56 protein-coding genes and 2 pseudogenes (2 of these 58 cut by a window edge) are annotated in these 57,671 nt (G+C 45.5%); 18 read left to right on the top strand and 40 right to left on the bottom strand.

The features are described 5' to 3' along the window. Nucleotides 1-586, bottom strand: the start of a protein-coding gene (gene ltaS / locus NQS30_RS18340) for a lipoteichoic acid synthase (protein ID WP_003155677.1). 1,343 nt of this gene lie to the left of the window's left edge; the window shows 586 of its 1,929 coding nt (coding positions 1-586); it begins with the start codon at nt 584-586; its stop codon lies off the left edge, out of view. A gap of 426 nt (nt 587-1,012) precedes the next feature. Beyond that, the gene (locus NQS30_RS18335; RefSeq protein WP_124693143.1) at nt 1,013-4,195 is read right to left on the bottom strand and encodes a bifunctional cytochrome P450/NADPH--P450 reductase; all 3,183 of its coding nucleotides are present in this window, start codon (nt 4,193-4,195) and stop codon (nt 1,013-1,015) included. A 164-nt stretch (nt 4,196-4,359) separates the two neighbouring features. Between NQS30_RS18335 and NQS30_RS18330 the strand changes: the two genes are divergently transcribed. After that, nucleotides 4,360-5,430, top strand: coding sequence for a DUF3900 domain-containing protein (locus NQS30_RS18330; protein ID WP_124693144.1), 1,071 nt, complete (start codon nt 4,360-4,362; stop codon nt 5,428-5,430). 36 nt (nt 5,431-5,466) lie between these two features. On the opposite strand, the gene NQS30_RS18325 is transcribed toward NQS30_RS18330, so the two are convergent. Beyond that, nucleotides 5,467-6,588 carry an FAD-dependent oxidoreductase gene (locus NQS30_RS18325; RefSeq protein WP_124693179.1) on the bottom strand — a complete coding sequence of 374 codons (1,122 nt, stop codon included), beginning with the start codon at nt 6,586-6,588 and terminating at the stop codon, nt 5,467-5,469. Nucleotides 6,589-6,737: 149 nt separating this feature from the next. On the opposite strand from NQS30_RS18325, the gene NQS30_RS18320 reads away from it, so the two are divergent. Next, entirely contained in the window at nt 6,738-7,250 is a 513-nt protein-coding gene (locus NQS30_RS18320) for a MarR family winged helix-turn-helix transcriptional regulator (RefSeq protein WP_043021005.1), read from the top strand. 38 nt (nt 7,251-7,288) lie between these two features. Here NQS30_RS18320 and NQS30_RS18315 read toward each other — a convergent pair whose 3' ends face one another. The 4 genes from NQS30_RS18315 to NQS30_RS18300 form a co-directional block, all read right to left on the bottom strand. Further along, complete coding sequence (locus NQS30_RS18315; protein ID WP_012117028.1) at nt 7,289-7,933, bottom strand: Bax inhibitor-1/YccA family protein; 645 nt, start codon at nt 7,931-7,933, stop codon at nt 7,289-7,291. A 90-nt stretch (nt 7,934-8,023) separates the two neighbouring features. Beyond that, on the bottom strand, nt 8,024-8,326 hold the full coding sequence (gene ribR, locus NQS30_RS18310) for an FMN riboswitch-binding regulator RibR (protein WP_007408940.1): 303 nt from the start codon (nt 8,324-8,326) through the stop codon (nt 8,024-8,026). Between the two features lie 29 nt (nt 8,327-8,355). Further along, nucleotides 8,356-8,529 carry a YezD family protein gene (locus NQS30_RS18305; RefSeq protein ID WP_003155693.1) on the bottom strand — a complete coding sequence of 58 codons (174 nt, stop codon included), beginning with the start codon at nt 8,527-8,529 and terminating at the stop codon, nt 8,356-8,358. 314 nt (nt 8,530-8,843) lie between these two features. Continuing rightward, entirely contained in the window at nt 8,844-9,710 is an 867-nt protein-coding gene (locus NQS30_RS18300; protein ID WP_007408939.1) for an STAS domain-containing protein, read from the bottom strand. 161 nt (nt 9,711-9,871) lie between these two features. Here NQS30_RS18300 and NQS30_RS18295 point away from each other — a divergent pair, with 161 nt between their 5' ends. Both NQS30_RS18295 and hmoA read left to right on the top strand, forming a co-directional pair. After that, nucleotides 9,872-10,234, top strand: coding sequence for a VOC family protein (locus tag NQS30_RS18295; protein ID WP_007408938.1), 363 nt, complete (start codon nt 9,872-9,874; stop codon nt 10,232-10,234). Between the two features lie 84 nt (nt 10,235-10,318). Further along, complete coding sequence (hmoA, locus tag NQS30_RS18290; RefSeq protein ID WP_003155696.1) at nt 10,319-10,645, top strand: heme-degrading oxygenase HmoA; 327 nt, start codon at nt 10,319-10,321, stop codon at nt 10,643-10,645. Nucleotides 10,646-10,677: 32 nt separating this feature from the next. Here the strand turns inward: hmoA and NQS30_RS18285 are convergent, their stop codons facing one another. The 8 genes from NQS30_RS18285 to NQS30_RS18250 all read right to left on the bottom strand — a co-directional run bounded on the left by NQS30_RS18285 (nt 10,678) and on the right by NQS30_RS18250 (nt 14,821). Beyond that, on the bottom strand, nt 10,678-11,367 hold the full coding sequence (locus NQS30_RS18285; RefSeq protein ID WP_012117024.1) for a YetF domain-containing protein: 690 nt from the start codon (nt 11,365-11,367) through the stop codon (nt 10,678-10,680). 113 nt (nt 11,368-11,480) lie between these two features. Beyond that, a complete protein-coding gene (locus NQS30_RS18280; protein WP_069007114.1) occupies nt 11,481-11,759 on the bottom strand; it encodes a YesK-like family protein in 279 nt (92 codons plus the stop codon). 30 nt (nt 11,760-11,789) lie between these two features. Beyond that, nucleotides 11,790-12,323 (bottom strand): GNAT family N-acetyltransferase, encoded by a 534-nt coding sequence (locus NQS30_RS18275; protein ID WP_218791515.1) that lies wholly within the window; start codon nt 12,321-12,323, stop codon nt 11,790-11,792. Between the two features lie 88 nt (nt 12,324-12,411). Beyond that, nucleotides 12,412-12,981: a spore coat protein CotJC gene (cotJC, locus tag NQS30_RS18270; protein WP_003155700.1), complete on the bottom strand. Its 570-nt coding sequence runs from the start codon at nt 12,979-12,981 to the stop codon at nt 12,412-12,414. A gap of 14 nt (nt 12,982-12,995) precedes the next feature. Further along, nucleotides 12,996-13,259 (bottom strand): spore coat protein CotJB, encoded by a 264-nt coding sequence (cotJB, locus tag NQS30_RS18265; protein ID WP_007408934.1) that lies wholly within the window; start codon nt 13,257-13,259, stop codon nt 12,996-12,998. Next, nucleotides 13,243-13,491 carry a spore coat-associated protein CotJA gene (gene cotJA, locus NQS30_RS18260; RefSeq protein WP_003155704.1) on the bottom strand — a complete coding sequence of 83 codons (249 nt, stop codon included), beginning with the start codon at nt 13,489-13,491 and terminating at the stop codon, nt 13,243-13,245. Before cotJA ends, cotJB begins: the two co-directional genes overlap by 17 nt. A gap of 147 nt (nt 13,492-13,638) precedes the next feature. Further along, nucleotides 13,639-13,920, bottom strand: a complete 282-nt coding sequence (locus NQS30_RS18255; protein WP_218791514.1) for a hypothetical protein — start codon at nt 13,918-13,920, stop codon at nt 13,639-13,641. A gap of 181 nt (nt 13,921-14,101) precedes the next feature. Beyond that, nucleotides 14,102-14,821: a YebC/PmpR family DNA-binding transcriptional regulator gene (locus tag NQS30_RS18250; RefSeq protein WP_218791513.1), complete on the bottom strand. Its 720-nt coding sequence runs from the start codon at nt 14,819-14,821 to the stop codon at nt 14,102-14,104. Nucleotides 14,822-15,119: 298 nt separating this feature from the next. On the opposite strand from NQS30_RS18250, the gene NQS30_RS18245 reads away from it, so the two are divergent. The 8 genes and pseudogenes from NQS30_RS18245 (at nt 15,120) to NQS30_RS18210 (ending at nt 21,383) form a co-directional block, all read left to right on the top strand. Further along, nucleotides 15,120-17,126, top strand: coding sequence for a T7SS effector LXG polymorphic toxin (locus NQS30_RS18245; protein ID WP_218791512.1), 2,007 nt, complete (start codon nt 15,120-15,122; stop codon nt 17,124-17,126). Between the two features lie 4 nt (nt 17,127-17,130). Continuing rightward, nucleotides 17,131-17,601: an antitoxin YezG family protein gene (locus NQS30_RS18240; RefSeq protein WP_015239342.1), complete on the top strand. Its 471-nt coding sequence runs from the start codon at nt 17,131-17,133 to the stop codon at nt 17,599-17,601. Nucleotides 17,602-17,677: 76 nt separating this feature from the next. Beyond that, a complete protein-coding gene (locus NQS30_RS18235) occupies nt 17,678-18,148 on the top strand; it encodes a TIGR01741 family protein (protein ID WP_041482046.1) in 471 nt (156 codons plus the stop codon). A 19-nt stretch (nt 18,149-18,167) separates the two neighbouring features. Then, nucleotides 18,168-18,647: an LXG family T7SS effector immunity protein YezG gene (gene yezG / locus NQS30_RS18230; RefSeq protein ID WP_015239340.1), complete on the top strand. Its 480-nt coding sequence runs from the start codon at nt 18,168-18,170 to the stop codon at nt 18,645-18,647. Between the two features lie 254 nt (nt 18,648-18,901). Next, nucleotides 18,902-19,606 (top strand): annotated as a pseudogene (locus NQS30_RS18225) (hypothetical protein); the annotation flags it as partial. A 12-nt stretch (nt 19,607-19,618) separates the two neighbouring features. Continuing rightward, nucleotides 19,619-20,014, top strand: a complete 396-nt coding sequence (locus NQS30_RS18220) for an immunity 22 family protein (protein WP_015239338.1) — start codon at nt 19,619-19,621, stop codon at nt 20,012-20,014. A gap of 279 nt (nt 20,015-20,293) precedes the next feature. Further along, nucleotides 20,294-20,905: pseudogene (locus tag NQS30_RS18215) on the top strand (DNA/RNA non-specific endonuclease); the annotation flags it as partial. A 4-nt stretch (nt 20,906-20,909) separates the two neighbouring features. Beyond that, nucleotides 20,910-21,383, top strand: a complete 474-nt coding sequence (locus NQS30_RS18210) for an antitoxin YezG family protein (protein ID WP_015239336.1) — start codon at nt 20,910-20,912, stop codon at nt 21,381-21,383. Nucleotides 21,384-21,467: 84 nt separating this feature from the next. Here the strand turns inward: NQS30_RS18210 and NQS30_RS18205 are convergent, their stop codons facing one another. Genes NQS30_RS18205 through NQS30_RS18170 form a run of 8 tightly spaced genes read right to left on the bottom strand, consistent with a single transcriptional unit; the run spans nt 21,468 to nt 27,514 of the window. Then, nucleotides 21,468-22,343, bottom strand: coding sequence for an ABC transporter permease (locus NQS30_RS18205; RefSeq protein ID WP_007609910.1), 876 nt, complete (start codon nt 22,341-22,343; stop codon nt 21,468-21,470). Continuing rightward, nucleotides 22,344-23,297: an ABC transporter ATP-binding protein gene (locus NQS30_RS18200; protein ID WP_003155721.1), complete on the bottom strand. Its 954-nt coding sequence runs from the start codon at nt 23,295-23,297 to the stop codon at nt 22,344-22,346. A gap of 36 nt (nt 23,298-23,333) precedes the next feature. After that, on the bottom strand, nt 23,334-24,047 hold the full coding sequence (locus NQS30_RS18195; protein WP_015239335.1) for an SDR family oxidoreductase: 714 nt from the start codon (nt 24,045-24,047) through the stop codon (nt 23,334-23,336). Between the two features lie 10 nt (nt 24,048-24,057). After that, on the bottom strand, nt 24,058-25,008 hold the full coding sequence (locus NQS30_RS18190; RefSeq protein ID WP_015239334.1) for a beta-ketoacyl synthase N-terminal-like domain-containing protein: 951 nt from the start codon (nt 25,006-25,008) through the stop codon (nt 24,058-24,060). A 17-nt stretch (nt 25,009-25,025) separates the two neighbouring features. Then, a complete protein-coding gene (locus NQS30_RS18185) occupies nt 25,026-26,225 on the bottom strand; it encodes a beta-ketoacyl-[acyl-carrier-protein] synthase family protein (protein WP_015239333.1) in 1,200 nt (399 codons plus the stop codon). 1 nt (nt 26,226) lies between these two features. After that, on the bottom strand, nt 26,227-26,667 hold the full coding sequence (gene fabZ / locus NQS30_RS18180; protein WP_015239332.1) for a 3-hydroxyacyl-ACP dehydratase FabZ: 441 nt from the start codon (nt 26,665-26,667) through the stop codon (nt 26,227-26,229). A 1-nt stretch (nt 26,668) separates the two neighbouring features. Beyond that, the gene (locus tag NQS30_RS18175; RefSeq protein WP_015239331.1) at nt 26,669-26,932 is read right to left on the bottom strand and encodes an acyl carrier protein; all 264 of its coding nucleotides are present in this window, start codon (nt 26,930-26,932) and stop codon (nt 26,669-26,671) included. 18 nt (nt 26,933-26,950) lie between these two features. Then, on the bottom strand, nt 26,951-27,514 hold the full coding sequence (locus NQS30_RS18170) for an N-acyl amino acid synthase FeeM domain-containing protein (protein WP_015239330.1): 564 nt from the start codon (nt 27,512-27,514) through the stop codon (nt 26,951-26,953). A gap of 600 nt (nt 27,515-28,114) precedes the next feature. Here NQS30_RS18170 and NQS30_RS18165 point away from each other — a divergent pair. Beyond that, a complete protein-coding gene (locus tag NQS30_RS18165) occupies nt 28,115-28,717 on the top strand; it encodes a response regulator transcription factor (RefSeq protein ID WP_015239329.1) in 603 nt (200 codons plus the stop codon). Nucleotides 28,718-28,791: 74 nt separating this feature from the next. On the opposite strand, the gene rlmD is transcribed toward NQS30_RS18165, so the two are convergent. From rlmD to NQS30_RS18150, 3 genes are all read right to left on the bottom strand, one after another. Further along, entirely contained in the window at nt 28,792-30,186 is a 1,395-nt protein-coding gene (gene rlmD / locus NQS30_RS18160) for a 23S rRNA (uracil(1939)-C(5))-methyltransferase RlmD (RefSeq protein WP_085341798.1), read from the bottom strand. A 147-nt stretch (nt 30,187-30,333) separates the two neighbouring features. Beyond that, complete coding sequence (locus tag NQS30_RS18155) at nt 30,334-31,245, bottom strand: diacylglycerol kinase (RefSeq protein ID WP_015239327.1); 912 nt, start codon at nt 31,243-31,245, stop codon at nt 30,334-30,336. 152 nt (nt 31,246-31,397) lie between these two features. Next, a complete protein-coding gene (locus NQS30_RS18150; protein WP_015239326.1) occupies nt 31,398-34,541 on the bottom strand; it encodes an efflux RND transporter permease subunit in 3,144 nt (1,047 codons plus the stop codon). Nucleotides 34,542-34,669: 128 nt separating this feature from the next. Between NQS30_RS18150 and NQS30_RS18145 the strand changes: the two genes are divergently transcribed. Next, a complete protein-coding gene (locus tag NQS30_RS18145; protein WP_052827151.1) occupies nt 34,670-35,518 on the top strand; it encodes a TetR/AcrR family transcriptional regulator in 849 nt (282 codons plus the stop codon). Nucleotides 35,519-35,582: 64 nt separating this feature from the next. Here NQS30_RS18145 and gatB read toward each other — a convergent pair whose 3' ends face one another. The 3 genes from gatB to gatC are packed head-to-tail and all read right to left on the bottom strand — an operon-like array spanning nt 35,583 to nt 38,789. Continuing rightward, nucleotides 35,583-37,013, bottom strand: a complete 1,431-nt coding sequence (gatB, locus tag NQS30_RS18140) for an Asp-tRNA(Asn)/Glu-tRNA(Gln) amidotransferase subunit GatB (RefSeq protein ID WP_003155730.1) — start codon at nt 37,011-37,013, stop codon at nt 35,583-35,585. Nucleotides 37,014-37,026: 13 nt separating this feature from the next. Continuing rightward, nucleotides 37,027-38,484, bottom strand: coding sequence for an Asp-tRNA(Asn)/Glu-tRNA(Gln) amidotransferase subunit GatA (gatA, locus tag NQS30_RS18135; RefSeq protein ID WP_007609878.1), 1,458 nt, complete (start codon nt 38,482-38,484; stop codon nt 37,027-37,029). 14 nt (nt 38,485-38,498) lie between these two features. Beyond that, nucleotides 38,499-38,789 carry an Asp-tRNA(Asn)/Glu-tRNA(Gln) amidotransferase subunit GatC gene (gene gatC / locus NQS30_RS18130; RefSeq protein WP_003155732.1) on the bottom strand — a complete coding sequence of 97 codons (291 nt, stop codon included), beginning with the start codon at nt 38,787-38,789 and terminating at the stop codon, nt 38,499-38,501. A 421-nt stretch (nt 38,790-39,210) separates the two neighbouring features. Here gatC and putP point away from each other — a divergent pair, with 421 nt between their 5' ends. Continuing rightward, a complete protein-coding gene (gene putP / locus NQS30_RS18125; protein ID WP_015239324.1) occupies nt 39,211-40,689 on the top strand; it encodes a sodium/proline symporter PutP in 1,479 nt (492 codons plus the stop codon). Between the two features lie 120 nt (nt 40,690-40,809). After that, nucleotides 40,810-41,502: an MgtC/SapB family protein gene (locus tag NQS30_RS18120; protein WP_003155735.1), complete on the top strand. Its 693-nt coding sequence runs from the start codon at nt 40,810-40,812 to the stop codon at nt 41,500-41,502. A gap of 36 nt (nt 41,503-41,538) precedes the next feature. Here NQS30_RS18120 and NQS30_RS18115 read toward each other — a convergent pair whose 3' ends face one another. The 5 genes from NQS30_RS18115 to pcrB form a co-directional block, all read right to left on the bottom strand. After that, nucleotides 41,539-42,534: a phosphotransferase enzyme family protein gene (locus tag NQS30_RS18115; protein ID WP_082999067.1), complete on the bottom strand. Its 996-nt coding sequence runs from the start codon at nt 42,532-42,534 to the stop codon at nt 41,539-41,541. 237 nt (nt 42,535-42,771) lie between these two features. Further along, entirely contained in the window at nt 42,772-43,968 is a 1,197-nt protein-coding gene (locus NQS30_RS18110) for a CamS family sex pheromone protein (protein WP_007408912.1), read from the bottom strand. 15 nt (nt 43,969-43,983) lie between these two features. Next, entirely contained in the window at nt 43,984-45,990 is a 2,007-nt protein-coding gene (gene ligA, locus NQS30_RS18105) for an NAD-dependent DNA ligase LigA (RefSeq protein ID WP_025284377.1), read from the bottom strand. A gap of 24 nt (nt 45,991-46,014) precedes the next feature. After that, on the bottom strand, nt 46,015-48,234 hold the full coding sequence (pcrA, locus tag NQS30_RS18100) for a DNA helicase PcrA (protein ID WP_032872525.1): 2,220 nt from the start codon (nt 48,232-48,234) through the stop codon (nt 46,015-46,017). A 57-nt stretch (nt 48,235-48,291) separates the two neighbouring features. Further along, nucleotides 48,292-48,981 carry a heptaprenylglyceryl phosphate synthase gene (gene pcrB / locus NQS30_RS18095; RefSeq protein WP_003155740.1) on the bottom strand — a complete coding sequence of 230 codons (690 nt, stop codon included), beginning with the start codon at nt 48,979-48,981 and terminating at the stop codon, nt 48,292-48,294. A gap of 195 nt (nt 48,982-49,176) precedes the next feature. Between pcrB and NQS30_RS18090 the strand changes: the two genes are divergently transcribed. Next, nucleotides 49,177-50,751 (top strand): FMN-binding glutamate synthase family protein, encoded by a 1,575-nt coding sequence (locus tag NQS30_RS18090; RefSeq protein WP_061046490.1) that lies wholly within the window; start codon nt 49,177-49,179, stop codon nt 50,749-50,751. 35 nt (nt 50,752-50,786) lie between these two features. On the opposite strand, the gene NQS30_RS18085 is transcribed toward NQS30_RS18090, so the two are convergent. Genes NQS30_RS18085 through NQS30_RS18075 form a run of 3 tightly spaced genes read right to left on the bottom strand, consistent with a single transcriptional unit; the run spans nt 50,787 to nt 53,863 of the window. Next, complete coding sequence (locus NQS30_RS18085) at nt 50,787-51,098, bottom strand: YerC/YecD family TrpR-related protein (RefSeq protein ID WP_003155745.1); 312 nt, start codon at nt 51,096-51,098, stop codon at nt 50,787-50,789. A gap of 2 nt (nt 51,099-51,100) precedes the next feature. Continuing rightward, nucleotides 51,101-52,096, bottom strand: coding sequence for a DUF3048 domain-containing protein (locus NQS30_RS18080; RefSeq protein ID WP_025284375.1), 996 nt, complete (start codon nt 52,094-52,096; stop codon nt 51,101-51,103). Nucleotides 52,097-52,120: 24 nt separating this feature from the next. Beyond that, the gene (locus NQS30_RS18075; RefSeq protein ID WP_025284374.1) at nt 52,121-53,863 is read right to left on the bottom strand and encodes an adenine deaminase; all 1,743 of its coding nucleotides are present in this window, start codon (nt 53,861-53,863) and stop codon (nt 52,121-52,123) included. A 121-nt stretch (nt 53,864-53,984) separates the two neighbouring features. On the opposite strand from NQS30_RS18075, the gene NQS30_RS18070 reads away from it, so the two are divergent. Then, nucleotides 53,985-54,215 (top strand): YgaP family membrane protein, encoded by a 231-nt coding sequence (locus tag NQS30_RS18070; protein WP_017419030.1) that lies wholly within the window; start codon nt 53,985-53,987, stop codon nt 54,213-54,215. A 169-nt stretch (nt 54,216-54,384) separates the two neighbouring features. On the opposite strand, the gene purD is transcribed toward NQS30_RS18070, so the two are convergent. The 3 genes in view from purD to purN are tightly spaced (at most 15 nt apart) and all read right to left on the bottom strand, a layout consistent with a single transcriptional unit that may run on beyond the window. Continuing rightward, complete coding sequence (purD, locus tag NQS30_RS18060) at nt 54,385-55,653, bottom strand: phosphoribosylamine--glycine ligase (protein ID WP_025284373.1); 1,269 nt, start codon at nt 55,651-55,653, stop codon at nt 54,385-54,387. Between the two features lie 15 nt (nt 55,654-55,668). Beyond that, nucleotides 55,669-57,207, bottom strand: a complete 1,539-nt coding sequence (purH, locus tag NQS30_RS18055) for a bifunctional phosphoribosylaminoimidazolecarboxamide formyltransferase/IMP cyclohydrolase (protein WP_025284372.1) — start codon at nt 57,205-57,207, stop codon at nt 55,669-55,671. Beyond that, on the bottom strand, nt 57,204-57,671 hold the 3' portion of the coding sequence (purN, locus tag NQS30_RS18050) for a phosphoribosylglycinamide formyltransferase (RefSeq protein ID WP_007408902.1). Its footprint extends 120 nt past the window's final position; only the last 468 of its 588 coding nucleotides appear in the window; its start codon lies off the right edge, out of view; its stop codon occupies nt 57,204-57,206. The genes purH and purN overlap by 4 nt, the downstream gene beginning before the upstream one ends.

Here is a 57,671-nt window from a genome sequence, read left to right as displayed (position 1 = left end):
AATTATAAAGGCCTAAGTATTTTACAATGTAATTGCGGTCAAACGTTCTTGTCAGCAGCTCCGGGCGGTCCTCTTCGGCAATCGCCAGGTTCACGAAGAACAAAACAATACCCGTCACGATAATTAATGACGTATACCGTTTTTTCAGCTTGAATTCCTTCAGCTCACGTCTCCACACCAGAAGCGCGATTAAAATAATAATATCAACAAAGTATAAAATATCATGGCCGGACATAATGCTGAAGATGCCGTCTCCCATATTTCCCACATTACCGGATTGCTTTAAGTTCGGGAATGTCAAGAAATCATCGAAGAATCGATAGAATAGGATATTTGCATACAAAATAAACGTCATGATGAAATCAATAATCACCATGATAATCGCTGATTTGCGGCCTTTCGCAAACAATGCCAGTCCTAAAAAGAAAATGGCGCTTGAGAACGGATTGATCACAAGCAGAAACTGCTGCGTCGGACCCTTCACCCCAAGGTTGAATTCAGCATGATAGGCTAAATACGTTTTGGCCCAAAACAAAATAATAGCCAGTACAAAAAAACTAAGTCTGTAAGAAAATAATTTCTTCATGGCAACCTCTACTTTCCTAAACACTTTAAATCTGTATTCTTACTTTTTGCTTCAATTCCTGCTTTCCGAGCAAAACGAAAGCATCACACAGCCCCATAAACACACCATTTAAAAAAACGATATATTTATCATTCGTGTCATGCCCATTGAACATCTTATCCCGCCAGCCATTAGACGCAGGATATCCGTTCTTCGTTTCACATTTTTTTCTGGCATTAAAAGGTACCGTATCAGACCCGGTCTGAAAATAGGAGATACCAAATATAAGAATAACACAAACTTCTAAAAACGAAAAATGAATATCAAAGACAGCCGCCCAACAGGCGGGCTGAAGTTATTGTATGCAAAGGGGTTGAAAAACTTGAAGGTTTTTTTGGCTGATGTAAAAAAAGGACTGGAGTCATCCAGTCCTTTTCATCAAATCGGTCAAATCCCCGCCCAAACATCTTTTGCGTAAATGCCTTTTGTCTGGAGGTCCAAAAGCCATTCTTGCGCTTGCCGTTCGTCTGTTTCGCGGACCGACTGATACGCTTTTTGCAGCGTTGCCTCTACATCGGGCGCCATTTTGCTGCCGTCGCCGCATACGTAGAGGTGCCCTCCCCGGCCGAGGATGGAAATTAAAGCGCCGGCGTCTTTCGCCATTAAGTGCTGCACATACGTTTTCGGTACGCCTTCTTTGCGGGAGAAAGCCGTATGAAGCGTCACGATTCCGTCTTTTTCATAAGCTTCAAGCTCGTCACGGTAAATAAAATCATGATCGTTTCTGCATCCGAAATACAGATGAGCCTCCCCCAGCTCTTTTCCTTCTTTTTTTAACGCCGCCCGGGCCTGCAGAAATCCGCGGAACGGGGCGACTCCTGTGCCGGGACCGACCATAATAATCGGTTTTTCCGGATCTTCCGGCAGCCGGAATCGTGTTTCCGGAGTGCGGACAAACATCACGATACCATCCTCAGGGCCGCGGTCCGCTAAATAATTCGAAGCGACTCCGCGATACTCACCCAAACCGCTCCGGGCGGGGCCGCGAACGACGCCGACGGTAATTGAAGCCTGCCCGGGATGTTTCCGGGGCGAACTTGAAATCGAATAATACCGCGGCTTCAACGGGCGCAAAAGCTCCAGAAATCGCTCAAACGGAAGTTCACACGCTTCATATTTTTCAAGGAGATCGAGCATCGAGACGCGCGATGTTAAGATTTGCTCCTGATAGACGCCCTCCTCAAGAAAATCTTCCAATTCCCGTTTGTGCGGCGGGCAGACCGTATAAGCGGCCATTTCCCGGATTTGAGCCCTTGATGCCGCTTCCTGCAATTCGACACAGCTGCTCAGAAGATCATGCAGCCTGACCGGCCGATCGAGCGGGAGATGAGCCGCGCTCTGTCCGCTGGCCGTCAGCAGCACTTGATCATTCCCGTTCAGATTGAACCGGCGGAGAACACGGCTGACCTGCTCTTTGCTGTTTACCGGCAGCACGCCGAGATGATCCCCTTCATGATAGGCAGCCTCTTTCGGCAGAGTGATTTCGATATGCCTTGTGCTCCGGCCGCTTTCCGGCGCCTGAAGTTCCCTGTTTTCCGCAACGGATGCGTAAACCGCTTCATACGTCTGTGCCAAAGGAGACCCGCCAAGCCCGCTGACAAATTGAAGGCCCAGCGCACTTCGCTCTTTTTCGGCATTTTCATTCAGCTTGAGACCGAATGCCTTCATGGCGTCCGTCCACATGCTTTTTTTCCATTCATCAAGCTTTCCTTCAAAATCGCCGCTGACGTCCCCCTCGCCTCGGGAGGAAAAGCGTTCCGCCCCTTTTTCGGCAAGCTTCTCATCAATAAGCCTCGGTACAGCCTGATATGTCGCCGCCCAGTTATGATCACCGCAGCCGAAGACGGCATATCGGACGCCTTCCAGTTCCCCGGGTTTGACTTCTTCAAGCCATTGAACGAATTGTCCCGCGTTGCTCGGAGGCTTTCCGTTATAAGAGGACGTAATGATCAAGAGAGCTCCTTCTTTCGGCAGTTGTCCGATCCGGTCATTTAAAGGCGCCGTTTCAGTCCGGACGCCGTGCATCCCGGCAGTATCGGCAAGCTCCCGCGCCACGCCTTCTGCGGTTCCCGTATCTGAGCCGTACAGAATCAGAAGCGGTCGGTTATCAAGCCCGATAATGGATGCGCCTTTTGTTTCCCGTTTTTCTTTTTCGACGTCTTCCGCCGCTTTTTCAGCCGCCGGGAGAGCAGCCGCCACGGCTTCTTTGTTTCTCGGCCGCACCCGGATATGAAAATCGTTGGGCTTGAGCGTTAGTGTCTGTTTAATATCGAGCTCATAATCGGTGTGATCGATAAAGGTAAAATGCTGCAGAATCATCCCCAGAACAAGAGTTGCTTCATGCAGGGCGAACTGCATACCGATACACGCCCTCTGACCGTTTCCGAACGGCTTATACGCATGGTGAGGCACTTGATCAGGATGTTCAAACCGCTCCGGATAAAATTCCTCCGCATTGTCTCCCCACGCGTCTTTATCACGGTGAAGCTGGGGAATTAAGACGGAAATTCTGTCTTTCGGCGTAATCGGATATTTCCCGCCGATCACCGTATCCTCTTTCGCATAAAGGCTGAACGCAGGCGCGGTCGGCCATAAGCGCAATGACTCCTGCAAAATCATTCGGATATAGGTAAGCTCCAGTACTTGTTTATAAGAAGGAACGGGATCGGTCAAAACCCGATCGGCTTCTTCATAGGCTTTTTCCAAAACACGGGGATGTTTCAGCAGAAAATAGATGGCAAAGGAAAGCAGGCCGCTGGTCGTTTCGTGGCCGGCAATTAAAAACGTGATGATTTGAAACCGGATATTTTCATCATCAAGTTTTTCGCCCGTTTCCGGGTCTTCCGCATTCAGCATTCTGGCCAGCAGATCCTTTTCATCCCGGCCGCCTGACCGGCGCTCTGCGATAATACTGTCTACTAACGAAAACATCGCCTGAATGTCATGATGAAATTGGCGCTTCGTCCTGATCATAAGCTTATCCTGAACATCAAGGCGCTGCATTTGGTGCATCGCTTCATCAAGGGCGCGCACCATACTGTTGATAAACGGATGAGGCGTTTCCCTGTAATAGCTGTTAAACCGATAGTTAAAGCCGCAAAGCCCGATCGTATCAAGCGTCAGCCGGGTCATATCAGCAGGCACATCAACGGCCTCATCCGGGTTCAGCCTAGCCCATTTTTGAATCAGCTGCACCGCGATATCAGTCATCATCGAATGATAATCTTTCATCGCGCGCTGGCTGAAGGTCGGCATCAGAATATTATGCGCCTTTCGCCAGTTAGGCTCATGCGTCCAGCTTGTAAACAGCCCGTCACCGGAAAACGCCCGGACTTTCTCTAAAGCCCCTTCAATGCTTTTATCGAACCGCTCTTCATCACAAACCTCTTTCACCAGTTCATGGCCGGACACGACGATAATGGCGCCCGCCGGCGTATGCAGCTGAAAAATAGGCCCTTGCTCGTTTGCCAGTTTGATCAGCGACATTGTAGGCTTGTCTTTATCAAGCAAAGGAAGATTGCCGAGCGGGCCGAATGTCTTCGGCTGCGGAATCGGACCTGTTTCCTTCATAAATAACACCCTTTCTTACACGTTGATGCGTTCCTTCCAACTACGGTGCCCTTTTCACCGGCCGATTATCCGCCGTCACGGATCAATCATCGGATTGACGATCGATAACGGTTTTTTCTATACTGGAGAGGCTTGTTAAATACAGAAATAAGGTGAGTTCACATATGGATTTTGAAATCAAGTTTTTATCGTTTTATGTCATTCAAGTGGAAGGAAAAGACGAACAGGCAAACAAACAGTTCAAACATTTCCAGACCCTTGACACGGAAGAATTTGAAGAAAGCGAGCTGAAGGATTTTCTTGACGGGGAATTGAAGAAAATCGTCAAACGGAAAGCCGAACGGCATCCGCAATCCGAGCAAGTCCCAACAAAAATCGGCCATTTTATCACGGAGCCGGGCCATGAGCTTGATTCAAATCCGAATTACAACTTTTTCAACCGCGCCAGACTTGCGGATACGAAGGAAGCATTTATCGAAGCAAGCGAGCAGTTCGTCCGCACTTACCTTGACACGAGTGCCGTGCGCGGCGGTGTTTTTATCGTGGCATCTGCCGTTCCGCGCAAGTATTTTGAAGACAAATTCGTCTTTATGATGAAATGCGATTTCGAGCCGAAGGTCGCCCGCATCTCAGACGCCTCGTCTCTCATTAAAAAGGTCGAAATGGCCATCACGACAAAAAACATGAAAAGCATTCAATATCCGTATATGCCGGAAGAAGGCATGACGGAAGAGCATGAGCTGAAAATCCACCAGGCCTCGCACGCCCGTTATTTCGAAGATTTTCTCAAATTTGTCGAATACGGCGAATCGATGCCGGAAATCATGAAAAGCCAAGTCATGAACATGGTGCAGGAACACGTGTATGAAACGTTTGAAGAAAACAGCGAAGAGCTTCAGCAGTTTGAGCACGACATTGAAATTTGGGAAGCAAGTGAAAAGCGGGAAATTCAGGAGCGCCTCGACACCCATCAAGTCATCGAGGCATCCGCGCAGATCATTGAACACACGCCGGAAGCCGAGCTGAAAATGAAAGTCGGAGAAACAGAGATTAAAGGATTACTGGCTGATTTCGGCGAATCCATCCATCTCGCAAAAGTGAACGGGCGCTATGTCGCGCTCATTGAGGCGGAGACGATCTCGTTTGAAAAAGGCAGTTCGCCGGTGGAGTTTCACAAGCCTGAGGGGCTGCATGAGGTAATTGAACGGATACGGAATAAATCTGAACAAGACTGACAAAAGTCCAGACGCCATGTTCTGGACTTTCTTTATTTAATAAGGCTCTTTGAGCAATCGATAGCATTCACTGATGATGTCTTGGACGCCGGGCGTTCCCTTTATCTCGCGGCGGACGATTTCAGATGAGAGATTCTGCACCTGTAATGCCCGCTCCGCCCGTCTTTCGAAGTATGCTTGACATGCAGTTTCATGGTTTTCGTGTTTTTGCAGTTCTTCACTAAGCACAATCGCGTCTTCAATCGCCATCGCCGCTCCCTGGGCCAATGTCGGCGCTCCTGCATGGACGGCATCCCCGCCCAGAACGACGCGGCCTCTGTGCCACGGTTCTTTGACCGCCATCTGCTCAATCTTATGAAACAAAACGGGATATTCCTTTGACATATTCTCTGTCACAAACTTTACTCCCGGAATTCCGCGCAGCAAGTCTTTCACCCGTTCAAAACGCGTGTCCTCGTCATCCCTGAAGTCAGCGTCATACGGCCGGATGATAAATACGTATCCTGTTTTTTCAGAGAGCGGCACGACTCCGACCTGCGTCTGCCCTTTTTTATACATCAGTGTCGAATCATGAAATATCGGCTCGGGAAAAGAAATGTAAAATCTGTGCGCTCCCATGCCGAGATACTCTGTTTTCACTTCTCTTTGCAGCATTTGATCGCGGACAGCGGAGCGGATGCCGTCAAAGCCGGCGAGGATGTCAGCCGTCATCGCGGTTCCGTCTGCACAATGCACCGTTATGTCATCTGCCGTTTCTTCGTAAGACACGACTTTTTTACCGGGCAGAATCGTGACCCCCGCCGCTTCAGCATGCTTTTTGAGGATATCGTTTAACATTTGCCGCAATATATTATTCCGCCCCGGCAATGAATCATCTAAAAACGCCTCACTCACTTTAAACTGCAGCGTTCCGTTTTCATCATGCTGCTTCAGCCATTCCGTTTGAAAGCCGTGTTGACAGCATTCATCATACACACCGATTTCCCGCAGCACCCGCAGCGCATTTTGGGGCTGGAGAATGCCCGCTCCGCTTTTTCGCATGTCGGACGCCGCCTCGCAAAGGGTCACTTCAAAACCCGCTCTGCCGAGAGAAATCGCTGCGGACAGGCCGCCGATCCCTCCGCCCGCTATGATGATCTTTTTCACTTCATGGTTCATCACGATACCGCCTTCTCTATTTATTTATCATTCATTAACTATTAGCCACCTTACTATATAAGCTGAAAAACTGTCAATCTTTATAGGTTGCCTTTTGAATCCGGCAAGCTTATACTTTGAATCACTAAAATGGTACGGAGGCTTACAAAATGGAGTTGAGACATTTGCCGGATTACTCGCAGATTGCCGGACACGCTGAGATTTACGCCGATATGGATGCTGAATCATTGAAAACATTTTTGACGTTATTTGATATGTCTAAAAAAATGAATCAGGTCATGGAGCATTATTTCTCAAGTCACGGATTGTCCGAAGGGAAATTCAAAATTTTGATGTTTCTGTTTGACGCACCCGGACACAGCCTGAGTCCGACGGAGCTGGCGAAAAAATCCAATGTCACCAAAGCGACCATCACCGGATTGATCGACGGACTCGCACGGGACGGCTTTGTAAACCGCAGCCGGCATACCGGCGACAGACGAAAAATCAGCATCGAACTCACAAAAGAAGGAAAAGAAAAGCTGATGCTGTTTCTTCCCGGCCACTTCTCCAACATTTCAGGAGTCATGGAAAGCTTCACCGCTGAACAAAAAGCGGAATTGACAAAAATGCTTGAAGTATTATTTGATAAGCTTCTGCTGTTTTCCGGCGGCAGAACATAAAAAGGCGCCCCTCTCAGCAGGGCGCCTTTTTCGCGCGGTTAATCATCACTGTTTAAAATTCCGAAAAACCGTAGCAGGTTGATAAACAGGTTAATAAAGTCGATATAAAGCGTCAATGCCATCAAAGGAATCAGGTCAGCCGTGATGTCCCGGTGCTTGATCTGGTTCAGATCGTATAAGATGTACATTGAAAACACAATCGTCCCGATGACGGAATACGCCATCATGGCGGCGGAATTCAGCGGGCTGAAAATATTAAAGATCCCCACTGCGAGAAGCGCGATGACAGCGACAAGCAAGAAGGACCATAAAAACGACAAGTCCTTTTTCGTCTTAGCGCCGATCGTGCCGAGCACCGCAAAAATCACAAACGATGAACCGAATGCCTCCAATACGACATAGGCCCCCGCTGCGGACGCATAATGGCTGATAATCGGAAACAGCGTCATTCCGGAAATGAAAGCGAATGAAAAGACAAACACATATCCGACGGCTTTTTTTCGGCGCAGCCAAAATGCGGCGATGATCATGACGACCTCTAAGATCGACAGCGGCAGCATCAATGCCGGCGGAATGAACTGACCCGTATACAGGCCGATTGTCGCAACTAACAGTGTAAACACAAATACCGTTATAATGCGCTGCATAATAGATTGTTTGCTCTCATAAGCAGCAGTTTGCATGTCAAAAGTCCTCCCAAAAAATGATCGTGATAGGTCTATTATAAATAAAATGGGAGAAATTTGCATGATTTTAAGAAGATTTTAAGGATGTCAGGCCTGACGTTTTGCTGCGCATTCCTGCATATCCATGAAATCATGCAGTTTTTTCGTCAAGCCGCCGTGCCCGAATCGGATATTCCCCTTCTGCCCCGGCGTTTTCGCGAAATCGAGAAATGCCAGCACATAAAGACGCCTGACGGGAATCGGAATGACGCCCGCATCATAAAACCAGCCGTCAATTGTATTGAGCACGCCTTTGTTAATGCCGTATTGCTTCGTGCACCAATGCAGAAAGCGCACTTCGGGCAGGTGCAGATACCGGCTCTCCCGGAAAGGAACAGTTGAATGCTTCATATGTACCGCCTCCTGTCATTGGCTGTTTTTTAAGATTGTTTTACTTCTTTGCTCTTCAGGGAAAATCGATATTTCTCCACCTTATCAATTTGTGTCACTTGGGAATTATGAACCGTAATCTGAACTGTCCCGAAATCGAGCGTTTCCAGCGCGCTGATAATCTTTTCGATCACATGCGGATCTACGTTTCCTTTGGACGTCATCATGCTCCCCCTTCATGTCTGGCCGTTCGTCTTTTGACAATGAGTGTTTTAATTCATACTATTCTGATAAGAAATATATAATTATACTATTATGTTTTCATTCAGAAATCAATAACATTTACACAATTTTTGGATATGTTTTCTTTGCGAAAACTTTCACTTCCTTCGCTTTGATATAAACCGTGTCATCCCGAAATCGACTCCCAAGGCGTCATATAGCTGTTTTTAAGAACGCAATCTTCAAGTTCCGACATATTTACATTGTTTTCCGCTGACAAAAAAAGCGCCCCGCCTCTGGCCGGAGCACCTTTTTACTATGCTTTTGCTTCCTCGATCACACATGTGACACCCATGCTGGCGAGCGCCTGCTCCAGGGAGCCGTAAGTTTGATACTCTGAAAAATCAAGGCCCAATTGGATAGAAGTCTGTGCCACATCAGGCCGAATGCCGGAAAACACGGTTCTGATGCCGAGGAGAAATAACGTTTTCGACAGCATATACAATTGCTGCGCCACCATCGTATCGACAATGGGTACACCGGACAGATCAATCACAAGATTTGTGATCCGTTTGGCGACACAGTTTTCCGGCACCGACTCCAAAATCACGCGCGCCCGTCTCGTATCAATCGATCCGATGAGCGGCAGAGTGCCGATCGTATCCGCGATCAAAATAACCGGACAGCTCAATTCGGAAATAAGCTCCTGCTGAGATGACAGCCTCGCGATCATTAATTTCTGAAACTGTTCAGTAAAATCCGTCATCAGCTGATCAAACGAGCCGTTGACAAGGTGATTCCAGCGGCGGGCATCCTCGTTTGTTACGATGTCCTGATGCTCATCCATAAAACGGGTGACCGCCTCCCAAAAGACGGTTCTTGAATTGCCGATCGCCTCAACGACCTCATGAACCTCCGCGTCTTGCTCCACTCTGCTTTTCGCTACCTGTGCGGCCCATTTTTCTTTGTTATGCTGAAAAACGGCCGGATCTTCCAAAAAAGCGCTTGCGATGACCGTGTTTGTAAAGGTATGCTGCTCGATCAGCAGCCGTTTCATTTCCTCACTTAATTGATCCGCAGAATAAAAACGCCCTCTCAGCTTCCGTCTCAGCTTGAGCCATTTTTCCGTCAGCTCTGCCGAATGTGTAATAATATAATCATGAAGTAATTGGTCTTTGTTCACTGCCGTCTCCTCTTTCAAGAATATGTACTTTTGTCTAAATTATAAATCGGAATCGCCGATCGTACTAGAGAAATAAAAAAAAGCCTGCACATTAAAGCTTTTGATTGCTTTTTTCGGCAGGAGGATACACTATAATAGAAATGAAACAGGAGGTCAGTATGATGATCAAAAAAATCGCGACAGTCGCCGTATACACTGATGATCAGCAAAAAGCAAAAACATTCTGGACGGAAAAAGCGGGGTTTGAAACCGTCGCCGAGCATCCGATGGGCCCGGGCGCCTTCTGGCTTGAGGTAGCGCCCAAAGGGGCCGCCACTCATTTGGTTATTTATCCGAAATCGATGATGAAAGGGGCCGAGCATATGAAGGCTTCTATCGTATTTGAGTGTGAAGATGTCTTTGCCGCATACGAACAGATGAAAAAGAACGGCATCACCTTTTTAGATGAACCGAAACAAATGGAATGGGGCAGCTTCGTGCAATTTAAAGATGAGGATGGTCATGTCTTTCTCCTGAAATCGTAATCCGTCATGCACCTTAATTGACTTTGAGAATCATTTTCATTTAAAATGTTGGATAAAGCGTGAAAAGGATTGGAGAGCTGCCAGATGTTTGTGCAAATCAGAAAAATGACCGTAAAAGAAGGACATGCCGACAAAGTAATCGAACGCTTCAGTTCAGAAGGCGTGATTGAAAAGCAGGAAGGTTTGATAGACGTAACGGTCCTGGAAAAAAAAGTCCGCCGCGGTGATGAAGAAGTCGTCGTGTTAATCCGCTGGGAGTCAGAAGACCATTGGAAACAATGGGAAAAAAGCGAAGACCACATCGCGGCCCACAAAGCAAACCAAGGCAAGCCGAAACCTGATTATATGCTTGGGACGGATGTCGGTATGTATCATGTCAGAGCCGTTAAAACAGGCGTACACGAAAAATAATAAAGAGCATTTGCCCCAGGGCAATGCTCTTTTTATTTTTTCTCCTCATACGGCAGGACAAACAGCGGTTTATCGGGCTTCCATTCCGCATACAACACGTCCTCCGTTTTTTTGATGTTCAGCTTTTTCAGCTCCTGATTCAGCTGCTTTTCTTCCAGCCCGGCTTCTTTCAGATTTTCATACAGCACTTCGCCGTCAATAATCAGCGTGACCGGCAAAGAGACCTGCTTCGGCTTTATTTGCATGTCGCCGTTTTTCGTCGTGTCATATTGAAATTTCGGCAGGACGCTGACCATCCCGTTTGTTTCTAAAATCGCGTACTCCGCTTCCTGTATGGAAAAGCAATTCGCCTGTCTGAGAAGGCTTTGCAATTGATTAATGTCCAGCTTATTCTTTTTCAGCACATCATATTTCAGTTTTCCTTTATGTATGATAATACTCGGCTCGCCTTCCAACAGCTTTCTGGAGCTTTTTACTTTCTGCGTAATCAGTTCGATGAGATAAATTAAAATCCCCCATAACAGAGAGGCAAAAATGATTTCAAAAATCCTGACGCCTTTATCATACACCGCATTTCCGACCAGTTCGCCGAGGATGAGCGCGGAAATAAAATCAAACGGCGTAATTTGCGAGAATTGAGTTTTTCCAAGCAATTTTAAAATCACAAATAAAATACCCAAACCGCATACTAACTCCCAAGCCACTGTAAGTAAATGTCCCATATTCGCACCTTCTTCTTAAAAGTCATTACCATTATGGACATTCGCCTGTTTTCTATACAGCGGCCGGCAACACACAAAAAAACGCAGCCGAGGCCGCGTTTTTTCACTTCTGCTTACTGTTTTCGATTCGATCTGACGACCCGTAAGCACACCTCAGCGGCATAACCGGCGGCCGCTCCGGAACCCGCAAACATCGCGGCAAGCCCCAAGCCCATTCCTTCCCAGCCGCCGACACCGAAAATGCTGTAAACAACCGTACCGAAAGCAGTCAGGCCCAGCACCGCCAAAAGGCACTCAGGCCACATCTTTTTCGGCCATTTCTTGCGGAGCACAGCCGATACGGCAAAGTTAAGACAAAATGCGGCCAGACAGATCAGAAAAAAAAACCCCATGTCTTTTGCACCTCCGTCATGAGTAGCTTTTTATTTGCTCACCTTTTTTTCAAACAAATGATAACCCGGCGCGGGTCCTTTTGATTCGTACCCCATTCCGCTGTAAAACGACTGAAGCGCCTTGTTTTCGGACACGCAATCGAGCCGGATTTTCGTTTTTCCCGGACAAGACACACCCGTCTCCGCCCAAGTCATGATTGTCCGGCCGAGCCCCGCCCCTGCAAACCGCCTGTCAATCGCCAGCCGGTGGAGATATACGGACTCCTCATGTCCTTCATCGCCCCAAAGACGTCTGTCCCACCCGCTTGCTTCGGGAAGCAGCATGACGACGCCGGCCAGCTCTTCATTCTGCCTGAATAAAAAAACATACCCTTGGGCGATCGCCTCCCGCATATTGTGGGTATCTTCCCCTTCTAGAAGGCCGCTCCACTGGTTCGATCCTTTATCGCGAAGCCATTCTGCCGCTTGCACGAGCAGATCCATGACCTCTTTTGCATCATCTTTCCGGGCGGGGGTGACCCGGAATGCCCCCGCCTTCTCCTCCGTAATCGTAAAAGGTGTCATAAAATCCTCCTGTAATCAGAATATTCGACACCTTTATTATAGACCAAACGCAGAAAGGAAAAAAACAGCCGTCGTGTTTGAGGGCCGTTTAAAAAATTTTCTTCTTATCACGTTCTTCTTTTAAAATCTCAACCGCTTCCCTGAAACGCATAGAGTGGACGATTTCACGCTCACGCAGAAAACGGAGTGAATCATTCAGGTCAGGATCATCGGAAATATCAATAATCCATTGATACGTCGCTCTCGCCTTTTCTTCAGCCGCAATATCCTCATATAAATCAGCGATCGGATCTCCCTTCGCCTGTATGTAAGACGCTGTGAACGGAACTCCGGCCGCATTGTGATAAAACAGCGCGCTGTCATGGTTGACGTAATGATCACTGAGCCCTGCATCACGCAGCTGCTCCGGGGTCGCATCTTTTGTCAGCTTATAAATCATCGTCGCAATCATTTCTAAATGCGCAAACTCCTCCGTGCCGATATCCGTCAGCAGGCCGATCACCTTGTCAGGAATCGTGTAGCGCTGGTTTAAGTACCGGAGCGCTGCGGCCAATTCGCCGTCCGCCCCGCCGTATTGTTCAATGAGAAACTTAGCCAGCATCGGGTTGCATGTACTGACTTTAACCGGATACTGCAGCTTTTTTTCATATACCCACATTTACAGATCCCTCCTTATACTTGCCATGGCCAAGGACCGCGGCCCCAGTCCCATTGAGCGCCGACCTGACTCACGCCGAATTGCAGAAGCGGTCCGTACTCAGGCTCAAACCGCTTTCTCAGCTGTCTTGAGTACCGGGAATATTCATGAAACTGCTGAAGCGCGAGACGGTCATGGGGATGCGTATCCAGATAAAGCGTCAGCTCCACCAAGACAAAGTCCGCCGCCTGAATTTGCTCCAGCAGCCGATAATATTCATCATCAATCTTTTTCGCCATATTCGATTCCCCCCCGATAAGGATTATCATAGAAATCGTAAAGATCCTTCCAAAGGGTCCCTTTTCTCAATGCCTCCATCGGAGAAAACTGCTCCAAGTGATACGGCTGAAACCGCATATAAAGATGCGGCGGCGTTCTGTAGTATTTTCTCCCGATCGGCGGGCAGGGATCAAACCGGCTGTGGAAGGGTTTATAGGATTTGACCGGTGTAAACGGCTGATTTTCTTTCATTACGATCCTCCTTTCCTAAACACATGACCTTAATAGGTATGAATCCGTATCGGCATTTATGCCCTGTAAGAAAATAAAAAAGCCAGCGCTTAGAAACGGTCACAAAAAAACACTCTTGCTGTTCCAAGAGTGCTTTTTCCCGAATGGTCAGATATATTGGCTTTCCCGATGATGATGATGGAACGGGTAGCCGCCGTAGCCTCCGCCATAGCCGCCAAAACCGTACCCCGGATATCCCCCGAAGCCGCCGAAGCCGCCGAAGCCGCCGTAGCCGCCGTAGCCGCCAAAACCGTATCCCGGGTATCCGTAGCCTCCGCCGAAACCGTATCCCGGATATCCTCCGAAGCCTCCGTAGCCGCCAAAACCGTACCCCGGGTAGCCTCCGAAGCCGCCATAGCCTCCGCCGTAAATCGGTCTTCTTTCATTCATGATTTATCGCTCCTTCACATAGGTTACAGTCCAGTTTATGACATCCGGAAGGAAACGTATGGGCATCCGCCCAGTTTTGGCGAAATAATAAATAATTGCTTACGGAGAAAAATACGATACAGGCCGACCGCTTAAGCAAAATAAAAAGGCCGGAACTTATGCCGCCCCGGCCTTTTTGTCTTTATTCGCCTAAATCTACATTGTGATAAACCTGCTGTACGTCTTCGAGGTCTTCCAGCACATCGATCAGCTTTTCAAATTGAGCTTTCGCATCTTCCGGAAGCTCGACTTCATTTTGCGCAAGCATCGTCAGCTCCGCAACCGTGAACTCTTCAACGCCGGCATTTTTGAATGCCTCCTGTACCGCACGGAATTGATCAGGCTCGGCATATACGATAACACTGTCATCCTCTTCTAAAATATCGCGCACGTCCACATCAGCTTCCATCAGCAATTCCAGCGCTTCATCCGCCGTCTTGCCTTCAACGCCGATAACGGCAGTCGCATCGAACATGTAAGCGACAGACCCGCTCACACCCATATTTCCGCCGTTTTTCCCGAATGCGGCACGCACTTCAGGCGCCGTGCGGTTTACATTATTGGTTAACGCATCAACGATGATCATTGAACCGTTCGGCCCGAAACCTTCGTAACGCAGCTCGTCAAAGTTCTCCTCCGCGCCGCCTTTCGCCTTTTCAATCGCACGCTCAATAATATTTTTCGGCACACTGTACGTCTTCGCGCGCTCAAGCACCACTTTTAACGCCTGGTTCGATTCCGGATCTGGCTCGCCTTGTTTTGCCGCCACATAAATCTCACGGCCGAACTTCGCGTAAATCCGGCTCGTATTTGCGTCCTTTGATGCTTTCTTTTCTTTAATATTGTTCCACTTACGGCCCATTTTGTTCCACTCTCTTTCACGAATTGAATCTGTATGATAAATACTCTGCTTCTATTATACCTCAGCGGTTGGGTTGTTTCGAGTGTAAGACATTAGAAAAAACAGGCACGCTTAAAATCACCGGAGCGCAGTAAGCCGAATGTGAGGGTTATTATACAAAATATAAAAAGCCTCCCTTCATACAGGAAGGAAGTCGCAAGCCAAAAGATTCATTTTATTCTCATTACCTATTTCCTACACTGTATATCCTGACTCACGTGGTAAAATTTTGATATCGAACAAATGAAAGGATATGGTCATGAAAGTTTTCGAAGCAAACAGCCTGCTGGCCGCTGCTAAACAGCGCGCGGGTGAATATAAAAAACTGCGCGGTCAGATGGTCAACCTGAAAAAAGCGTTTCAAGGCATGGCTGATCTTGGTGACAATGATTTCTCCGGCCGGGGCGCAGACAACATCAAAGCTTTTTTCAAGGACCACGCCGGCGTCACAGACAGCTGGCTTGATCTGATCGACATGAAAATCGCATTTCTCACAAGCCTTCCCGGTAAGGTCGAAGATGCCGGACTTTCCAATTCGCATGTGGAGGAATCATTTCTGGAGCATGAGCTCACCCACGCCCTCAGTAAATCAAAGGCAATTATGGAAGGGCAAAAAAAGGACATGGGGTCCATCCTCAGAGAGATCGAAGACATCATCTCGCTTGATCTGTTTTCAACCGAAAGCACAGATCAGAAGCTTTCTTCAGCTGACAAAAAAAGAAGCGAAACAATACATAAGCTCGACAAGCTTGATCACGATCTAACGAAGGAATACACAGAAACCGAAGCGAACGAACAGTTCATTCAGGCCGACTTTGAGCAGCTCCAAAACGCCACAGGCAAAGGAAAAAGCGCCACGCCGCTTCACTACAACGCCAAAGCGTACCGAGAAAGCGACATCCATAAGAAAAAAGACGAGATTGCAAGACATTCGGATGCTTATTTGACGATTAAAAAGGAAGAAGCGAAAGAGCGGGAAATTGAAAAACTGAAAGAAAGACTGAAAAACTATGATTATGCGAATGCCGATGAATTCTACTCAATGGCCAAAACAATCGGCTATAAAAACCTGACAAAAGAACAGCAGCGCTACTTCACTCAAATTGAAAACACGCGTGAACTTACAGACGGTTTCAAAGGCGTTGCCGTCGGCCTTTATGATTCCGGAAAAGACGCGGTCACAGGCCTGTGGGATATGGTCACAGATCCGGGCGGAACGGTTGAAGCCATTACAGGAGCGGTGGCTCACCCGATCAAAACGTATGAAGCCATTTCAGCGGCAATCGAAGAATCGTACCAAAAAGACATGGTGAATGGCGACACCTACTCCAGAGCAAGATGGGTGTCATATGCAGTAGGCACCGTTGTGACATCAGTTGTCGGCACAAAAGGCGTCGGCGCCGTCTCAAAAACTGGCACAGCCGCCAAAGTGACAACCAAAGTCAAAACAGCAGCAAGCAAATCCGCAACAGCACAAAAAGCGATAACGGTCTCAAAACAAACCGTTGATCACATCAAACAAAAAGTAAACACAGGCATGGAAGTATCAAAAAAACGTGCCAAAACCAAGTTAAATCAAATCGGAGATCTCACCCTGGCTGATATTCTCCCGTATCATCCGCGTCACGACTTAGTGCCGGCAGGCGTTCCTTACAACGCAGTCAACGGGGTCACACTTAAAGAAGGACTTCAGAAATTCGCCAAGGTCATCCTGCCGAAACCGTACGGAACCTCCGCAAGCGGCAGGCGGACACCGGCACCGCATGTACCGCCGGTAACGGTCAAATACGGCGAGCATTTTGCGAAATGGACCAGAAAGAAAGTATTGAAGCCGAATGTCATCTACAAAACAAAAGAAGGCTACACGTACACTACTGACAACTATGGTAGAATTACAAGTGTCAAAGCAGACTTGCAGCTGGGAGAAGCAAAACGCAACCAATATGCGCAGTCAAAAGCAGGTAAACCAGACCGTCTGACAGATGACGACGGAGGCCACCTAATCGCTACTCAATTCAAGGGCTCAGGCCAGTTCGACAACATCGTGCCGATGAATTCTCAGATTAATAGGAGCGGCGGGAAATGGTATGAGATGGAGCAGGAGTGGGCAAAAGCTCTTAAAGAAGAACCTCCTAAATTAGTAACAATTGAAATTAAGCCTATTTATAGTGGAGACTCTTTAAGACCTAATTTATTTAAGGTCAAATATAAGATCGGAAATAAAAGATTTAAAAATGTTAGAATAAAAAATCAAGCAGGAGGCTGATATTGTGGAAACTGAAAAGATGGGAATACTATATCAAAAAATCGCTGAGCAAATAAATGAAATTATCCCCTCTGAGTGGGAGAAGGTTGCTCTTTATGCCGAAATTTTAGATGATTCTTCAGAAGTTTACTTCTTCTTTACTACTCCACAAAATCAGGAATATATATATTCACACGATATTCCTGAACATTTTAATGTTGATGAAGATATATATGACGAACTTCTATATGAATTGCATGATTACTTTGAAGAGTTACGGGATGAATTTAAAACAAACAACGAGGACTTATGGACAAACCTCACTTTACATCTCGAACGAAGCGGTAAATTCTCAATTGACTACGATTACACCGATGTCATCGCCTCAGACTTAAACGGAACACAACGGCAAGTGGTATGGGAATATCAAAACTTGGGGATTTTGCCTGAAGATGAGGACGATAAAGAATTTGTAATAAGTTACTGCAGTCTATAAAACAATAATGGCTCAGCACTTCCTTGCTGGGCTATTTTTTATAACTAGGATTTCTCGACGATTGAAGGTGAAAAGGTTGGAAAATAAGAAAATGCAAGATCTGTACCAGATTATTGGTGAGAAATTAAATGACATCATACCTTGTGAATGGACAAAAATATATCTTTATGCAGAAGTATTAGATGACTCTACCATGGTTCTCTTTCACTTCAAGACACCAGAAAAACGTCAACTGATTTATTCGCAAGATATACCTGTCCGATACAGTGTAAGTAAAGATATCTTCAAAACTTTATTAAGAGAAATCCGTGAACTTTTTGACGAATTACGAGCTGAGCACAAAAACAATAATGATCAGGTTTGGACGAACCTAACATTGACATTGGAGAGCAACGGTCAATTCCAACTTGATTATAATGATGACGATATTTTGGCATCTGAGCTTGATGGGTATCAAAGAATTGCATTATGGGAGTACAAAACTCTTGGAATTTTGCCCGAAGACGAGGAAGATCAAGAATTTTTAATTAGCTACCTAAATCTATAAATTTGAACTGGAGGTTAGCATGGAAACAGAAAAAATGGGTGAATTATATCAACAGATAGCAGAAGGCATTAACGAAATAATTCCTTCTGAATGGGAAAAGGTCATTCTTTATGCAGAAATACTCGACGATTCTTCTGAAGTTTTCTTTTATTTCAATCCTCCGCAAAGTGAGGATTATATCTATTCTCATAATATTCCTGAACATTTTCAAGTAAGCGAAGATCTTTATGACAATCTATTAATCAAACTTCAAGAAGCCTTCGAAGAACTGCGCAAAGAATATAAAGAAAATAATCTGCATATTTGGACGAACTTGACTTTAAAACTAGATAGGACAGGCCAGTTTTCTATAGATTATAACTATGAAGATGTAATCGGTTCAGAGCTAAATGGAGCTCAAAGAAAAGCTGTTTGGGTGTATAAAAACCTAGGCTTGATGCCAAAAAGGAAAACGGTAAGAACCTTCCTAGAAGATTTCATCAAGACTAGCGAAAGATAAATGAAAAGCTGACAATCAGGATATCTTGACTAATGTAACATGTTATTGCATTAGAATTAAGCGGAACACAAAGACAGAATTTGCGGAAGCACAAAAATATGGGCATGCTCCCATAAGACTAAGCAAAACAGGCAGCATCCAGTAAACGGATGCTGCCTGTTAAATCGTTATGTATCGTCTGAAGAGGTCATTTATTTTGTTTTTTAAATATGAAAATAGATATGACGGTAAATATGATGGCTGTAATGACAATGACCCACAAGCTCGCAAAAACAGGCGCCGCCAAAGTGGATAACGTCTTGGAAGCCGGAGAAAAAGCAGCTGCAAAACATGTGAAGACAGGTATCCAGAAAACTAAAGATTTCACCAATTCATTATCAAAAGGAAATCAACCAGCTTTTGCAGGAATTGTCCAGGATATTGAGAATACGCATAATGTGAAGAATACACCGCTTTTGAAGAAAGAGATTGAAGGACAGAAGTCGAAAGCTTTACAAGAAACTGAGATAATAAAAACCCAGAATGTAAAGAAACCTAGAAAAACAATAGTTCCTACAGTAAAAAGTGGTGAATTTAATAATTGGTTCAACTCATTAACCACAAAACAACTTGATGAACTTTGGGCAGATAAAAGAGTTAGAAGAGCAATTGAAAGACAACTAAGAGCACCCGGTGGAATGCACGAATGGCATTTAGTTTCCCGAGCTCCTACCTTTAAACATTGGAATATTACAGCGGAACAAATAAGAGATTTAAGAACTGCCATAAACGAAGTTGAGTTCGTAAATCCTGTTGGTAAACACGGGGGATTGGGCTCTACAGCTGCCCATAATGAATTGCTGGGAATTATTGATTCATCTCTAAACTATAATATATTTGTCCGAAGGTTGAACAATTGGGCAAACTATAGACTTAAAGGTGGAGTAGAAGCCCTGCCAAAAGGATTGAGGATTAAATAATAGGAGGTTTATATGGAACGTCAAAATTACGTATCATTGTGGATCGGAAGTATAAAGGATAATGAATCATTAAGTAAATATGTTGAATTAGTTTACAATGAAGATGAAGGTGATTTTCTTCCTTCCCAATTTTTAATTGACTTTGATATAGATATCGATGATTTAGATGAAGATTTTATAGAAAAAGTTGCACATGAAAATAATCGTAACAATTTACCTGCACTAATTGACGGCTGTTCATACGATAGTGTCATCTTACCTCGTTTCGAAAACATGGTAGGTACCACACTCCCTGATCAAATCAATGCTGCTGTTCTTTTATATAATTTTGAATATGACGGCAGGGAGAAAGAAATAACTGCAAAAAACTATTCATTTAAATTTATTGGTGCAGTTTCCTATGTTTAAAAGAAAAAATCATAATAAAGTATAATTCAGAATTACGTTTTCATAATGTAGTGATTATATGAGATGGTTATTCATACTACTTGGAAGAAGATAAAAAGTAGGATGACTAGAAGAAGGCTCTCTTTTTTTCAGAGGCCTTTTTTGTTTGCGTGTAAAACCTAAAAGACTATAAATATCCATAGATAAACAAAAGGAGGGGCGTTCTCTCACAGACAAAGTACTAACTATAACTGGAGGTTATTCTCCACTATCGCCCACTCCATGCGTGGTACCGCCGAAGGAGTGCCTTACAACAAAAGTTTAAAAGAAGCACTGCAAGCATTCGCCAAAGTGGTACTGCCGAAACCGTACGGAACCTCCGCAAGCGGCAGGCGTACGCCGGCACCGCATGTGCCGCCGGTAACAGTCAAATACGGCGAGCATTTTGCGAAATGGACCAGAAAGAAAGTATTGAAGCCGAATGTCATCTACAAAACAAAAGAAGGCTACACATACACTACTGACAACTATGGTAGAATTACAAGTGTCAAAGCAGACTTGCAGCTGGGAGAAGCAAAACGCAACCAATATGCGCAGTCAAAAGCAGGTAAACCAGACCGTCTGACAGATGACGACGGAGGCCACCTAATCGCTACCCAATTCAAAGGCTCAGGCCAATTCGACAACATCGTGCCGATGAATTCTCAGATTAATAGGAGCGGCGGGAAATGGTACAAAATGGAGCAAGTGTGGTCAAAGGCATTAAACGGAAAACCTCCTAAGCAAGTAAAAGTTAATATAGAACCCGTTTATCAGGGAGATTCACTAAGACCTGTATTATTTAATGTTGAATATAAGATAGGTAATCGTAGAGCGAGACAAGTTACTATAGAAAATAAACCAGGGGGTTAATCTAATGGAAACAAAAAAGATGGAAGTTCTATATCAAAAGATAGCAGAACAAATTAATGATATGATCCCTTCCGAATGGAGCAAAGTTGTTCTTTATGCAGAAATATTAGACGGCTCTAGAGAAGTGTATTTTTTCTTTCAAACACCAGAAAACGATGAATATATATACTCTCACGACATTCCAGAACAATTTCAAGTTAGTAAAAAAATTTATACAGAACTATTATTAGATCTTCAAGAGTTATTTAAACAGTTACACAATGAATTTAAAGAAAATAATCCTGAAGCATGGACAAATTTGACACTGAATCTTGAAAACGATGGAACGTTCTCAATTGATTATGATTATGAAGATGTTATTGAATCTGATTTGGACGAATACGAAAGGCAAATGATTTGGGAGTTCAATAACTTGGGGATTTTCCCTGAAGACGAAGAGGACAAAGAATTTGTTAAGGATTATCTAAATATTAAGTAAGGCTTCGGAATAATGATAAACAAAACAGACAGCATCCAGTAAACGGATGCTGCCTGTTACATCGTTATGTATCGTCTGAAGAAGTTATTTATTTTGTTTTTTAAATATGAAAATAGATATGACGGTAAATATGATGGCTGTAATGACAATGATCCACAAGCTTGCTGCCGTACTGATAAAATGGCCGTTTAACTTGTAGACGATCCCGTAATGCTTTTCATATTCCTGTATTTGGTCCGCAGAGGCATGTTTAAATACCTTATCAACTGAGTCTGTCATAAACGCTTTTCTGAACAGAACAGCGGTGTGGCTGATAGGGAAATACATAATAATTTTCTGCACAAACACCGGTACGCCGCCGATCGGCACATATACTCCGCATAAAAAACCGATGGCTGTTCCGACAATCGTACTTAACGTCGAAAATGCATTTTGTGTATGAATAAACAGCGTTAAAAATAAATTTATGGAACTTGACAGTGCAACTGAAAGAATAATAATCCCCAATACTTCAAGTATATCTGTACCGCTTAAAAGTTTGCTGCCTGTTGAAACGAGAAAAATTTCACAGCCTAAAAAGGCGATGAATGAAAAGATCAAGCCGATGACAAATGAATGAATGACATAGCTCAATTGGATGGTCGCCCTTGATAAAGGAGCTGTTAAAAAGTCATACGTTCTCTTGCTTTCTTTATCTTTCACCATAATTCCGAAAGCGCCTAAAGTCGTTGTCACAGCTGTAATGGACAGCAATCCCGCCACCATCCATTCGTTCACCATTGCTTTGGAATCATCTGTCGAACCGACCAAGGCCTTAATGGCGTCCAGCTGTGTCTGCTGTAAGAACACGGCATATAACAGAATGACGATAAATACTGACAGCAAAGAAAGAAGCAAAAGCGTTCGATCACGGAAGTATATTTTTATATTTCTGCTGATTAAACTGGATAAAGACTTCATTTATGCAATGCTCCCCTTTACTGGCAAACTGCTTCCTTGTTCTTCGATAATGTGGATAAACACATCATCCATATTCCCTTTAATCACCTCGAAAGATTCAATTTTTCCTTCAAGACCTTTCAAAATGTCAAACGCTTGGAGAGTGGACTCTACACGAAGGGAATAAATAGAGTTTTTAACCGTAAAATCCAGTTGTTTATTTTCAAACCATGCAGTCGGATCAACGCCTTGCTTAAACATCATATGCAGACTGTCAAACGCATATTGATCTTTCAGCTGACTCGGTGTACCCTCTGCGATCAGACGTCCTTCTTTGATGACCACAACGTTATCAGCCACAGCGGCCTCCTCCATGTAATGGGTCGTTAAAAAGATCGTCATGTTTGTTTCTTCCTGCAGCCTTTTAATCGCATTCCAAACAAAAACTCTCGTTTGCGGATCAAGACCTGTAGTAGGCTCATCTAAAAATAATATAGTCGGTTTATGGATGATGGCACGTGCAATATCCGCTCTTCTTCTTTGTCCGCCTGACAAATCGCTGTATTTTTTCTCCTTAATATCATCCAATTTTAAATAGTCTGTTACAAACTGATAGTTCTCTTGCACTTGTGCCTTGCTTAAATGATAATATTGTCCGCGGTTCATGATATTTTCATAAACGGTCAATCGTTCATCCAAAATGCTCTCTTGGAAAACAACTCCGATCTTTTTGCGGATATGATTATTCTCTTTCCCCTCACCAAGCGTATAACCGTCTATTACCACTTTTCCGGATGTCTTTTTAATCAGCGTACAGAGAATATCGATAGTGGTCGATTTCCCTGCACCGTTCGTTCCCAGAAATGCAAACAGCTCGCCGCGTTTGACAGAAAAGGATACCCCTTTCACTGCTTCAAATGATCCATATTTTTTACGAAGATCCGTTACTGTAATAATGTCTTGTTCTTCTCCCATTCTGTTCACCTCGAAAAGTAAGATTACTAAATTATGCTAGATTGTTAGTCCTCCGTCAACTGCAATCATTTGCCCAGTAATGTATTTGGATCTATTTTCCGCCAAAAAAAGTGATAATTCACTTACATCATCCGGACTTCCTACACACTGCATTGGGATAAGATTGATCATCCTGTCCTCGTCCAAATTACTTGTCATGTCTGATTCTATAAAGCCTGGGCAAACGGAATTGACCCTAACATTATACTTTGCCAACTCTTTCGCTAAAGTTTTTGTTAGCCCGTTAACCCCTGCTTTTGCCGCACCATAATTAGTCTGACCTTCAATACCTTTTATACCTGAAACCGAGGACATGTTAATAATTGAACCATAACCTTGATTGATCATATATTTCGAGACGAATTTACAACAATTGAAAGTACCGTTCAGATTTGTATCGATCACTTCTAACCAAGACTTTTGATTCATAAAAGAAATTGTTTTATCTTTATTAATTCCGGCATTATTAATCAGACAATCTATTCGTTCATGCGTGTTATATATTCGCTCGATAAATTCTTTCACAAGGCTGTATTCTCTGACATCGACCTTTATAGCTTTTGTTTCAGGGTATTTTTCTTCAATCATTTTAGCTCTCTCGACATTTCCGAAATACGTAAAATAAACAATATAATTATTATGATGAAATTTATCAATAAGTGATTGTCCTAAATCTCCGGTACCACCCGTTATAATGGCTATTTTTTTCATAATCTGATCCTCAACTAATTTTTGAATTTATTTTAATGATGCTATCGTTTCCAACTTCATTCGTCTCGATCACTAATGTTTCACCTTCCATGTCCATTGATACCAGCAACTTCAAAAACCCGGATAAAGCATTTGACATCCCGGAGCTTCGAGATATATCCAATATATTTAATTCATCGTCAAATTTTTTGCTTTTTAAATAGTTAAAAATGATTTCATCATTGCAATTATTTGAACCATAAATTAAATTTTTTGTTATTCCGTCATTTAAATCTTTTTCTAAGTTCATAATGATTTTATCTCTATTATCTTCAGTATGTTGGAAACTATTTATATTTTCTATATTTGGATGGTTATTTTCATCTTTTTCTATAATAAACGAAATTGCGCCTGTAACAGCATTTACTTTTTTTTGAAGGTTCCCTTGTTGATAAATGGATCCTGCTTCGTTTCCCTCAACAGCAGTCACAATGGCAATATCAATAACATTATTATTTATGTATGAAACTGCCATTTTCAAAGCGTCTATTCCAGAAAGATTTCCTGAAATTACAGTTGAGTTTAAGCCTGTTATTCCATAAACAATGGAAGCCCATCCGGAAATATTATTTAATACAGAACTAGAGAATTTAACCGGACTCACAAAATCCGGAGAAGCTTCATAGACATCTGTCATAAAATGATAAGCGGCATCCAAAGGGTTTAATGTACTTCCCACAAAAACACCGATTCTTTCTGGAGAATGTTCACTGTATCTGCTTCCCGCATCTGTAATTGCCTCACTTATTGATGCAATTGCTAAATTAGTTGCTTTTGTTAATGAACGGAGTCCTTTATATTTAACATACTGTTTTATATCAAAATTCTCAGGTTCAAGGATACCGTTTATCTCTACGTTATTTCTTATGCTTTCCACGCTTATTGTTTCAGAAAGGACTTTACCTCTTCCAATAATATTCATTTTACTCATCTCCATTTTTAGCAATTGTCTCTGAATTTCTTGAAAATGATGCTGGAATTGGCGCCGCCAAAAGCGTAAGAATTATTCATAGCATAATCAATAGGAAATGACCGTTTATTATTTGGAATACAATCAACATCACAATTTATATCTTTTAGTTCAAAGTTTATTGTTGGAGGTGCAACGTCTTCTTTTACAGCGTTACAACATACAATCGCTTCAAGAAGACTTGCAGCCCCCATAGAATGACCTATCATGGACTTAATTGAACTCATCGGCACTTTTTTATTAAATAATTGGTTAACTGCAAACGACTCCGCTTTATCATTAGCTTGAGTACCTGTACCATGAGCGCTGATGTAATCTACATCATCAGTTGTAATACCAGCCTTTTTTATAGCTTTTTCCATGGCTTGTATTATCCCTGTCGAATTAGGATGCGGCGCAGTGATATGATAGGCATCACATGAAACTCCATACCCTTTAACTTCTGCCAGGATATTAGCCCCTCTTTTTTGGGCGTGTTCTAATTCTTCTAATACTAAACAGCCCGCTCCTTCAGCAACAAGCATTCCATCTCTGTGAGCATCAAATGGTTTACATTCTTTTGCTGCAATAGCCTTTAATCGGTTAAACCCGTAATAAGCAATAGTCGAGAAAGGATCTTCTCCTGCTGTAAAACAGATAGATTGTTCTCCGTTTCTGATCTTTTCATAGCCTTGAATAATTGCATAATTACCTGCAGAACAAGCATTTGCAACAAGCATTGTCTCTCCTTGTAACTCAAATTCTCTGCAGGCATTTGCTAATAACGTATGCAAGAATCCTTGATCTAAAAGATGTTGAGGGCTAGCTTCTTCCAAATGACGATTATAGTCAGTTTTTTCAATGGATATTTCGCCCATAGTGGTTCCAACATATAAATCTGCCATTTTATAAGTTTCAGGCTTCAATTCAGCATTTTTGATTGCATCATACATACTTGCAATTAATAATTGAGAACCTCTTCCAATTGACTTATAATCGTTAACTTTAATCCATTCAGAAGCATTGAAGTTATGAATTTGACCGCCATACTTAGGATCCAATAATTGAAGTCCGTCTTTTTGAATAGGTGAAATGCCGGACTCTCCACTCAAACAAGATCTCCAAAAATCTTTTGAATTAAGGCCTATCGAAGTAATAGCTCCTGTACCGGTTACTACAACTCTTTTCAAATTATTCATCTCCCACAAGTGTAAAGGTCAATTCTCCCGATGCGCATTTAGAATCATCTACTTTCACTTCAGCTTTCACAATTGCAGCCTTACTAATTTTCTTTATTATATTTAATGTAATAATCATTTGATCTCCCGGTACAATTGGCTTTTTAAATTTCACATTTGTGTGGTAAAGGAGAGGAAGAGTTTGTTTTGTTTCTGCTGAATTTTCGTTCTGTGAGAACAAAAGAATAGCTGCTTGAGCAATCGCTTCTGTGATATACACACCCGGAAATATCTTCTTTTCAGGGAAATGCCCTTGGAAGCACGGTTCATTTCCTGATACATTTTTCATAGCTGTTATGTAAGTTTCATTAGCCTCGATCACTCGATCTATCATTACAAAAGGGTATCTCTGCGGTAATTTCTCTAAAACCTCATCATGCGACAATGAATTCATATTATTTTTCCTTTATTCTTTCTTCAATAATTGAAATAATATTATTTACTGTGGTGAAGTTTTGTAACTCTTCTTCCGGTATTTTTATTTGAAACTCCTTTTCGACACAGGCTAAGATTTCTAAAGCCATCATTGAGTCAGCATCTAATTCTTCAACCAGATCTGTATCATCCTTTATTTCTTCTGGTTCCACTTCCAAGATTTCCGCGATCATTCCCACTAGCTTTTCTTTTTTTTCTACACTAATTAATGTTTCCAGACTCATTTAGCTCCATCCCTTTCATTAAATAAATTCCGATATATTTACTACCTTTTCGCTTACTTTCATCACGTCAAGTTTCATAGGACATTGGTATGATTTCTCTCTGTATAATCTGAAATCACCGATTTGTTTAAACCCTATTTTTTCGTACATTTTTTTAGATTTCTCTCTGCTCTGCAAGAGAAGATGAGTAATATTTTCAGAGATAATAATATCTTTCACTGTTTCAAATAGAAGGTTCATTACTTTACCTTTCATTGAAATCGTTTTAGTAAAAGATGTTTCTAACACGACTAATCTCATGACTTCTGCATATTTTTCATTCTCTTGCGGTATCAAATTATGAGTTTGTTCAACCTCTAATAATTCATCATCTTTTTTTACAATTAAAGTCATAAACCCAACTAATAAACTGCCTTCATAACAACCGATTTGGTAAGCATGATCATCAGAATGATCCTTTAATAAACCGTCCTTATAATTTTCAGCAGGCACTGATTTTTCCTGTTCAACAAAGATTTTATATCTCGTTGTATATAGTTCTTTTTTCTCTTCTTCGGTTTCTAAGATCTTTACTTTTAACATTATTACCCCTCCCTTTGTCCCGTCTCAAGATTGAATCCTGATTCTGTAACTCTTTAAAAAGTTTACTCTGTCTACGCCTTAGCTGAAGTGCATCACAGTATTTTTTGAGGTGTATCAAAAACACAACATCAGTGAAAATAGTATATTCTACCTCTATTTAACCAATATTTTCTTCTCTATATAAAAATATCAAAATATTGACTCAGATGAAATCCGTAAATCCCGCCAAAGAACTGGCGCGATGTCGCCAACTTATTATTGTTAATTGCAGGTTTTTAGAGGCGATTATCAATTTAGGCAATTTGAGTAATTAAAAAAATGAGTTATTAAGAAATAACTAACAAAAAAGGGATAGTATATTATACTTTTATCTAGATTAAAAACAATGAAAACGATATAATATTCCATAAGGACCATATTATAGATATATATTATAAACCTTCTTACCAATGATCAGGATCTACATCATTTTAGAAATAACTAAAGCCCAAAGCAGATATCTTATATTCGATCCTTTTCTGTTTTAATTTATAACCAAAGAGAAAAACGTTTTAACACATTATTGTTACAACTACTTTTCCAATGAATGGAGTAAATCAGTTGAAAATCAAAGTATTGCTGTTAGATGATCATATGATGATGGTACAAGGTATTAAACAATTGCTAGAACACGACAGAGTTATTGAAGTAGTTAGCACTTTATCAAATCCTGCAGAGATATATGATGAAATTGACCATCATTGCCCCAATATTCTAATTATTGATATTAGGATGAAATCTTTCAATGGAATCTCCTTGACAAGAAACATTAAGAAAACATTTCCAGAGTTAAAAATTGTAATTTTATCCGGTTATGAGTATGATGAATATATATATGCAGCATACAATGCCGGAGCGGCTGCTTATGTAAAGAAAGAAAATTCAATTAATGAACTAATAACTGCAGTCAAACAATCTTTTGCAGGAAACCATGTATTTCCTCAACATTCTGTAAACCTATCTGTTGATCGCCTTACTCATAAGGAACTGGAGGTACTGAAGTTGATAGCAGAGGATAAAACAAATATGGAAATCAGTTCTGCATTAAAGTTAAGTAAAAGAACTGTAGAACGTCACATTTCTTCTATTATTCAAAAAATGGACGCCAACTCAAGAGTTGGAGCAGTGGTGAACGGAATTAAACAAGGGCTGCTGCATGTATAACTTAAGGATTAAAAAATAGCGACTTTCTTACAAATGAAAGGAGTAAAGATATTTATTATCTTTACTCCTTCTTCTTAGTAACAGTTAACTGCACCCTTAGAATAAAGCACAGCCACACACTCCACATGATTCGTATGCGGAAACATATCCACAGGCTGCACTTCGAGCGTCTGATACCCGCCATCCTCAAGCACCCGCAGGTCTCTTGCAAGCGTGCCTGGATTGCAGGATACGTACACCACCCGCTTCGGTTTCATGTCGATGATTGTCCGCAGGAGGGCTTCGTCGCAGCCTTTTCTTGGCGGGTCGACGACGAGGGTGTCGGCCGTGATGCCTTCTTCATACCATTTCGGAATGACGGTTTCCGCTTCTCCGACTGCGAATTCTGCGTTTGTGATGCCGTTCAGCTCAGCGTTGCGTTTTGCATCCTCGATGGCTTCCGGCACGATTTCGACGCCGTATACTTTCTTCGCCTGCTTCGCCAGAAATAGAGAAATCGTTCCGATGCCGCAGTAGGCGTCGATGACGGTTTCTTCCCCTTGCAGCTCCGCGTACTCAAGCGCTTTGTCGTAGAGCACTTTTGTCTGTTCCGGGTTGACCTGATAGAACGATCTGGCGGAGATGGCGAATTTGACGTCTCCGATGAGGTCGTAGATGTATTCTTCGCCCCAGATGACGTTTGTTTCGTTCCCAAAGATCACGTTTGTTTTATTTGGGTTGATGTTTTGCACGATAGATGTAACGTGCGGGAATTGCGCTGTGATGTCTTCGATGATCTTCGCTTTGTGCGGGAAATCGCTTGTTCTTGTGATGAAGACGATCATCATTTCGCCTGTGACGACGCCGTATCTGACCATGATGTGGCGGAGCCAGCCTTTGTGGCGTTCTTCGTTGTAGGCTTTGACGCCGTATGAGGCGCAAATGTCTTTGACGGCTTGGACGGCTTCGTCGTTTTTGGATTGCTGAATCAGGCAGGCGCTCATGTCGATGATGTCATGGCTTCTTTGCTGATAAAATCCGGCGACGAGTCCGCCTTCCCGTTCTCCTACCGGCACCTGCGCTTTGTTTCTGTAGTTCCAAGGGTCTTCCATGCCGAGTGTCGGGTGCACGGTGACGTTGGACAGGTCCAGCTTGCCGATCCGTTCTAAGACGTCTTTGACTTGTTTCTGTTTAAACAAGAGCTGGCCTTCATAGGTCATGTGCTGAAGCTGGCAGCCTCCGCATTGCTTGTAGATCGGACACGGGGCATCCGTTCTGTGCGGGCTTTCTTCTTTCAGTTCAATCAAGCGGCCGAAAGCGAAGCCTTTTTTGACGCGTGTCACTTTGATTTGCGCTTTTTCCTCAGGCAGGGCGTTCGGCACGAAAATCGGGAAGCCCTGAACCTTTGCGACGCCCGCTCCTTCGTGCGTCAAATCCTCAAATGTCACATCATAGTATTCATTTTTTTCTATCGGGGGTTTCATTTTCATCTATAATCACCTCTAGTTTTACCAATAGCCTTGTTTCAGCGTGCTGGAAAACCTTCAAATTCAATGTCAGCCTTCAAAGGTTTCCGATCACGCTGAAAAGATGACAAAATCCTAAAACGAATACTGTTTTAGGATTTTGTCCGCGTATTAATCATCCAGCTGTTCCGCTTTCTCCTTCGGCATGATGACGTGAATATGCCGGTACAGGTTCACGAATTCGCCCGGCAGCATGCCGCCGTATTCGCCGTCCAGGTTCAGCTGCATCTTTTCTGATACATTGACTTTCACACGGTTCGCTTTTGTGTAAATAATGTGCTGATCGTTAATATGATCGCCTCTGAGCGCCATGCTCGCGACTCTGATAAACTCCGCGAGATTGGCTTTTTTCAAAATAATCAAATCAAACATGCCGTCATTCAGGCTGGAATCAGGGGCCAGCTTCTCGAATCCGCCGACCGAGTTGGTCAGCGTCACTAAAAACAGCATAATTTCGCCTTGAAACAGCTTGCCGTCATATTCAATCTCGACTTCTGTCGGTCGAAGTGAAGGCAGCATTTCCATTCCCTTTAAATAATAAGCAAGCTGGCCGAGCATCGTTTTCAGTTTGCTTGGCACATCATACGTCAGCTCCGTCAGACGGCCTCCGCCGGCGATGTTGATAAAATACTGACCGTTCACCTGTCCGATGTCGATCGGGCGGGCTACGCCGTTAATGACGGTATCAGCGGCATTCAGTATATTCTCTCTCGGAATGCCCAGCGCTCTGGCGAAGTCATTTGTCGTGCCGACCGGAATGATGCCGAGTGTCGGGCGTTTGTCTAACGGTGCAAGGCCGTTGACGACTTCATTAATCGTTCCGTCTCCGCCGGCTGCGATAATCAGGTCAAACTCCCGCAAAGCGGCTTCTTTTGCGGCGTTGGTGGCATCCCCCGCGCATGTGGTGGCATGGGTAGAGGTTTCATAACCGGCTTGTTCAAATTTTTGCAGGACCTGGGCAAGATTTTTCTTAAAAAGCTCCCGTCCTGAAGTCGGATTGTATATTATGCGTGCACGTTTCATTATCTCATCATCCTACTTAAGAGTATCCGATCCATTATTAACACTAACAACCTTTAATTATACTATGACTTGAGAAAATCGCAACAATATGTACAGGAATTGCCAGAAGAAAAAAGGGCCCGGCTCCGTTTAAGGAGCCAAGGCCCGCTGTCTTACTCTTCTTCCGTTCCAGGTTTTTTCTTACGGAATTTCGCTAATACTTCATATACGATCGGCACAATCAGCAGGGTAAGCAGAGTCGAACTGATTAAACCGCCGATAACAGTGACACCGAGTCCTTTAGAAATGACCTGGCTTCCGCCTTCGAAGCCCAATGCCAATGGAAGCAGGGCGCCGATTGTCGCGATCGCCGTCATCAGAATCGGACGCAATCTCGTAGAGCCGGCTTCCAGGAGCGCTTCTCTCGTCGATAAGCCTTCCGCTTCTTTATGGATGACGCGGTCAATTAAGACAATCGCATTTGTGACGACGATTCCGATCAGCATCAGCATACCGATCATGGCATTCAGACTGATCGTCTCTCCGGATACATACAGTCCGGCTAATGCGCCGATGACTGTAAACGGAAGCGAGAACAGAATCGCAAACGGCGCTAATGCTCCGCCGAACGTGATCACAAGAACGAGGTATACGATGGCGATTGCGGCAAGCATTGCTAAGCCGAGTTTCGTAAAGGAATCAGCAATATCCGCTGATACACCGCCGGTATCAATCGATACATTGTCCGGGTGATCCAGTTTGTCAACTTTCTTTTGAACGGCTGATGACACCTTCGTGACGTTGTCAGAAGTGACGGTTGCCGTTACGTCAGCGTACACTTTGCCGTCGCGTTTGGAAATGGTATCGGATGTCGTGCCGTTTTTCACTTTCGCCACATCGCCGATTTTTACTTCTTGGCCTGCAGGCGATGTGATGGTTTTATCCTCTAATTCTTTTACACTCTTATACTGGTCTTTTTCTGTTTTGATGTTCACATCAAGCTCTTTGCCGTCCTTTTTCACCGTTGTCAAAGGAGACTGTGACGTTTGGGACATCAGGGCTTGGGAGATTTGCGAAGCCGTCAGGCCCTGCTTGCTGAGTTTCTCCTGGTCAGCGACGAACGTGTACTCATCATATGTGCTGGAAAGGCCTGAGTTGACGTCTTTCAGATCCTTCTGCTTTTTCATGATGCCTTCGATGTCTTTGACCGTGCCTTTAATATCAGACTCTGAATCTCCGTACACATAGTACGTTAATTCGTTGTTGTTGCCTGACGAGCTGAAATTTTGTGATTTCCATTCGCCGCGGCTGGATGTTTTTTTGATTTCTTTTAAGACATTGTCTTTTTCTTTGTCAAAATCAGGCGTGTCATCCTCGTATTTCACGTAGAACAATGCGCCGTTTGAGCTTCCGCCGAGCGGACTTTGCGAGCCTAATGAATACTGAACGGTATCGACATGTTTGCGTTTAAGCAGCATGTCTTCCGCTTTTTGCGCAGCTTTTTCAGCTTCGCTTTTCGTTTCGCCCGGTTCAGGCGTATATGTGAGCTGCATCGTTTTGTCCGCTTGCGCAGGCAGGTAGCTCGCGCCGATCAGAGGTACGAGGAACAAACTGCCGACAAGCATCAGAACCGCGATGATAGATGTAATCCATTTATGTCTTAATGACCAATGCAGCACTTTTTTATAGAAATTGGCCAATCTGCCCGGCTTATGCTCTTTCGCTTTAACAGGCGCGCCTGTGAGCGATTTTTTGAATAAGCTGTGCGCAAGCATCGGCACCAGTGTGATCGAAATCAACAGCGATGCGGCAAGCGCGAAGACGATTGTTAATGCAAACGGCATAAACAGTTCGCCGATCTGTCCGCCGACCATGGCAAGCGGCAGGAATACGGCAATGGTTACGATCGTTGATGACATGATCGGTTTAAACATTTCTTTCGTCGCTTCACGCACCAATTGCTTCCCGCGTAAAGGTTCATCTTTCAGCCTCATGCGGCGGTAAATGTTTTCGATCACGACTATCGAGTCGTCGACTACCCGTCCGATGGCGACCGTCATCGCACCGAGCGTCATTATGTTCAATGTGACATCAAGCTGATTCAGCACAAGAAGCGCAATCAGCAGTGACAGCGGGATGGAAACGATAGAAATCATCGTTGATTTAATATCTCTTAAGAATAAGAGAATGATCACGACCGCAAAAATCGCGCCGAAAATCGCTTTGCTTAACATCGTATCCACCGACTCTGTAATCGGCTCTGCCATATCAAGAGTCGAGCTGTACTTGAACCCTTTATGGTCTTTTTTGTATTGATTCAGTTCATCTTTAATCGCATCGGCCACTTCTACCGTGTTGGCGTCATTGGCTTTTACGATATTAATTCCGATGCTGTCCTTTCCGTTCGTGCGGGAAATGGATTCAGCTTTTTTCACATCTTTAATGTCGGCAATGTCAGAAAGCTTGACTGTCGGCACCCCTGCTGACGCGCTTTGCTGTGCCTGCTGCATAGCCTGAGCGTCCGCCGCAGATGCCGCACCGGCTCCGCCCGCTTGACCTTGAGCGGCAGAAGAAGATGTGACCGGAATTCTCATATCTTTCAGATCTTTAATTGACGTAATATCTCCGTTAACGACAACTGATTTTTCTTTGTTGCCGAATGTGTACAATCCAAGCGGCGTATTGACGTCAGAGCCTTGGATCACTTTCTTGACGGTATCTTCATCAAGTCCGTACTCTTTCATTTTTTTGTCTTTGAAAGAGAATTCCACCTGCTCTTCCTGCTGTCCGGAAACTTGCACAGACGCAACGCCCTGAATGCCTTCAAGCTTAGGAACGAGAGTGTTTTCCACATTTTTGGTCAGGTCTTCAAGCGAGCTTTTACCGCTTGTCACACTGAGCGTCAAAATCGGGAAAGAGTTGAGGCTGTAACGGGAAATGTCAGGTTTTTTCGCGTCGTCAGGAAGGCTGACACTGTCCAGCGCTTCAGCGACTTCGGTTTTCGCCTTGTCCATATCCTTGTTGTAATCATATTCAATCATAACCGATGAGACGTTTTCAGAGGATGTGGACGTTACGACGCTCACTCCTTCTAAATTCTGGACCGCCTGCTCGATCGGTTTTGTCACGTCATCCGCAACTTGACTCGGAGCAGCTCCGGGATAAGTCGTATTTACTGAAAGGTAAGGCATGTTGACGTCCGGTATGGATTCCTGCTTCATATTCATACCGGCATACAGCCCTGCTACAGTAACGATAATCGTCATCAGCCAAACTGCGAATTTGTTCTTCAGTACAAAGTTAATAATGTGGTTCATCATGTCCTCCGTTAATTTTTATTGACTGACTGGTCATTCTATATAATACTAAACGGTATAACTCAACATCGTCAACTAATAAGGCAGTAAATTTTTCTAAATTTTTCAGGATTAAGGGGAAGCACGTCATGAACGAAAAAAAAGAGAAAATCATAAAAACAGGCATCCATTTATTTGCCAAAAAAGGGTTTTCTTCAACAACCATTCAGGAAATCGCCGGCGAATGCGGAATTTCAAAAGGGGCCTTCTATCTTCATTTTAAATCAAAAGAAGACCTTTTGCTGTCAGCATGTGAGTATTACATCGGCATGTCTATGGAAGAAATAAAGAAAATCAAAACAGAACATCAGCATAAACCGCCTAAGGACGTATTTCGAAAACAAATCGCATATCAATTCCAGGAATTTATGGAACACAAGGACTTTATCATTCTCTTGCTGAGCGAAAAGGTCATTCCTGAAAATCAAAAGGTCAAACAGTATTTTCATGAGGCCAATATTCAATTTAACATGCTGTATCGGGATGCGTTGCTCTCCGTTTACGGAGATGCCGTCACACCGTTTTTAGCGGATGCGTCCGTTATGGCGCAAGGAATTGTGAGCTCCTATATTCATTTCTTGATTTTTAATGAACATACGGCATTCCGGACGGAAAACGTGGCGGCCTTTCTGATTGCCAGAATCGATGATCTGATTACGGGACTGATAAGAGACAATCCCGATCCGCTGCTGCCTGAGGATATCTTCACTCAGCCCGCGGCGGACAGAGAAAGACTGCTTGCGGATATTCAAAAGATAAAAGCACAGCAGGGGCTGCCTGAGGACGTCCTCGTATCGCTTGAAGTCATTGAAGAGGAATGCGCAAAGGTAGAGCCGCGAAAACCGATTATTAAAGGAATGCTGTCCAACTTGGCAGGCAGCGGAAATGAGCAGATTGAAACGCTGCGGGCTTCCATTGAAACCTATTTCATCTTATAAAAAAAAGAGACCGGCGCTTACCGGTCTCCGTGTCAGCAGCGCCCTTAAAGGCGGCTGCTTTTTTTTATCGTTTTTTGATTTCTTCAAGTAAGATTTTGTTGACCATCGGCGGGTTGGCCTGTCCTTTTGAGGCTTTCATAATCTGCCCGACAAGGAAGCCGATCGCGCGGTCTTTTCCGTTTTTGAAGTCTTCAATTGACTGCGGGTTGCTGTCAAGCGCATCTGTTACCAGCTTCAGAAGCACGCTTTCGTCAGAAATCTGCACGAGGCCTTTTTCTTTGACGATTTTTTCTGCGTCGCCGCCTTTTTCAATTAATTCTTTAAAGACTTTCTTCGCGATTTTGGACGAGATGGTTCCTTTTTCAATCAGCTTAATCATGCCGGCAAGGCCTTCAGGAGTCAGTGCGACATCCTCAAGCTCTTTTTGTTCGGCGTTCAGGTAAGCTGAGACTTCACCCATCAGCCAGTTTGATGCCTGCTTGGCTTCTGCGCCTTTATTGACCGTTTCTTCGAAGAAATCAGCCATTTCTTTCGTCAGCGTCAGAACCATTGCGTCATAAGCAGGCAGACCGAGCTCTTCGATATAACGCTTGCGGCGCTCGTCCGGAAGCTCAGGAATGGTTGCTCTTACGCGTTCTTTCCATTCGTCATCAATGTAGAGCTCGACAAGGTCAGGCTCAGGGAAATAACGATAGTCGTCAGAACCTTCTTTGACACGCATCAAAATGGTTTTTTTCGTCGCTTCATCGTAACGGCGCGTCTCCTGCTGAATGACTCCGCCTGACAGAAGCACCTGCTCCTGGCGTTTTTCTTCATGCTCAAGTCCTTTTTGCACGAACGCGAAGGAGTTCAGGTTTTTCAGCTCCGTTTTTGTGCCGAATTTCTCCTGGCCGATCGGACGGAGGGAAATGTTGGCGTCACAGCGCAGTGAACCTTCTTCCATTTTACAGTCGGAAACGCCTGTGTATTGGATAATTGATTTCAGCTTTTCGAGATATGCGTAAGCTTCCTCCGGTGTGCGGATATCCGGCTCAGATACAATCTCGACAAGCGGCGTGCCCTGGCGGTTGAAGTCAACGAGGGAATAGCCGTCGCCCGTATGCGTCAGTTTTCCCGCATCTTCTTCAAGGTGAAGACGGGTAATGCCGATTTTTTTCGTTTTTCCGCCGACTTCGATTTCGATCCAGCCGTTTTCGCCGATCGGCTTGTCAAATTGAGAAATTTGATATGCCTTCGGGTTGTCGGGATAGAAATAGTTTTTCCGGTCAAACTTCGTATCCGTTGCGATTTCGCAGTTCAAAGCCATTGCGGCTTTCATCGCGAATTCGACCGCTTCTTTGTTCAAAACGGGCAGCACGCCGGGATAGCCAAGGTCGATGACGCTCGTTTGGGTATTCGCTTCCGCGCCGAATGGCGTCGGTGAGCTTGAGAAAATTTTAGATTTTGTTTTTAATTCCACATGGACTTCAAGTCCGATTACCGTTTCAAAGTTCACTTCATTTCACCCCTTACAGTTCAGGTTTCGCTTTATGATGATCTGTTGCCTGCTCAAAAGCATGAGCGACGCGGTATACAGTGCCTTCATCGAAGTGTTTTCCGATGATTTGCAGTCCGAGCGGCAGTCCGTCCGCAAATCCGCACGGCACGCTGATTCCCGGCACACCCGCGAGGTTGACAGGGATCGTTAAAATATCGTTGGCGTACATTGTGAGCGGATCGCTGGTTTTTTCGCCGATTTTGAATGCCGGTGTCGGCGTTGTCGGTCCGACGATGACATCGTATTTCTCAAATACGTCTTCAAAATCTTTCTTAATAAGCGTGCGCACTTTTTGCGCTTTTTTGTAATACGCGTCATAGTAGCCGGAGCTGAGCGCGAAGGTGCCGAGCATGATGCGGCGCTTCACTTCATTGCCGAAGCCTTCTGAGCGTGTCTGTTTATAAAGGTCGATCAGGTTGTCCGCATTGTCTGAGCGGTAGCCGTAGCGGATGCCGTCAAAGCGCGCAAGGTTTGCAGACGCTTCGGAAGAAGACAGCAGATAATACGTCGCAAGCGCGTATTTGCTGTGCGGCAGAGATACTTCTTCCCATGTCGCTCCGAGGTCTTCAAGCACTTTTAAAGCGGCTAAAACCGATTCTTTCGCTTCTTTGCCGACGCCTTCTCCGAGATATTCTTTCGGTACGGCGATTTTTAAGCCTTTAATATCGCCAGTTAATGAAGAAAGAAAGTCCGGCACTTCGACATTGGCGCTCGTAGAGTCCATTTTGTCCGGGCCTGAAATCGCCTGAAGCAGGAATGCGTTATCTTCTACGTTTCTTGTGATCGGTCCGATCTGGTCTAATGAAGACGCAAAAGCGACCAAACCGTAACGTGACACGCGTCCGTATGTAGGCTTTAATCCGACGACGCCGCAGAAAGAAGCCGGCTGGCGGATGGAGCCGCCCGTATCAGATCCGAGTGAAAACGGCACTTCGCCCGCGGCAACCGCAGCTGCGGAACCGCCGCTTGATCCGCCGGGAACCGTATCGAGATTCCATGGGTTTTTCGTCGCTTTGTACGCGGAGTTTTCAGTAGAAGAACCCATCGCGAACTCGTCCATATTCAGCTTTCCGATCGTTACGGCTTCAGCGGCTTGAAGGCGCTCCACAACCGTCGCATCGTAAATCGGATCGAAGTTTTCGAGGATTTTGCTTGAGCATGTTGTGCGAAGCCCTTTGGTCACGATGTTGTCTTTGACGCCGATCGGCATTCCGAAGAGAAGACCGTGTTCAGACCGTCCGTCAACCGCTTCGTCAAGTTCTTTCGCGTAAGCGCGGGCTCTTTCTTCATCAAGCTGTAAAAACGCCTGCACCTTATCATCCACGGATGCGATCCGTTTGTAAGATTCATCAACAAGATCGGAAATCTTGATTTCTTTTTTATGTATCATTTGTTTCAGTTCTGTGATTTTGTGATCAAATAATGACATACTGTCTCCCTCCTTTAATCCAGAATAGATGGCACACGGACATAGCCGTCTTTATGATCGGGAGCATTTTTCATGACATCCTCGACCGGAAGGCCTTTACCCGCTTCATCTTCTCTCATTACGTTTTTCATTTTCAGCACGTGTGTTGTCGGTTCCACGTTATCCGTGTCCACTTCATTAAGCTCCTCGGCAAACGAGATGATGCTGTCAAGCTGTTCTGTGAACATTTCAGCTTCTTCATCCGTAATGGCGAGTCTCGCCAAATGAGCGACATGCTTTACTTCTTCTATAGAAATTCGTGACATAAGATCCACCTCCGCATAATTCTCCGTTTCGTCATATAATACTGATCATATCAAAAACGAGCCCTCTAAAGCAACAAAACGCCGCCTTCTGAGGCATGATGAAACCCTCTCTATTTTATCCTAAATCGGGGAGAAAGAGAAACGAATTATATGTCAGAAAATTTTTACTTTTATAATTTATTGGTAGCGTTTTCATCTCTAAGCTGTTCTATGTTGGCGGGGATTTTTTCCTTGAGCGGGCCAGGTTTCGAGAGTTGATTGATCGGGGATACTTTGTTAGGTTTAGTAACCATAGCCAGCACTAAATCATGCGATCCGCATGGAATGACGACTAAAGGCTGGATCGCCGGCGCATATTCCGGCACTACTAATCTACAGAGGTGATGCAACATTTACATGAAAGAAGAGAGGGTCCAAAAACGTGAGTATTGAACTAATTATATCTCTTGGCATTTACTTTGCTGCCATGCTGTTAATCGGCTGGTACGCATTCAGGAAGACAACGAATATTAATGATTACATGCTGGGCGGAAGAGGACTCGGCCCGTTCGTAACGGCGCTGTCCGCAGGTGCGGCCGATATGAGCGCATGGATGCTGATGGGAGTTCCCGGCGCAATGTTCGCAACGGGGTTATCGACCTTATGGCTGGCGCTCGGTTTGACGATCGGCGCGTATTCAAATTATCTGCTGCTTGCTCCGAGGCTGCGCGCTTACACGGAAGTTGCGGATGATGCGATTACGATTCCCGATTTTTTCGATAAACGGTTCCGCCACTCGTCATCATTGCTGAAAATTGTTTCCGCCGTGATTATTATGATCTTTTTCACACTGTACACATCGTCCGGGATGGTATCCGGAGGCAGGTTATTTGAATCGGCATTCGGCGCCGACTACAAATTCGGTTTGTTTTTAACGGCCAGTGTTGTTGTGCTTTACACGCTGTTTGGCGGTTTCCTCGCTGTCAGTCTGACTGACTTTGTACAGGGAGCGATCATGTTTGCGGCATTAGTGCTTGTGCCGATCGTTGCTTTTACCCAGCTCGGGAGCGTTTCAACGACGATTGATTCGATCAACGCCGTTAACCCGAAACTATTGGATATCTTTAAAGGCGCGAGCGTCATTAGCATTATTTCTTATTTGGCATGGGGACTCGGCTATTACGGCCAGCCTCATATCATCGTACGATTTATGGCGATTAAAGAAGTGAAAGATTTAAAACCCGCCCGCAGAATCGGGATGAGCTGGATGGTTATTTCAGTTGTCGGTTCATTGCTTACCGGGATTATCGGGGTTGCGTATTCTCATCACTTCGGAGTCTCCGTAAAAGATCCGGAAACGATTTTCATTATTTTTTCTAAAATCTTGTTCCATCCGCTGATTACGGGCTTCTTGCTGTCCGCGATTTTAGCGGCGATCATGAGTTCCATTTCCTCACAGCTTCTCGTAACGGCAAGCGCCATTACGGAAGATTTATACCGCGCCTTTTTCAGACGGGAAGCGAGCGATAAAGAATTGGTCATGACCGGACGCCTGTCGGTATTGATCGTGGCCGTTATCGCCATTTTGCTTTCCATGAATCCGAACAGCACCATTCTTGATCTGGTCGGATATGCGTGGGCAGGTTTCGGTTCGGCTATCGGCCCGGCGCTCTTGCTCAGTCTGTACTGGAAACGGATGAATGAATGGGGAGCGCTTGCGGCGATGATTACCGGGGCCGCGGCCGTTTTAATCTGGATCACGACAGGGCTTGCCGCTTCAACCGGCGTATACGAAATCATTCCGGGGTTCTTCCTCAGTCTGATTGCCGGTATTGCCGTCAGCCTGCTGACAAAAAAACCGGCCGATGCTTCTTATCAGCTGTTCAGCCGGATGGAAGCTCTTTTGAAAAACAAGAAATAGACAAAAAGCCGTCAGATTTTATCCCTGACGGCTTTTTTCTTCCGCACTTGTCCTGCTATAAATACTGTGAGAAAATCATATCAATTTATTATAAGAAAAATTGCGGAGGTGCTGTGCAAATTGAGCTGGCCTATCGAACCAGACATTTTATTAAAGCTGGGCATTGCCACGCTGATCGGCATGATCATCGGTCTTGAACGCGAGCTGAAAAACAAACCGCTCGGACTGAAAACCTGTATCGTCATCGCCGTCAGCTCCTGTATGCTGACGATCGTCAGCATTAATGCGGCATATCATTTCCCAAAATATTACCGAATCATGATGGATCCGCTCCGCCTTCCCGCCCAAATCATTTCCGGCGTCGGTTTTATCGGCGCGGGCGTGATCCTGCGTAAAAGCAATGACGTCATATCCGGCCTGACGACATCGGCCATCATCTGGGGCGCAGCCGGGCTCGGTCTGGCTACAGGCGCCGGCTTTTATAAAGAGGCGTTCGCAAGCCTCTTGTTTATCCTGATCAGCGTCGAATTTCTTCCGTGGCTGATCAGAAAAATCGGTCCCAACCGCTTGAAGGAAAAAGATATCCGCGTGAGAATGTCTCTTTCCGATAAAGACAAAATGACCGAGATTTTAAAGGAAATGAAAAGCAAACAGCTCCGCATTCACTCCGTCCGGATTGATGATCTGGGCGAAAAAGAATTTCCGATTATGGAAGTGAAAGTCAGTGTTCATAAAAACCGCTACACTACTGACGTCTATTATGATATTAAAGAAATTCAAGGTGTCGTCGGAGTGAAGTGTGATACGTTATAAAAAACGCCGGGCTGGATTCAGCCGGCGTTTTTCTATTTATACGAATGCAGAAAAGTTATACTCCGTAATCGGGGTTTCATTTTCGATATCGCGCCTGAAGGTTTTCAGCATCTCAAGTTCCTCGTCCCCGAGTGAATTGAGGTCAAACGCCTGATGCAATAATCCGTAGATCAGCATATGGCGCAGCCGGAGGAAATCCGGGATGTGTTCAAACCATGCGGGGTCAAGGTCATTTTCTTCCCTATAGCCTTTCATAAAGTGAGTCATGAATTCACCCGTAAACGCGGCCTTGTCTTCATACGGGATGACCGGATACCACAACATGTTGTACAGCAGAATACTGATATCATTCACAAACCAATTGTAGCCGATATCATCAAAATCAAATGCAGTGATTTTTCCGTTGTCCCAATTGAAATTGCCGTGGTGCAGATCGGCGTGCACAAGGCCATAGTTTTCAGGGTTCTTCGGCAAACGGCGCAGTTTTTCCATTAGAGCATCCGCCCGCTCAAATACGAGATGCTGATCTGCGGGCACGTATTTTCTCAGCTTCAGCTGCTCCTCTTCATCCCATTCCTGCCTTTTATATGTCGGATCGCTCAGACGGTAGCTTTTCGTCAGCCGGTGCATGTTCCCCGTGTACTTTCCAAGCTCGTAAAACAGAGTTCCGTTCCAGTCTGATTCCTCCACTTTGCGTCCGGGCGCTTTTTCATAGACTCTTACTAAAAACGCTCCGCCTTTTCCATCCGGCACTTCTTCGACATCTTTGCCATTTAATGAAGGAATCGGCTTTGCTGCTGAAAGCCCTCCCTTTGCCAGATGATGAAGCCATTCCATTTCTCCGAGAATATATTCCGGTGTTCTTCTGATCGTATGCGTAATTTTTAAAATATAAGGTTCGTTATCTTTCACAATTTCATATACGTAGTTCTCGGCGTCCGCAATAAATTGAAACTTGGTAAAGCCGTATATTTCACCTGCTTCAGCGAGCACCTTATCTTCCTCAAAAATCGCTTTAATATCTTTATGCATGCTGATTCACCCTTTTCATAACGTTTGTAGGCGGTGTGTGTACTCAGCAAATGTCATTCATCAACATTCCTGCCCTTCTTCTTTCACAGCAGATTAGTAACATCCGCTTAGAATGAAATGTGTTTTCCTGTTAATTCCTGATTATACAAATATCTTAACATACCTCATTTCCTCGCTCCAACGATATCACAATAAAAAAAACCCTTGCTCATACAGAAATGAACAAGGGCATCTTGGTTAATCGTAAATATGGACGGTCGGTTCTTTGTCACCCGCATTGCGGACGATCAGCGCTTCCTGCCCGTCAGACGAGGTAATGTTAATTTCGACATCAACTGAGCCTTTTGAATAATAATCCATCAGCTCACCTGTTAAGTATTGGGTGAAGGCGATGACTTCGCTTTTCCCGTAAAATTGCATCGGGATTTCAATCTTCATTTTTCTCATTTCATCGTTTTCGTACATTGCCGTTCCGACGACTCCGGTGTAATTCGGGAAGTAGCTGTCGATGGCGTTTTTGAAGCGTTTAAATACTTCAGAATCATCAGGGTATTTCTTTGCCGTGTCTGTATCCGCCGGATAGAAGACGTACTTTTCTTTGACATCATCCCAGTTTGAAATGGTGGATGAGCCGGCTTTGACTTCTGTTTTTGCAATGTAATTCCCCGGTACGATTGATGTTTTCGGCGCTTGTTTATAAAGGGCGACGGTAATCGGCACATTTTTCAGGTTATCCATTTTCCGAAGGCGGTTAACGACTTCCTGGGCGATTTCTTCACCGTGGCTGCGGATCGTTTTGTCACTTAGCTCCACTTCCTGCTGCGGATCACCTGTGTTTTCACGGTAATAGTATACAGAGTTGAGAGCGAGACCGATCATGATACCGCCAAGCTGGATGGAATTTTTATCTTTTCTTACTAAGTAATCCTGCTCAAGCATGGACGCTAAGTAAATCGGGCTGTTTTCATTTTTCTCTTTTGCCGATCCCGAGCTTGGCAGCACGGGATTTAAGCCGAGATTCTGAAAATTGGAATCTGCCTTTTTCGCCTTTTTCAGATCACTGCCTTCTTTTTTGCGGTCAAGCCAGCTGAGTACCGTGTCCTCATCTAAATACTGGCCTTCCTGATACAAATAGTCATCCGTCGGGAACGTGTCTTGAGCGAGCCGCATCAGACCCGTCTCGAATTCATCGATGTCCAGCCTCGTGTTCAGCCGGTCCGCGGTCAGGCCGCGCGCTTTTCCGGCCTTAAACGGAAGCACCATTTTATAGTAGGAATCAGAGATATTATATTTCGGTATGATCGCTTTTTCAGAAGACTTTGCCGTTTTCTGCGTGATCTCTTCCTCTTTGTTCCCCCCGAAACTCGGCGAACAGGCCGACAGCATGAGTACTGCCGCCGTTGCCGTCGCCGCCAATGCCAACATCTTTTTCAATAGAAAACACTCCTCTTATTTCTTTAGCTCTCCCAATAGCTGTGCTTCATTCCATACTTCAATGTTTAATTCCTGCGCTTTTGTCAGCTTGCTTCCGGCCGCTTCTCCGGCAATCAGCAAATCTGTTTTTTTGCTGACAGATCCCGTCAGCTTTCCGCCGAGCGCTTCAATCTGCGCCTTGGCTTCATTTCTGGACAGCTCTTCAAGCTTTCCGGTCAACACGATGGTTTTGCCGGCAAAATAAGAGTCGCTGTCCTCCGCTTTTACTTTTTTCGGGCCTTTGTAGAGTGTGTTCACACCGAGTTCCTCAAGTTCATTCAATAGCTCAAGCATTTCTTCTTTGCGGAAATAGGTGATAACGGCATCAGCCATCTTTTCGCCGATTTCATCCACCGCAAGCAGCTCTTCTTCCGTGGCTTGTTTCAGATTTTCCAGGCTTTCAAAATGCATGGCGAGTGTTTTGGCCGCTTTTGAGCCGATAAAACGGATGCCGAGACCGAACAGCAGGCGTTCCAGCGAATTCTCTTTCGACTTTTGGATGGAGCTGATCAGATTGTCAGTTGATTTTTCCCCCATCCGCTCAAGCCGGATGACCTGCTCTTTCGTCAGCTTATACAAATCAGCGACATTACGGACGAGATGTTCACGGAAAAGCTGTGTGATGACACGTTCTCCGAGTCCGTCAATATTCATCGCGTTGCGTGAGACAAAGTGAATCAGGCCTTCTCTGATCTGCGCCGGACATTCCGGATTGATGCAGCGCAGCGCGACTTCTCCTTCAATGCGGACAAGTTCGCTTTCGCACTCAGGGCATCTGGTCGGCATATTGAATTCTTTTTCTTCCCCGGTCCGCTGTTCGATTAAGACATTGACGACCTCAGGGATGATGTCGCCCGCTTTTTTGACGACCACTTTATCGAGAATGCGGATATCCTTCTCTTTAATTAAATCTTCGTTATGAAGGGATGCTCTTGAGACCGTCGTTCCCGCGACTTTTACCGGTTCCAGAACGGCGGTCGGCGTAATGACGCCCGTTCTTCCGACATTCAGTTCGATATCGAGAAGTTTTGTCACGACCTCTTCTGCCGGGAATTTATAAGCAATCGCCCAGCGCGGGCTTTTTGCCGTATATCCGAGCTCTTCCTGCTGGTCGAGCGAATCGACTTTGATGACGATTCCGTCAATTTCATACGGGAGATCGGCCCGCTTCGCCTGCAGCTCTTCGATCATTTCAATGACTTCATCTATCGTGGCGCATTTTTTCCGTTCCTGGTTTGTTTTAAAACCGAGCTCATCCAGAAAATCCAGGCCCTGACTCTGTGTTTCCACACCCATTTCGTCAAGCTCCGCTATACTGTAGACGAAGATGTCAAGATTTCGTTTCGCTGCAATTTTCGGATCGAGCTGTCTGAGTGAGCCCGCAGCCGCATTCCGGGGATTGGCGAACGGCTCCTCTTCATGTTTCAGCCGTTCTTCATTGAGCGCTTCAAATGACTGTTTCGGCATGTACGCCTCTCCGCGCACTTCTATGGAAAGATTCCGTTTCATTTTCAGCGGAATGTTGCGGATCGTTTTTAAGTTTTCCGTGATATCTTCGCCCGTCGTTCCGTCTCCTCTTGTCGCGCCTCTGACGAAATAGCCGTCTTCATAACGGAGAGAAACAGCAAGACCGTCTATTTTCAGCTCCACATTATAAGCGACGCCGTCACCGACAGCCTGACGGACGCGGCGGTCAAAATCGCGGAGGTCATCATCGTTAAATGCGTTGCCGAGACTGAGCATCGGCGTGCCATGCTGCACCTTTTGAAACGATTCAAGCACCGCTCCCCCGACCCGCTGTGTGGGCGAATCGGGCGTTCTGAGCTCCGGGTGCTCTTCCTCTATGGCAATCAGCTCCTGCATCAGTCTGTCGTACTCGGAATCCGGCACGCTCGGTTCATCTAAGGTGTAATATTCATAACTGTACTGATCGATGGTGCGGCGCAATTCTTCTGCCCGGTGTTTCGCTGTTTCTTTGTCCATCATGTTCTTCCTTTCCTCTTCAGGTTACTGCTTTTCAATCGGCGCAAAAGCGGCAAGCAGACGCTTCACGCCGACTGGGCTCGGGAATGCGATATCAAGCTCGGTGCTTTCGCCTTCTCCTTTTACGCTGACAACCGTTCCGGTGCCCCATTTTTTATGGCCCGCTTTATCGCCGACCGCCCAGCTGAGCGAGTCGCCGCCTGTTTTGTTCGCATAGGAAACGGGACGGGATACGGGCCCGCGTTTTGGCTGCACTTTTCTTCCCGGCTGCATGCGAGGTGTTTTCTTCTCATTTAGGTTCTCCAATAAATCGCCAGGTATTTCCCTGATAAAGCGGGATTCCGGATTCATATTGGTGCGGCCGAATAAGGTTCGCATTTTGGCATTCGTTAAATACAGTTCTTCTTCCGCCCTCGTAATGCCTACATATGCGAGCCTGCGTTCTTCTTCCATCTCGGCTTCTTCCATCAGGGAGCGGCTGTGCGGGAACACGCCTTCTTCCATGCCCATTAAGAACACGACAGGAAATTCAAGCCCCTTAGCGGCGTGCAGTGTCATTAAAGTGACGGCATCCTTTCCGCCTGATTCCTCTTCCTTCTGGTCAAGCTGGTCAATATCCGCAATCAGCGCCAAATCAGTCAGAAACGCGACGAGAGACTTGTCTTCGCTTTTTTGTTCGAAGTTTTTCGTCACGGAAAGAAACTCGTCGATATTTTCAAGACGGCTTTGGGCTTCGATTGATTTTTCGGCCTTCAGCATTTCTCTGTATTCCGTTTTCTCGAGAATTTCTTCCGTGAGTTCCGTAATGGACAGGTAATCCTGCATGTTCGTCAGATTTTCAATCATCGCGCCAAAGCCGTCAAGTGCGTTTGCCGCTTTCGCGCTGACGCCGATGAAATCAACCTGTTTGACCGCCTGGAACATTGACATTCCGTTCATCGCCGCATATGAAGCGATTTTTTCTAGTGAAGTTGCGCCGACGCCCCGCTTCGGCACATTGACGATCCGCGTAAAACTGATGTCGTCGTCCGGGTTTGACACAAGGCGCAGGTATGCGAGAATGTCTTTAATTTCTTTCCTGTCGTAGAACTTGGTTCCGCCGACGATATTGTAGTTCAGTCCGGATTTTAAAAGGGTTTCCTCAATGACGCGCGACTGGGCGTTTGTCCGGTATAAAATCGCGATATCGGAAAGCTTCCGCCGGCCCGAGCTGTGCAGCTCATAAATTTTGCCCGCGACGAATTGGCCTTCGCCGAATTCATTGTCGCCGCTGTAATAAGAAAGCTTGATGCCTTCGTCATTTTCCGTCCACAGGTTTTTCGGCTTGCGGTTTGAGTTGTTTTTGATCACTTCGTTAGCCGCTTGCAGAATACGCTTTGTTGAGCGGTAATTTTGCTCGAGCAAAATCACGTTTGCGCTCGGATAATCTTTTTCAAAGGAAAGGATATTCGCGATATCCGCCCCGCGCCATCTGTAAATGGACTGGTCGGAGTCACCGACGACGCAGATATTTTCAAGACGGGCCGCAAGCTGCTTCACAAGCAGGTATTGCGCCCTGTTCGTATCCTGATACTCGTCTACGTGAATGTACTGGAATTTGCGCTGATAAAACTCAAGCACTTCCGGCACACGCTCGAAAAGCTTAATCGTCGTCATGATTAAATCATCAAAATCGAGCGATTGGTTTTTCAGCAGTTTTTTCTGATAATCGGTATACACGTCACTCGTGACCTGATCGTAGTAGCCGCCGGCCGTTTTTGCGAATTCCTCAGGTTCGATCAGCTCGTTTTTTGCGCTGCTGATGGAGCCTAAAATACTTCTCGGATCAAACTTTTTCGGATCGATATTCCGCTCTTTCAGAATCCCTTTAATAACGGAAAGCTGATCAGCCGTATCAAGAATGGAGAAATTTCGGTTGATGCCGATTCTGTCAATATCCCTGCGCAGAATCCGCACACACATGCTGTGGAAGGTGGAAATCCAGATTTCATCCGCGCCGGGTCCGAGAATGCTCTCCACCCGCTCCTTCATTTCTCTGGCGGCTTTATTTGTAAATGTAATCGCCAGAATGTTCCATGGCGCCACGTGTTTTTCCGCCATTAAGTATGCGATTCTGTGCGTCAGCACACGTGTTTTTCCGCTTCCCGCGCCCGCCATCAGAAGCAGCGGACCGTCCGTCGTCTTGACCGCTTCCTGCTGAACGGGATTTAATCCGCTTAATAATTGATTGCTAATGTAATTCATATCCGTTCACCGCCTATCAAACATAAGTTCTATCATAAATCAATTTCGTCCGCTTGACTACTTTGTCTTTACAGCCGCCACCGTTTTAAGCGCCTGATCAAAATCTTCATATACGGCATTTCCGACAACGATGACATCGGCATGACGGCCGAACCGTTCCGCCGTTTCCGCGTCTTTAATGCCGCCTCCGTAAAACAGGACGGACTTGTCCAGCACAGCCTTCGTTTTCTCCACCGTTTCTATGTCCGCCAGCATCCCGCTGTATTCCAGATAAAAAATCGGGAGATGAAGCAAATGTTCCGCAACCCGCGCATAGGCGAGAATATCTTCTGTTTCTATATGTGTATCCGCCTCCGTCAAAGCGGCCGCCTTACAATCAGGGTTGACGATGCAGTAGCCCTCCGTCACGATTTCCTCCATTGACATGAGCTCTCCGTATTCTTTCATCGCCTGATGATGCATGCCGACAATCCAGTCCGCCTTTTTGCTGTTGAGCACACTCGGAATGAAATAAAGATCAAACCCGGGCACAATGGAATCAATCGTCGACACCTCAAGTACGCACGGCACTAAAAACCGCCGCACCTTTGACATCAGTCTCAGCACATTGTCCTCGGTGATATTGTCGCTTCCTCCGATCACAATGGCGTCAGTCCCTGATTCACAAAGCCGTTCCAGCTGTTCATCCGGTAAATCTTTATTCGGATCGAGTTTAAAAACATGCTTCCACTCGTTAACATCGTACATGCGTTTTCGTTCCTCCATTCGTTTCTTGCCATTTAAACATTATAACAAATTCGTTTGGCCCGGAAAAACGGAAAAAGACGTCATTCACCTGATTCACAAAAAAAGATTGCGCTCCGCCGGACGGGAAACGGCTATGTTTGAAAACAGACAATATGTGGAATGTCAAAGAGAAAAAAGACAAGGAGTCTGATCTCAATGGAACAAGCCATTATCGTACTGATTTGTATATTGATTTTTATTATTTTAGTTCCCGCCGCACTGTTTCTCTGGATATACATAAGAGACGAAAAGCAGGAAGAACATTCAGTGCTGCGCAATTATCCCGCAGCGGGAAAACTGCGCTATATATTTGAAAAAATCGGACCTGAGCTGCGGCAGTATTTATTCAGCAATGATAACGAAGAACAGCCGTTTTCCCGGAGAGAATATGAACAGACGGTCATGTCCGGAAAGTATAAGAGCAGAATGATGGGCTTCGGCTCAGAACGGGATTTCAATCAGCCGGGCTATTATATCCGTAACGCCCTCTTCCCGAAACAAAGGGAGGAGCTGCGCGCAGATCAGACGCCGAAGATCGACACGATGGTATACAAGATTGACAAAGACAACCTGCTGAAACGCAGCGAACACCGCGAAAAAGCAAAAGCGGACCCTTATTACCTGCATCCGGACGATGTGCAAGTGATCGGCCGCGATACATGCAAGAAGCCGTTTTATGTGAAAGGGTTAATCGGACAATCAGCGATGAGCTACGGCTCACTTGGCGACCGGGCAATCACCGCCCTGTCAAAAGGGCTGCACCAGGCCGGCGGCACATGGATGAATACAGGCGAAGGCGGCCTGTCTGAGTATCACCTGAAAGGCGGCGCGGATATTATCTGCCAAATCGGCCCCGGGCTGTTCGGCGTCCGCACCGAAGATGGAGAATTTTCGTGGGAAGAATTTAAGAAAAAAAGCCGCCTCGAGCAGATTAAAGCCTTTGAATTAAAGCTTGCGCAAGGGGCGAAAGCAAGAGGCGGGCATATTGACGGTTCAAAGGTGACCGAAGAAATTGCCGCCATCAGAAATGTGCAGCCCGGACAATCCATTGACAGCCCAAACCGCTTCAACGAGTTCTCAAATGTTCCGGACATGCTTGATTTCATTGAGAAATTAAGGACTGTCGGTGAAAAACCGGTCGGTATCAAAATTGTCCCGGGCAGCCGCAAAGACCTTGAAGACCTTATTTCCTGTATGAGTTCATCAGGCAAACTTCCCGACTTTATTACGATTGACGGCAGTGAAGGGGGAACGGGAGCTTCTTTCCATGAGCTGGCGGATTCCGTCGGCCTGCCAATTCTGACCGGCCTCCCCCTTGTTGACGGCCTTTTGAAGACATACGGGATAAGAGATAAGCTGAAAATTTTCGCATCCGGAAAGCTGCTCACTCCGGATAAGATTGCCGTTGCCCTCGCGTTAGGCGCGGATTTTGTCAATATTGCCCGGGGAATGATGTTTTCAGTCGGCTGTATCCGCGCTCAAGTATGCCACACCAATCATTGTCCTGTCGGAGTGGCGACAACCGACCCAAAACTTCAGCGCGCGCTCAGTATCGAGGATAAACAGCACCGCGTCTGCAACTACGTGCTCTCATTGCGTGAAGGGCTGTTTCACCTCGCCGCGGCGGCGGGCATCAGCTCACCGATTCATTTTTCAGCTGAACACATCGTATACCGGGAGGAAGACGGAAGCCTGAGGGAACTTCCCGGCCTTTTGAATCAGCACGCATAAAAAAAACCGCCTGCCGTCATCGGCAGAGCGGTTTTTTACGTAGCTGAGGAGGATTCTCCTTTGTTTACGCGGTCAAGCGCCATTTCATAGGCGTCGTTACCGTAATTTAAGCATCTCTTCACCCGGGAAATCGTCGCTGTGGAAGCACCCGTTTCGCTTTCTATTTTGTGATACGTATTTCCTTCGCGGAGCATTCTTGCCACTTCCAAACGCTGCGCCAGCGATTGGATTTCATTAATCGTACAAAGATCGTCAAAGAAACGATAGCATTCCTCCAGATCTTTCAGCGATAAAATAGATAAAAATAACTGGTCCAGTTCTTTTCCGCGTAATTTATCGATTTGCATCGTCAAACACCTTCTCCTTTACTAATGGAAGCTGCATCGAGATCAGGCACGATATTAATCCATGTCTTTCCTGGCACAAACGGAAGAATCTCACCGCCTTTTACGGGCAGAATACGGCCGTCTTTATATTCCCAGTCTGACTCTATAACATCGCCGTGCTGAAGCAGGAGGCCCTTCCCCCCTGACTGAATATCGATGGCCCGCCTTCCATCTTTGTCTGTCATGCGATGGCCGGCTTCAACAATAAAAATGTTGTGCATGGCTAAAGGCTTTCCGGTCTCCCGGTCTGTCGCTTTCACACCATCAGAGCTTCTTGTATAAGCATCAGCTTTTTTATCATAATCGTATTCGACAAGATTTGTAATGTTTTGTGTTCCATAATCTATCCGAATATTGTAGGTTTCATTTCCTGGTTTTGCATCTGATGTCTGAAATGGGAGCGGTTCTGTTTTTCCGTTCAGCTTGTATCCTTTTTGTTCCGCCGCCTTCCTGATATTGTCATACGACGTGTAGGAATTGTGGGGCGGCTTGCTGAAATCGGCTCTCCAAAACAGGCTTCCGTCAAAATCCAAACCGTTTATATAATCGTAAGCTCCGGACTCCAGCTGCTTTTTTGCGCCGGGACTCCAGCCATGATGGACAAATATGCTGTTAAACCCGCTGCTGAGCGTGACAAAATATTCCCTCGCGCTCCGCACAGGCCCGACCGTTTCCGGCATCTCACTTTGAAAAATCGCGAGAAACCGCGTAATCCGGCCCTCCGCGAGCGCTTCGATGACAACATCCGCCTTTGACAGCCCGGATTGGGGCCTCGCCTTCGGATGATTATTCACTGCGACTGCAATCGGACGGCGTTTTGCAAGCTTCTGCTCAGTTTTCAGCCCCGTTAAAGGAGCTTCCGCTTCTTTCGGCTGCACCTGATCGGCATTATTCTGCCGGCAGGCGGCAAGCAGCAAAAACGCAAAACAAAGCATACAAACGGTTTTCCATCTTTTCATATGTCGGCTCCCTGCTTTTATATTTTAACGCATTATCGATGGAAAGAGTACAGTTTTTTTCATCACGTCGAATATTCCTCTCGGCGTAATGCGGATATAAGGCAGGTGTGTGCTCTGCAAAAAGAGCAGCGTATAGATCGGATCGCAGAATCGGTAGCCCCGCTCCTCCAGCAACATCCTCAGTTTTTGCTCTTTCTCAAGCACTTCTTCATACTTCTCCGCGGATGCAGAACCGTTTAAGGCGAGGGGAATCTCATGCAGAATCTTCCCGTTTTCGGCAAGCACGATTCCGCCGCCGATTTCTTTCATCCGTGAGAAAGCGAGCAGGATATCTTCTTTATTTTTTCCGGCAGCGATAATATCTCCGGTTGTCGTGTAGGAACTGACAAAGCCCTGCACCCGATCGGCAAAACCTTTCAGCATTGTATTGACCCGCCATTTTCCATGCTTATCGAGAAGCGTGAGATAGCATTCATCATGATCAAAAGAAAGCTGGTCAACAGAATTATCAATCGCAATCATATACGGCTCCATAATGACCGCGTTGCGCATGGTCACACCCATCGGCATTGAAAACTGTAAATCATCCATCGTCATATCATATGAAAGCTCAAGAGGGACAAGACCGCCCTTTTTCCAATCCGTTTCTGTAAACGCATTCATATTTCGGCCGTCTTCCCTCAGCAGGATGCCTTTGGAGATCACCGTGACCGGGTCCGGATTCATCGGGTCATCGAGAATGTTCAATGAAGCAAGCCGTCCCGGACCGACCACACCGAGAAAGTCGTCCATCTGATAATACTTCGCGATATTAAAGGAGGCCATATTGTAGGCATCGATCGCCGGAACTCCTTCCTCCAAAGCGATTTTGATTAATTCATTCGTCATGCCGCCTTTATAAAAAAGCGGCGTCGCTCCATCCGTCGTGTAGAAGAAATGATCATAATGCCGGAAGCCTTTTTGATGGAGATCCTGCAAAATCGTTCTCAAATCAGGGCGGATGGATGAATGTCTGAGCGAAACATAGTAGCCCAATTCAAGCCGTCTCATCACCTCGCCGCCATTCATCGCCTCGTGGTCGGAATCCGCTCCGAACAGTTTCATCTTCGTCAGTGTTTTTTCAGAGGCTCCGGGAAAATGCCCTTCTATCCGCTTGCGCAGTTTCTTTGTCGCCTGCATGCAATGAAGCATCAAGTCATCGCCGTCCATGAGGCGCGGCCATCCGGTCAATTCTCCGCCTTGAATGACATCCGGGTGCTCCATCCATTGCTTGCGGACATCAAAAGAAAGAAGCTGATCCTCATTCAGCACTTCAGTCTGCAGATCATATCTGGACCACCAGAAGTATTGCACCGGCTGTTTTTTCAGTTCCTCTAATATAGTAAGCGCTTTCTTTTTACCGCTATGCAAAAGAAAAAACAAGTTATCATTAACAAACGTCGTTGTTCCGAATTGAGACACATATTCGGCGAGCGTTTGGGGATTATATATTTGAAAAGGATGTGTATGCGGTTCAATGTAACCTGGCACAATGTATTTTCCTTCACAATTTATGGTATGAATGTGCTCTGCTGCATCAGGAAGCTCATGACCAACATATACAATTCGGTCTCCATAAATCCAGACATTCTTTTTCAGCCATTGTTTTAAAAAAGGATTTAATACGAGAGCATCCCGTAAAAGTAGCGTTGGAAGCAGCTTTGAGTCTACAACATCCGCCTGTGATCTGATGTCTTTATTTTTCCAGTTAAAGGTACGTTCGGACATTCACATACTCTCCTTCGCTTATATTAGACCCATCGTATCACATCCGCACAAATATCGCACGGCTAAAACGTTACAAATTATTGAAGATGAATGAAAAACTTTTTCTAAGGGAGCTGAAATGATGAAACCGAATATCAGTTTATTAAATGCCGTTATGCGCATCACTTGCGGCCTCACCATTTTGTCTGCTGCTTCAGCGAAATACACGAGAAAACCTTGGTGCAAGATGCATCTCTTCTGTATGATGATGGGCGCGATGAAAGCGGCATCCGGCATCCTCCGCTTCTGTCCGGTGACATATATGTTCCAAACCGGAATGAATCAGGATGACAGCCATCAGCAAGAAAAATAACAAGCCGTTTCGGCTTGTTATTTAATTTCTCCTGTCCCGCGAGTCTGAGAAGAATCCGTCTATACGCCGGAGGACTTCATCGATGACTGCGTGTCACACGGCAAGCCGACAGTCTTAGTCGTCTTTTCAGAAGAAACCCCGCATCTTATATGACGCGGGGTTTTCCTCTTTATCGCTGCGATGCTTTCAGCGCACGGGCGCCGATGTCGCTTCTGTAAAACAGTCCGGGTTTTGTCAGCCCTGAAACGGTGCTGTACACTTTATCTCTCGCCGCTTCAAATGTCCCCGCAAATGCCGTGACATTGGCGACCCGGCCGCCGTTTGTAACAAATTGTCCGCCGTCTTTTTTCGTTCCGGCATGAAAAACGGCGATCCCGTCTTCAGCGGACGTCAAACTGCCGATCGGAGTGCCTTTCGCATAGCCTTCCGGATAGCCTTCAGAAGCCAGCACAACGCTGACAGCGGCCGTATCCTTCCACCTTAGGTCAACATCCTTCTCATGCAGAAGATCTAAGAGCACCTGAATGAGGTCAGATTCCATTCTCGGCACGACGACCTGTGTTTCCGGATCTCCGAAACGCGCGTTGAATTCAATGACTTTTGATCCGTTTTCCGTCAGAATCAGCCCCGCGTACAGCACGCCCGTGAAGGAGCGTCCCTCTTTCACCATTGCTTTTGCCGCCGGCTTCACAATCGTTTCGACTGCGCTTCTGACGATATCATCGGAAATGTGCGGCACCGGTGAGTAGGCTCCCATTCCGCCCGTATTCGGCCCTTTGTCTCCATCGAAGGCGCGTTTATGATCTTGAGCGATTACCATCGGATAGACGGTCTCCCCTTTTACAAACGCCATTAAAGAAAATTCTTCGCCGGCGAGGAACTCTTCAATGACAACGGATGCGCTCGCCTCCCCGAATTTCTCATCCTCAAGAAAATCGTGCAGGCATTCAACCGCTTCTTCTTCCGTCATCGCGACCGTGACACCTTTTCCGGCGGCAAGCCCGTCCGCTTTAATGACAATCGGCGCGCCTTTTTGCTGCACATATGCTTTCGCCTCTTCAAATGAAGTAAACGTCTCATACTCCGCCGTCGGAATGCCGTATTTTTTCATTAAATCCTTGGCAAACTGTTTGCTCCCTTCAATGATTGCCGCTTTTTCAGACGGTCCGAAAACAAGCAGTCCGGCTTTTTCAAACTCGTCGGCTATCCCTTCAATCAGAGGAACTTCAGGGCCGATAATCGTCAGGCCGACATGATGTTCTTTCGCAAACGCAATGAGTGCGGCATGATCGCTTTCTTCAATGTTGACCAGCGTCGCGCAGTCTGCCATACCGTCATTTCCGGGCGCGGCGTACACCGTGTCAACAAGCGGGCTTTGCGCCGCTTTCCAAGCCAATGTATGCTCTCTGCCGCCTTTTCCGATAATCAATACATTCACGCTTCGTTCCCCCTCTTAATGTTTGAAATGTCTGATGCCGGTGAATACCATGGCGATGCCGTATTCATCCGCTTTTTTAATCGAATCTTCATCGCGGACCGATCCGCCTGGCTGGATAATCGCCGTGACACCGGCTTTTGCGGCTTCTTCGACTGTATCCGGCATCGGGAAAAACGCGTCTGATCCGAGCGCGCTGCCTTTTGCTTTTTCTCCGGCCTGCTCAATGGCGATTTTAGCTGAACCGACGCGATTCATCTGCCCCGCTCCCACACCGACCGTCATATGGTCTTTTGCAAGAACGATCGCGTTGGATTTCACGTGTTTGACGACTTTCCAGGCCAGCTTCAAATCTTCCCATTCCTGCTCGCTCGGCTCTCTTTTTGTCGGGATGCTGATGTCGGCGTCATCAAATCCATGGACGTCTAAATCTTGAATCAAAAGACCGCCCTGTACGGATGTCAGCTGTTTTTCTTTCTTCCCTGATGCGGACACGTCAAGCGTGAGCAGACGAAGGTTTTTCTTCGCCGTCAGTACGTTCAGCGCTTCTTCACTGAAAGAAGGGGCGATAATGATTTCTAAAAAGATGCCGTGAAGGGCTTCAGCCGTTGCCTGATCAACTTCACGGTTCAGCGCGATGATGCCGCCGAAAATGGAGGTTTTATCAGCTTCATACGCTTTATTGAATGCTTCCTCAATTGAAGCTCCCGTACCGACTCCGCACGGGTTCATATGTTTAACGGCAACAGCTGCGGGTTCTGTAAATTCCCGGACGATTTGAACGGCCGCATCCGCGTCCTTAATATTGTTGTAAGAAAGCTCTTTGCCGTGAAGCTGTTTTGCCGCCGCGATGGAACCGGAGACGGGAAGTGCGCTTTGATAGAAAACAGCCTCTTGGTGAGGGTTTTCACCATAGCGGAGCGATTGTTTTTTCTCAAATGTAACGGTGAATTGCTCAGGGTCTTTCTCACCGGTCTCGCGTGTTAAGTAATCAGCGATTAATGCGTCGTATGCCGCGGTATGGCGGAATACTTTGGCCGCAAGCTCGCGTTTTCTTTTAAGCGAAACGCCGCCGTGTTCTTTAATCTCATTGAGCACGGAGCTGTAATCGGCCGGATCTGTGATGACCGTCACATCCTGATGGTTTTTCGATGCGGCGCGCAGCATGCCGGGACCGCCGATATCAATGTTTTCTATCGCTTCATCGTATGTTACGTCTTCTTTCGAAATCGTTTCTTTAAACGGGTAAAGGTTGACGACCACAAGGTCAATGGGGGCAATGCCATGCTCATTGATCTGCGCCATATGCTCTTCATTGTCTCTTACGGCAAGCAGTCCGCCGTGAATATTAGGATGGAGCGTTTTTAACCGTCCGTCCATAATTTCAGGGAATCCGGTCACTTCTGAAATGCCGATGACATCCACACCGTTTTCCTGAAGAAGTTTTTTTGTTCCTCCGGTCGAAATGACTTCGACGCCGAGCTCTGTCAGTTCCTTTACGAAAGGTACGAGATTTGTTTTATCAGAAACACTGATTAGTGCGCGTTTGATTGTCATGCCTTTTCACCTCTGTTATTTAGTCCCAGCAGCTGTTTCACAACGCTCGGATACCATTTGTGCTCAAGCTCGTGTATTGTATGCTCTATGTCTTCAAGCGTATCGTTTTCCTGTATTTCGAATGCTTTTTGCGCGATAATCGGTCCGGTGTCCATGCCTTCGTCGACGTAATGAACGGTAATGCCCGCCACTTTCACACCGGCCCGATACGCCTGTCCGACAGCGTCAATCCCGGGGAATGCCGGAAGAAGCGAGGGATGTATATTAATAATGCGGCCCCCGTATGCTTCAAGCAGCGTATCTCCAATCAGTCTCATATAGCCGGCGAGAACGATTAATTCCGCCCCGTGCAGGCGCAGCTGTTCAATAACGGCCCGTTCAAAGGCCGCTTTGTTTTCAAAAGATGACGGTTCAAAGGCGAATGACGGAATGTGTAAAGCCTCCGCCCTTTCCACCGCCTTTGC

Origin of the sequence: Bacillus sp. B1(2022), from assembly GCF_040259625.1 — a bacterium.
In the GTDB taxonomy this organism is placed as follows: Bacteria; Bacillota; Bacilli; order Bacillales; family Bacillaceae; genus Bacillus; species Bacillus velezensis.
Note: the sequence above shows the minus strand (reverse complement) of the source record. Positions and strands in the feature narration are given on the sequence as shown.

Bases quoted from the DNA above. Each gene is read 5' to 3' on its own strand.
- NQS30_RS18250 (WP_218791513.1), bottom strand. From the start codon at position 14,821: ATGGGCCGTAAGTGGAACAATATTAAAGAAAAGAAAGCATCAAAGGAC.
- NQS30_RS18275 (WP_218791515.1), bottom strand. From the start codon at position 12,323: ATGACACCTTTTACGATTACGGAGGAGAAGGCGGGGGCATTCCGGGTC.
- NQS30_RS18320 (WP_043021005.1), top strand. From the start codon at position 6,738: ATGGAGTTGAGACATTTGCCGGATTACTCGCAGATTGCCGGACACGCT.
- NQS30_RS18145 (WP_052827151.1), top strand. From the start codon at position 34,670: ATGAACGAAAAAAAAGAGAAAATCATAAAAACAGGCATCCATTTATTT.
- NQS30_RS18330 (WP_124693144.1), top strand. From the start codon at position 4,360: ATGGATTTTGAAATCAAGTTTTTATCGTTTTATGTCATTCAAGTGGAA.
- NQS30_RS18090 (WP_061046490.1), top strand. From the start codon at position 49,177: ATGGAACAAGCCATTATCGTACTGATTTGTATATTGATTTTTATTATT.
- NQS30_RS18295 (WP_007408938.1), top strand. From the start codon at position 9,872: ATGATCAAAAAAATCGCGACAGTCGCCGTATACACTGATGATCAGCAA.
- NQS30_RS18280 (WP_069007114.1), bottom strand. From the start codon at position 11,759: ATGGGGTTTTTTTTTCTGATCTGTCTGGCCGCATTTTGTCTTAACTTT.
- NQS30_RS18210 (WP_015239336.1), top strand. From the start codon at position 20,910: ATGGAAACAAAAAAGATGGAAGTTCTATATCAAAAGATAGCAGAACAA.
- NQS30_RS18335 (WP_124693143.1), bottom strand. From the start codon at position 4,195: ATGAAGGAAACAGGTCCGATTCCGCAGCCGAAGACATTCGGCCCGCTC.
- NQS30_RS18150 (WP_015239326.1), bottom strand. From the start codon at position 34,541: ATGAACCACATTATTAACTTTGTACTGAAGAACAAATTCGCAGTTTGG.
- purH (WP_025284372.1), bottom strand. From the start codon at position 57,207: ATGACAATCAAACGCGCACTAATCAGTGTTTCTGATAAAACAAATCTC.
- gatA (WP_007609878.1), bottom strand. From the start codon at position 38,484: ATGTCATTATTTGATCACAAAATCACAGAACTGAAACAAATGATACAT.
- NQS30_RS18315 (WP_012117028.1), bottom strand. From the start codon at position 7,933: ATGCAAACTGCTGCTTATGAGAGCAAACAATCTATTATGCAGCGCATT.
- yezG (WP_015239340.1), top strand. From the start codon at position 18,168: ATGGAAACAGAAAAAATGGGTGAATTATATCAACAGATAGCAGAAGGC.
- NQS30_RS18190 (WP_015239334.1), bottom strand. From the start codon at position 25,008: ATGAATATTATTGGAAGAGGTAAAGTCCTTTCTGAAACAATAAGCGTG.
- pcrB (WP_003155740.1), bottom strand. From the start codon at position 48,981: ATGTACGATGTTAACGAGTGGAAGCATGTTTTTAAACTCGATCCGAAT.
- rlmD (WP_085341798.1), bottom strand. From the start codon at position 30,186: ATGAAAATGAAACCCCCGATAGAAAAAAATGAATACTATGATGTGACA.
- cotJC (WP_003155700.1), bottom strand. From the start codon at position 12,981: ATGTGGGTATATGAAAAAAAGCTGCAGTATCCGGTTAAAGTCAGTACA.
- NQS30_RS18070 (WP_017419030.1), top strand. From the start codon at position 53,985: ATGAAACCGAATATCAGTTTATTAAATGCCGTTATGCGCATCACTTGC.
- NQS30_RS18195 (WP_015239335.1), bottom strand. From the start codon at position 24,047: ATGAAAAAAATAGCCATTATAACGGGTGGTACCGGAGATTTAGGACAA.
- fabZ (WP_015239332.1), bottom strand. From the start codon at position 26,667: ATGAATTCATTGTCGCATGATGAGGTTTTAGAGAAATTACCGCAGAGA.
- NQS30_RS18075 (WP_025284374.1), bottom strand. From the start codon at position 53,863: ATGTCCGAACGTACCTTTAACTGGAAAAATAAAGACATCAGATCACAG.
- NQS30_RS18325 (WP_124693179.1), bottom strand. From the start codon at position 6,588: ATGAACCATGAAGTGAAAAAGATCATCATAGCGGGCGGAGGGATCGGC.
- cotJB (WP_007408934.1), bottom strand. From the start codon at position 13,259: ATGGCGAAAAAGATTGATGATGAATATTATCGGCTGCTGGAGCAAATT.
- ligA (WP_025284377.1), bottom strand. From the start codon at position 45,990: ATGGACAAAGAAACAGCGAAACACCGGGCAGAAGAATTGCGCCGCACC.
- NQS30_RS18115 (WP_082999067.1), bottom strand. From the start codon at position 42,534: ATGCATAAAGATATTAAAGCGATTTTTGAGGAAGATAAGGTGCTCGCT.
- NQS30_RS18080 (WP_025284375.1), bottom strand. From the start codon at position 52,096: ATGAAAAGATGGAAAACCGTTTGTATGCTTTGTTTTGCGTTTTTGCTG.
- NQS30_RS18220 (WP_015239338.1), top strand. From the start codon at position 19,619: ATGGAACGTCAAAATTACGTATCATTGTGGATCGGAAGTATAAAGGAT.
- NQS30_RS18155 (WP_015239327.1), bottom strand. From the start codon at position 31,245: ATGAAACGTGCACGCATAATATACAATCCGACTTCAGGACGGGAGCTT.
- NQS30_RS18170 (WP_015239330.1), bottom strand. From the start codon at position 27,514: ATGTTAAAAGTAAAGATCTTAGAAACCGAAGAAGAGAAAAAAGAACTA.
- NQS30_RS18245 (WP_218791512.1), top strand. From the start codon at position 15,120: ATGAAAGTTTTCGAAGCAAACAGCCTGCTGGCCGCTGCTAAACAGCGC.
- ribR (WP_007408940.1), bottom strand. From the start codon at position 8,326: ATGAAGCATTCAACTGTTCCTTTCCGGGAGAGCCGGTATCTGCACCTG.
- gatC (WP_003155732.1), bottom strand. From the start codon at position 38,789: ATGTCACGAATTTCTATAGAAGAAGTAAAGCATGTCGCTCATTTGGCG.
- pcrA (WP_032872525.1), bottom strand. From the start codon at position 48,234: ATGAATTACATTAGCAATCAATTATTAAGCGGATTAAATCCCGTTCAG.
- NQS30_RS18085 (WP_003155745.1), bottom strand. From the start codon at position 51,098: ATGCAAATCGATAAATTACGCGGAAAAGAACTGGACCAGTTATTTTTA.
- cotJA (WP_003155704.1), bottom strand. From the start codon at position 13,491: ATGAAAGAAAATCAGCCGTTTACACCGGTCAAATCCTATAAACCCTTC.
- hmoA (WP_003155696.1), top strand. From the start codon at position 10,319: ATGTTTGTGCAAATCAGAAAAATGACCGTAAAAGAAGGACATGCCGAC.
- NQS30_RS18200 (WP_003155721.1), bottom strand. From the start codon at position 23,297: ATGGGAGAAGAACAAGACATTATTACAGTAACGGATCTTCGTAAAAAA.
- NQS30_RS18175 (WP_015239331.1), bottom strand. From the start codon at position 26,932: ATGAGTCTGGAAACATTAATTAGTGTAGAAAAAAAAGAAAAGCTAGTG.
- NQS30_RS18285 (WP_012117024.1), bottom strand. From the start codon at position 11,367: ATGGGACATTTACTTACAGTGGCTTGGGAGTTAGTATGCGGTTTGGGT.
- NQS30_RS18255 (WP_218791514.1), bottom strand. From the start codon at position 13,920: ATGAATGAAAGAAGACCGATTTACGGCGGAGGCTATGGCGGCTTCGGA.
- NQS30_RS18205 (WP_007609910.1), bottom strand. From the start codon at position 22,343: ATGAAGTCTTTATCCAGTTTAATCAGCAGAAATATAAAAATATACTTC.
- NQS30_RS18305 (WP_003155693.1), bottom strand. From the start codon at position 8,529: ATGACGTCCAAAGGAAACGTAGATCCGCATGTGATCGAAAAGATTATC.